28 protein-coding genes (2 of these 28 cut by a window edge) are annotated in these 57,671 nt (G+C 68.7%); 12 read left to right on the top strand and 16 right to left on the bottom strand.

Features of this window, described 5'->3' with window-relative positions:
- The 3 genes in view from ACFVVI_RS14700 to ACFVVI_RS14710 are tightly spaced (each overlapping or abutting the next) and all read left to right on the top strand, a layout consistent with a single transcriptional unit that may run on beyond the window.
- Positions 1–8,104: the end of a non-ribosomal peptide synthase/polyketide synthase gene (locus ACFVVI_RS14700; protein WP_387445750.1), read on the top strand. 9,878 nt of this gene lie to the left of the window's left edge; 8,104 of the gene's 17,982 nt are visible here — the last part of the coding sequence; its start codon lies off the left edge, out of view; its stop codon occupies positions 8,102–8,104.
- Positions 8,104–10,230, top strand: coding sequence for an AMP-binding protein (locus tag ACFVVI_RS14705; protein WP_387445751.1), 2,127 nt, complete (start codon positions 8,104–8,106; stop codon positions 10,228–10,230). The genes ACFVVI_RS14700 and ACFVVI_RS14705 overlap by 1 nt, the downstream gene beginning before the upstream one ends.
- Positions 10,227–10,442, top strand: a complete 216-nt coding sequence (locus ACFVVI_RS14710) for an MbtH family protein (protein WP_056814159.1) — start codon at positions 10,227–10,229, stop codon at positions 10,440–10,442. The genes ACFVVI_RS14705 and ACFVVI_RS14710 overlap by 4 nt, the downstream gene beginning before the upstream one ends.
- A gap of 188 nt (positions 10,443–10,630) precedes the next feature.
- On the opposite strand, the gene ACFVVI_RS14715 is transcribed toward ACFVVI_RS14710, so the two are convergent.
- From ACFVVI_RS14715 to ACFVVI_RS14730, 4 genes are read right to left on the bottom strand one after another with little or no spacing between them, the layout of a single operon-like run.
- Positions 10,631–11,443, bottom strand: a complete 813-nt coding sequence (locus tag ACFVVI_RS14715) for a HEAT repeat domain-containing protein (RefSeq protein ID WP_387445752.1) — start codon at positions 11,441–11,443, stop codon at positions 10,631–10,633.
- A gap of 55 nt (positions 11,444–11,498) precedes the next feature.
- Positions 11,499–12,755, bottom strand: coding sequence for a polymorphic toxin type 34 domain-containing protein (locus ACFVVI_RS14720; protein WP_387445753.1), 1,257 nt, complete (start codon positions 12,753–12,755; stop codon positions 11,499–11,501).
- A 3-nt stretch (positions 12,756–12,758) separates the two neighbouring features.
- On the bottom strand, positions 12,759–13,058 hold the full coding sequence (locus ACFVVI_RS14725) for a WXG100 family type VII secretion target (RefSeq protein ID WP_387445754.1): 300 nt from the start codon (positions 13,056–13,058) through the stop codon (positions 12,759–12,761).
- A complete protein-coding gene (locus ACFVVI_RS14730) occupies positions 13,055–13,393 on the bottom strand; it encodes a WXG100 family type VII secretion target (RefSeq protein ID WP_387445755.1) in 339 nt (112 codons plus the stop codon). The genes ACFVVI_RS14725 and ACFVVI_RS14730 overlap by 4 nt, the downstream gene beginning before the upstream one ends.
- Before the next feature lie 239 nt (positions 13,394–13,632).
- Here ACFVVI_RS14730 and ACFVVI_RS14735 point away from each other — a divergent pair, with 239 nt between their 5' ends.
- Positions 13,633–14,286, top strand: coding sequence for a hypothetical protein (locus ACFVVI_RS14735; RefSeq protein WP_387445756.1), 654 nt, complete (start codon positions 13,633–13,635; stop codon positions 14,284–14,286).
- Positions 14,287–14,306: 20 nt separating this feature from the next.
- Here ACFVVI_RS14735 and ACFVVI_RS14740 read toward each other — a convergent pair whose 3' ends face one another.
- The 8 genes from ACFVVI_RS14740 to ACFVVI_RS14775 form a co-directional block, all read right to left on the bottom strand.
- The gene (locus ACFVVI_RS14740; RefSeq protein WP_387445757.1) at positions 14,307–15,722 is read right to left on the bottom strand and encodes a DUF1254 domain-containing protein; all 1,416 of its coding nucleotides are present in this window, start codon (positions 15,720–15,722) and stop codon (positions 14,307–14,309) included.
- Between the two features lie 81 nt (positions 15,723–15,803).
- Entirely contained in the window at positions 15,804–17,018 is a 1,215-nt protein-coding gene (locus ACFVVI_RS14745) for a TetR/AcrR family transcriptional regulator (RefSeq protein ID WP_387445758.1), read from the bottom strand.
- A 12-nt stretch (positions 17,019–17,030) separates the two neighbouring features.
- Entirely contained in the window at positions 17,031–18,974 is a 1,944-nt protein-coding gene (locus ACFVVI_RS14750) for an acetoacetate--CoA ligase (RefSeq protein WP_387445759.1), read from the bottom strand.
- Positions 18,975–19,032: 58 nt separating this feature from the next.
- Positions 19,033–19,848 carry an HpcH/HpaI aldolase/citrate lyase family protein gene (locus tag ACFVVI_RS14755; RefSeq protein ID WP_378990862.1) on the bottom strand — a complete coding sequence of 272 codons (816 nt, stop codon included), beginning with the start codon at positions 19,846–19,848 and terminating at the stop codon, positions 19,033–19,035.
- A 26-nt stretch (positions 19,849–19,874) separates the two neighbouring features.
- Positions 19,875–20,357, bottom strand: a complete 483-nt coding sequence (locus ACFVVI_RS14760) for a MaoC family dehydratase (RefSeq protein ID WP_378990861.1) — start codon at positions 20,355–20,357, stop codon at positions 19,875–19,877.
- Entirely contained in the window at positions 20,354–21,514 is a 1,161-nt protein-coding gene (locus tag ACFVVI_RS14765; protein ID WP_266293533.1) for an acyl-CoA dehydrogenase family protein, read from the bottom strand. The genes ACFVVI_RS14760 and ACFVVI_RS14765 overlap by 4 nt, the downstream gene beginning before the upstream one ends.
- Positions 21,511–23,619, bottom strand: a complete 2,109-nt coding sequence (locus ACFVVI_RS14770) for a biotin carboxylase N-terminal domain-containing protein (RefSeq protein WP_387445760.1) — start codon at positions 23,617–23,619, stop codon at positions 21,511–21,513. The genes ACFVVI_RS14765 and ACFVVI_RS14770 overlap by 4 nt, the downstream gene beginning before the upstream one ends.
- A 5-nt stretch (positions 23,620–23,624) precedes the next feature.
- Entirely contained in the window at positions 23,625–25,232 is a 1,608-nt protein-coding gene (locus ACFVVI_RS14775) for a carboxyl transferase domain-containing protein (RefSeq protein ID WP_379312420.1), read from the bottom strand.
- A gap of 88 nt (positions 25,233–25,320) precedes the next feature.
- Here ACFVVI_RS14775 and ACFVVI_RS14780 point away from each other — a divergent pair, with 88 nt between their 5' ends.
- The gene (locus ACFVVI_RS14780; protein ID WP_378990855.1) at positions 25,321–25,920 is read left to right on the top strand and encodes a TetR/AcrR family transcriptional regulator; all 600 of its coding nucleotides are present in this window, start codon (positions 25,321–25,323) and stop codon (positions 25,918–25,920) included.
- Here the strand turns inward: ACFVVI_RS14780 and ACFVVI_RS14785 are convergent.
- Positions 25,917–26,330 carry an NYN domain-containing protein gene (locus ACFVVI_RS14785; protein WP_387445761.1) on the bottom strand — a complete coding sequence of 138 codons (414 nt, stop codon included), beginning with the start codon at positions 26,328–26,330 and terminating at the stop codon, positions 25,917–25,919. The two genes, ACFVVI_RS14780 and ACFVVI_RS14785, sit on opposite strands and share 4 nt — an antisense overlap.
- 109 nt (positions 26,331–26,439) lie before the next feature.
- Here ACFVVI_RS14785 and ACFVVI_RS14790 point away from each other — a divergent pair, with 109 nt between their 5' ends.
- Positions 26,440–26,649, top strand: coding sequence for a type II toxin-antitoxin system VapB family antitoxin (locus tag ACFVVI_RS14790; protein WP_101468427.1), 210 nt, complete (start codon positions 26,440–26,442; stop codon positions 26,647–26,649).
- Complete coding sequence (locus ACFVVI_RS14795; RefSeq protein ID WP_387445762.1) at positions 26,646–27,065, top strand: PIN domain nuclease; 420 nt, start codon at positions 26,646–26,648, stop codon at positions 27,063–27,065. Before ACFVVI_RS14790 ends, ACFVVI_RS14795 begins: the two co-directional genes overlap by 4 nt.
- Here ACFVVI_RS14795 and ACFVVI_RS14800 read toward each other — a convergent pair.
- Both ACFVVI_RS14800 and ACFVVI_RS14805 read right to left on the bottom strand, forming a co-directional pair.
- Positions 27,058–27,771 (bottom strand): ABC transporter ATP-binding protein, encoded by a 714-nt coding sequence (locus tag ACFVVI_RS14800; RefSeq protein WP_387445763.1) that lies wholly within the window; start codon positions 27,769–27,771, stop codon positions 27,058–27,060. The two genes, ACFVVI_RS14795 and ACFVVI_RS14800, sit on opposite strands and share 8 nt — an antisense overlap.
- 85 nt (positions 27,772–27,856) lie before the next feature.
- A complete protein-coding gene (locus ACFVVI_RS14805) occupies positions 27,857–28,897 on the bottom strand; it encodes an ABC transporter permease (RefSeq protein ID WP_387445764.1) in 1,041 nt (346 codons plus the stop codon).
- A gap of 130 nt (positions 28,898–29,027) precedes the next feature.
- Here ACFVVI_RS14805 and ACFVVI_RS14810 point away from each other — a divergent pair, with 130 nt between their 5' ends.
- From ACFVVI_RS14810 to ACFVVI_RS14820, 3 genes are read left to right on the top strand one after another with little or no spacing between them, the layout of a single operon-like run.
- A complete protein-coding gene (locus ACFVVI_RS14810) occupies positions 29,028–30,209 on the top strand; it encodes a sensor histidine kinase (RefSeq protein WP_387445891.1) in 1,182 nt (393 codons plus the stop codon).
- Entirely contained in the window at positions 30,206–30,823 is a 618-nt protein-coding gene (locus ACFVVI_RS14815) for a LuxR C-terminal-related transcriptional regulator (RefSeq protein ID WP_387445765.1), read from the top strand. The genes ACFVVI_RS14810 and ACFVVI_RS14815 overlap by 4 nt, the downstream gene beginning before the upstream one ends.
- A gap of 59 nt (positions 30,824–30,882) precedes the next feature.
- Entirely contained in the window at positions 30,883–31,308 is a 426-nt protein-coding gene (locus ACFVVI_RS14820; protein WP_378634433.1) for a PPOX class F420-dependent oxidoreductase, read from the top strand.
- Here the strand turns inward: ACFVVI_RS14820 and ACFVVI_RS14825 are convergent.
- On the bottom strand, positions 31,305–31,994 hold the full coding sequence (locus ACFVVI_RS14825; protein WP_387445766.1) for a DUF3105 domain-containing protein: 690 nt from the start codon (positions 31,992–31,994) through the stop codon (positions 31,305–31,307). The genes ACFVVI_RS14820 and ACFVVI_RS14825 overlap by 4 nt on opposite strands.
- A gap of 92 nt (positions 31,995–32,086) precedes the next feature.
- Between ACFVVI_RS14825 and cobM the strand changes: the two genes are divergently transcribed.
- Positions 32,087–32,830, top strand: a complete 744-nt coding sequence (cobM, locus tag ACFVVI_RS14830) for a precorrin-4 C(11)-methyltransferase (protein WP_387445767.1) — start codon at positions 32,087–32,089, stop codon at positions 32,828–32,830.
- Between the two features lie 417 nt (positions 32,831–33,247).
- Positions 33,248–57,671 carry the 5' portion of a non-ribosomal peptide synthase/polyketide synthase gene (locus ACFVVI_RS14835; RefSeq protein WP_387445768.1) on the top strand. Its footprint extends 19,586 nt past the window's final position, so only the first 24,424 of its 44,010 coding nucleotides appear in the window; its start codon is at positions 33,248–33,250; its stop codon lies off the right edge, out of view.

Consider the following 57,671-nt stretch of genomic DNA (forward strand, 5'->3'; position numbering starts at 1 on the left):
CGACGCTGTCGACAACATCCCCGTCGCGCTGCGGCTCACCGGCGACCTCGACCTCGCTGCCCTCGAAGCGGCTCTCGCCGATGTGGTCGCCCGGCACGAAACCTTGCGAACCAGCTACCCGGAGGGGCCGGAGGGCGCCGAACAGGTGATCTCGGACGCCACCGCAATCACTCTGCGGCCCGAGGCGATCACCGAGACGGAGCTGCCCGAACGCCTGCTGTCGTGCGCCGCGGTCCGATTCGACCTCACCGCCGAGATCCCGCTGCGCGCGGCCTTGTTCGCGCTGAACACCGACCACGTGCTGGTCCTGGTGGTCCACCACATCGCCGCCGACGGTTTCTCGCTCGGCCCGCTGGCCGCGGATCTGATGGCCGCCTACGCCGCGCGCCGCGCGGGCGCCACCCCCACCTGGACGCCGCTGCCCGTCCAGTACGCCGACTACGCCCTCTGGCAGCACGAAAACCTGGGCGAGACAGCCGATCCCGCGTCGCTCGCGCACACCCAACTGGCGTTCTGGCGCCATGGTCTCGCCGGTCTCCCCGAGCAGCTCGACCTGCCCACCGACCGCCCCCGCCCGGCCGAGTCCACCTTCCGTGGCGCCGTCCACCGCTTCCAGATCGACTCCGATCTGCACAGTGAACTGCGCGAACTCGCGCGCAAGCACGAGGCCACCCTGTTCAGCACGGTGCACGCCGCGCTCGCGGTCCTGCTGGCCCGCCTGTCCGGGGGCAGCGACATCGCCATCGGCACACCGGTCGCGGGCCGCGGCGAGGCCGCCCTCGACGGGCTGATCGGCATGTTCGTCAACACCCTGGTACTGCGCACCCAGATCGACCCGCGCGCCGAATTCGAAACGACCCTCGACGCCGTCCGGGCCGGCGACCTCGACGCCCTCTCGCACGCCGACGTCCCGTTCGAGCAGGTCGTCGATGCCATCGACCCGGCGCGAGCCCGCAACCGGCACCCGCTGTTCCAGGTGGCGCTGGCGCTACAGAACTTCACCGTCCCCGCGCTGGAAGCCGCGGACCTGCGCGTGGAACCCCTCGATTTCGACGCCGCCGTGGCGAAGTTCGACCTGCAGTTCACCCTCGGCGAATCCGACGACATCGACGGCCGCGCGAACGGCATGTCCATCGAGATCGCCTACGCCACCGATCTGTTCGACAAGGGCAGCGTCGCCGTGCTGGCCCGGCGCTTCACTCAGGTGCTGGCCGCCGTCGTCGCCGACCCGACTGTCGTGGTGGGCGACATCCAGTTGCTCAGCGCCGAAGAACAGCAGCGCACCCTGCACGATTGGTCGTCCACCGGCGAATCGGTGGCCGCCGCCGACACCATGGTGGGCCGGTTCGCCCGCGTCGCCGCCCTCGACCCCACCGCCATCGCCGTGAAAGCGGGCGAGCGCGCGCTGACCTACGGCGAGCTCGACGCCTGGTCCAACCGTCTCGCCCGCCGACTCGTCGCCGCGGGCGTCGGCCCGGAATCGCTGGTAGCGGTGACCCTGCCGCGGTCGGTGGAGCTGCCGGTCGCTCTGCTCGCCGTGCTGAAGGCAGGCGGGGGCTACCTGCCGATCGACCCCAACTACCCCGCCGATCGCATCGAATACGTCCTCGACGATGCCCGCCCGCAGTGTGCGATCACCAACGACGACACCGGCCTGGCGCACGACTGGTTCGGTGGTCCGGTCATCGATCCCGGCGCGGACAACCTGTCCGACTTCGGCACCGACGCCCTGACCGACGCGGACCGGCGTAGCCCGCTGGCTCCCGCCAACGCCGCCTACGTCATCTACACCTCCGGCTCGACCGGCCGCCCCAAGGGCGTCGTCGTCCCGCACACGAATGTCATCGCGCTGCTGGACAACACCGCGCAGCGCTTCGGCTTCGGACCGTCCGACGTGTGGACGATGTTCCACTCCTACGCCTTCGACTTCTCGGTGTGGGAACTGTGGGGCGCGCTGCTCCACGGTGGCTCGATCGTTCTCGTCGACTACTTCACCTCCCGTTCGCCCGAACAGTTCCGCGAACTGCTCCGTACCGAACGCGTCACCGTTCTCAACCAGACGCCGTCCGCGTTCTACCAGCTCATCGCCGCCGACCTGGCCGCGCCCGCACCCACCGAATACGCCCTGCGCACAGTGATCTTCGGTGGCGAGGCGCTCGAACCGCAACGCCTCGCCGGCTGGTTCGCCCGCTACCCGGACTCGCCCCGCATGGTGAACATGTACGGCATCACCGAGACCACCGTCCACGCCTCCTACCGGGAGATCACCCCGCACACCGGCTCGGCCAGTGTGATCGGCGGTGCGCTCGCGGGACTCACAGTGCGCGTGCTGGATTCGCGCCTGCGTCCCGTCCCGCTCGGCGTTCCCGGCGAAATCTACGTCTCCGGACCGCAATTGGCGCGCGGCTACCTGGGTCGACCCGACCTGACCGCGAGCCGCTTCGTCGCCGACCCCTACGGTCCTGCCGGATCCGTCGCCTACCGGTCCGGTGACCTCGCCCGCTGGACGGTCGTGGCCGACGACGCCACGGGGGCGCTCGCGTCGTCGCGCGCCACGCACGTCGACCTCGAATACCTCGGCCGCGCCGACCAGCAGGTCAACCTCCGTGGCTTCCGCGTCGAGCTCGGCGAGATCGAAGCGGCGCTGCTGCACAGCTCGATCGCGCCTCGCGAAGTCGCCGTGCTGGTGCGGACCGACCTCGTCGACGAGCCGCGCATCGTGGCCTACGTGGTCGGGGAGTCCGACCACCTCGACACCGCCGCCCTGCGCAAGGAGCTGGCGCGCACCCTGCCCGAGCACATGCTCCCGGCAGCCGTCGTGCCGGTCGCGCGCATTCCGCTCACGGTCAACGGCAAGCTCGATCGCGCGGCCCTGCCCGCCCCCGTCTTCGAGACCACCACCTACCGCAGGCCGACCACTGTCACCGAGCAGATCATCGCCGCCGTGTACACCGAGGTGCTCGGCCGTGCCGACGATCAGCCGATCGGCGCCGACGACGACTTCTTCGCCCTCGGCGGCAGCTCGCTGCTGGCAGCAAAGGCCGTGGCCCGTATCGGCGCCGCGCTCGACCGGCGCGTGGGTGTCCGGCTGCTGTTCGAGGCGCCGAGCGTCGCCGAACTGGCCGCCGCGATCGACGCCCAGTCGAAGGTCGATCGCCCCGCGCTGGTCGGCCGGGCTCGCCCCGAGTTGCTCCCGCTGTCCCCGGCCCAGCAGCGGATGTGGTTCCTCAACCGCTTCGACCGCGCCTCGGTGGCCTACAACATCCCGTTCGCGCTGCGCCTGAGTGGGGCGCTCGACGTCACCGCGCTGCGCGCCGCGATGGCCGACGTGGTCGCCCGCCACGAATCGCTGCGCACCGTGTACCCGGAGGTCGACGGCACACCCGCGCAGTCGATCGTCGCTGCCGCCGAAGCGATGCCGACGCTGGCTCCACCGGTGAACACCGAAGCGGCCGTGGGCGACACGCTCACGCCGGTGGCGACCAGCGAGGCAGCGCTTCCCGCCGCGATTCGCGAACTGGCCGAGACCACCTTCGACGTCACCACCGAGATCCCGGTGCGCATGCGGCTGTTCCGGGTGGACGACACCGAATTCGTGCTGGCCGGCGTCCTGCACCACATCGCCGCCGACGGCTCCTCCATCGCCCCGTTCGTCGCCGACCTCATGCGGGCCTATACCGCCCGGCTCGCCGACACCGCCCCCGGCTGGGCGCCGCCCGCCGTGCAATTCGCCGATTACGCGCTGTGGCAGCGTGACCTGCTCGGCGACGAAGCCGACCCGGAATCCCTCGCCGCCCAGCAGGTCGGCTACTGGCAGACCCAGCTGGCCGGACTTCCCGACCAGCTGGCCCTGCCGACCGACCGTCCCCGCCCCGCCCGCCAGACCCTGCGCGGCGACAAGGTGAGTTTCACCGTCGACGCCGACCTGCACGCCGCGCTGTCCGCGCTCGGGCGCGACAACGGCGCCACCCTGTTCATGGTGGTGCACGCGGCGTTCGCGGCCCTGTTGGCCCGCATCTCCGGTACCGCCGACATCGCCGTCGGCACCCCGAACGCGGGCCGTGGCGAAGCCGAGCTCGACGAGGTCATCGGCATGTTCGTCAACACCCTGGTCTTGCGGACCCAGGTCGTGAGCGACGCCCCGTTCACCGAACTGCTCGCCACCGCGCGGGCCGCCGACATCGCCGCGTTCTCGCACGCCGATGTGCCGTTCGAGCGGTTGGTCGAGGTGCTCAACCCCGCCCGCTCCACCGCGCGACACCCGCTGTTCCAGGTCGGCTACTCGTTCCAGAACCACGACCGCGCTCAGCTCGAACTTCCCGGCCTGTCCGTCTCCGCTGTCGAATTCGATGCCGGTGTCGCGCAGTTCGACCTGCATCTGTTCGCCCTGGACAACTACACCGCGGACGGCACCCCGGCGGGAATCGAGATGGCCCTCGGCTACGCCACCGAGCTGTTCGACGCCGCAACAGCCGAACGCTTCGCCGGTCAGCTGTGCCGGATCCTCGCATCCGTCAGCGGCGCGGCGGAGACCGCCATCGGTGACCTCGACATGCTCGGTGCCGACCGCGAGCTGCTGCTCGAAACATGGAACGACACCGCCCGTCCCGTCGAGTCCACCACCCTCGCCGAACTGGTTGCGCGCCAGAGCGACCTGACCCCCGGCGCGCTCGCGCTGGTAGACGATGAAACCGGCGAGTCCCTGGATTACGCCACCTTCGACGCACAGGTCAACCAGGTCGCCAGGCTCCTGATCGCCGAGGGAGTCGGCCCGGAGCGCACCGTCGTACTGGCCATGCGCCGCGGCATCGACCTCGTCATCGCCATGCACGCCGTCGTCCGGGCGGGCGGCGCGTACGTGCCGATCGACCCCGACCACCCGGCCGACCGTATCGCCTACATCGTCACCACCGCGGCGCCCCTGTGCGTGCTCACCACAGCCGCCGACGGACTGCCGATCGCCGTGGACGTTCCGGTCTTCGAGCTGGACCACCGCGCGCTGCGCGAACTCTCGACGGAGCCGGTGACCGATGCCGAGCGCATCGCCCCGCTGCGCCCCGAGCATCCCGCGTACATCATCTTCACCTCCGGCTCCACCGGCGTGCCCAAGGGCGTCACCGTTCCGCACGCCGCGATCGTCAACCAGCTCGGCTGGCTGCGCGAGCGCTTCACCATGACCACCGCCGACCGGGTGCTGCTGAAGACCCCCGCCACCTTCGACCTCTCGGTCTGGGAGTTCTGGTCACCCCTCACCTCCGGCGGTGCCCTGATCGTCACCCGCCCCGGTGACGAACGCGACCCGGATCGCCTGCGCGCCACCATGACCCGGCACGGCGTCACGGTCTTGCATGCCGTTCCCTCGCTCGTCGGCATGCTCCTGGCCACCGAAGCGACACCCGCCCTGCCTGTTTCGTTGCGCGCCGTCCTCGCGATCGGTGAAGCCCTGCCCGCGGCGACGGCCACCGAGTTCCGTGCCGTCGGCGCCACCGCGGTCCTGCACAACCTGTACGGCCCGACCGAGGCGGCCGTCTCGATCACCGAATACGAAGTGGCGCAGGATCTGTCGCACGTCGTGCCGATCGGTACTCCCGTCTGGAACAGCGCGCTCTACGTTCTCGACGCCCGGTTGCATCCCGTCCCGATCGGCGTCGCGGGCGAGCTCTATCTGTCCGGTGATCAGCTCGCCCGCGGCTACCACGGGCGCCACGCCCTCACTGCCGACCGGTTCGTCGCGAATCCCTTCGCCGACACCGGCTCGCGGATGTATCGCACCGGCGACATCGTCCGTCGGCGCGCCGACGGCACGGTCGAATACCTCGAACGCGCCGACTTCCAGGTCAAGATCGGTGGCTTCCGCATCGAACTCGGCGAGGTCGAAACAGCCCTGCTGCGCTGCGCCGAAGTCCGGGCGGCAGTCGCGATCGCCACGACCGACGAGCGGGCGGGCGCCCGCCTGATCGCCTACGCGGCGGTCGCGGACCTGGCCCCGGGCGACGAGCCCGCCATCGCTGCCCGCCTGCGCGGAGAGCTCGCCGCCGACCTGCCCGCCTACATGGTTCCGGCGGCGCTGGTGGTACTCGACGCGCTGCCCCTCAACGCCAACGGCAAAGTCGACCGGAAGGCGCTGCCCGAACCGCAGTTCGCCGAAGCGGCCTTCCGCGCTCCGGTCACCGCGGTCGAACAGCTTGTCGCCCAGACGTTCACCGAGGTGATCGGCTGCGCCGCCGCCGGACTCGACGACGACTTCTTCGCCCTCGGCGGCAACTCGCTGATGGCGACCCGCCTGGCGGCCCGCCTCGGCGCCGCGCTCGGCGTCCACGTCGCCGTGGCCGCGGTCTTCGACGCACCGACAGTCGGCGCGCTGGCCGCGCACCTCGCCACCGCCGATCGCGCCATCGCCCGCCCCCCGCTGACCAAGCGCACCGGCGAAGGGCCCGCGGTCCTCTCGCCCGCGCAGCAGCGCATGTGGGTGCTGCACCAGCTCTCGCCACAGTCCTCGGCCTACCACATCCCGGCCGCCATCCGACTGACCGGCGAGCTCGACCTACCCGCCCTGCAGGCGGCCGTCGCCGACCTGCTGGCCCGCCACGACACCCTGCGCACCCGCTACCCGGACACCACCGACGGCCCGATCCAGCAGGTGATGCCCGCCTGGTCCGCCGCCGTCGACCTCACCCCTCTCCCGGTGGCGCCCGCCGATGTCGAAACCCGGATCGCGGCGCTCGTCGCGCAGCCCTTCGACATCACCGCCGCGCCCCCGATCCGGGTCGCCCTCTACCGCCTCGGCGACAACGATCACGTCCTCGTCGTCGTGGTGCACCACATCAGCGCGGACGGATACTCGATCGACCCGCTCACCCGGGACCTGGTGCGCGCCTACGTGGATCGCGGCCAGGGGCGCGAACCGGGCTGGGGCCCACTGACGATCCAGTACGGCGATTTCAGTGCCTGGCAGCGCGACCTGCTCGGCTCCGAGTCCGACCCCGGCAGTGTGCTCACCCAGCAGCTCGCCTACTGGACCCGCGAGCTCGCCGGCGCACCCGAACTACTGGCGTTGCCGACAGACCGCCCGCGCGCGGCCCGTCGTGAAATGCGCGGCGCGACGGTCGAATTCGACATCGATTCCGCACTCACCACCCGCCTCGACGACGTGGCCCGCGCCAACGGAACCACCCTGTTCACACTGATCCACAGCGCGCTGGCAGTGCTGCTGGCCAAGCAATCCGGCAGCGCGGACATCACCATCGGCGCACCGGTCTCCGGTCGTGGCGCCCGCGAACTCGACGACCTCGTCGGCATGTTCGTCAACACCGTCGCCCTGCGCACCGAAGTCGACGCCCGCGCACCGTTCACCGACCTGCTCACCCAGGCGAAGCGCCGCGATCTGGCCGCGCTGTCCCATGCCGATGTTCCGTTCGAGCAGGTGGTCGACGCCGTGGGTCGCACCCGTACCGGCGCCTACACCCCGCTGTTCCAGGTGATGCTGACCTTCCAGAACATGCCGCCCGGCGGTATCGAGCTCCCCGGCCTCCACGTCCAAACCTTGGACCCCGGGCTCACCGAGGCCAAATTCGACCTGCATCTCACCGCCCTGCAGCGCTATCGCGACGACGGCGCGCTGGACGGCCTCGACATCCACTTCGGCTACGCCACAGACCTGTTCGACGCGTCGACGGTCCAGACCATGGCCGAGCGATTCCGCAAGGTACTCACCACCGTCGCCGCCGACCCCACCGTGGCGGTGCGCGCGATCGACCTGCGCACCGATGCCGAAAAGACCCCGACCACCTACACCATCGCCGATCTTCCGGGCCTCGTCGGCTCGGCAGCTCGGCTCGCGCCGGCGACCGTGGCATTCACCCACGGCGAGCACGCCATCTCTTACGGAGCACTCGACGCCAAGCTCGCCGCGGTGAGCAGGGCGATGGGCGCGAAGATGAAACCTGAAGCGTTGGTGAACGTCGCGCTGGCCGGCCTCGTGCCCGGCGTGCTCGCCGCACTCGGCGCGGCCGGTCTCACTTCGACTCTGCAAACACTGGTGACCGATGCTGCCGCGGTAATCGCCGGGACAGCGTCGGTTGACGACTCGGAAGGACAACTCTGATGTCGCACACGGATTCGGTCACGACCGCTGCCACCCTCGCCGCGCTCCTGCGTGACCTGGACGGCGATCGACCACGTGACCCGGCGACCCTGCTCGCCGCCTTCTCCACCTACGCCGACCGCGAACCCGACATCCTCGCGGTCCGCGACGGCGAAATCGGCCTCACCTACGGCGAACTGGCCGAGCGAGTCGATGCGTTGGCCGCCGCGCTCCTCGAGCACGGTGTCGGCCCCGAAACCACTGTCGCGGTGTCGCTTCCGCGTTCGGTGGAATTGGTGGTCGCTGTGCACGCGGTGCTCGCCGCCGGCGGTGCGTTCGTGCTGCTCGACCCCACCGGCCCCGGTGACGTGCAACGTCGCACTGCCGCGCTGGCCGCGCCCGCCCTGATCCTCACCAGCGACGGAACACCGCACCCCGCCGGGTTCCCGGTCGTGCACACCGACGCCACGGTCGACGTCACCCCCGATGAGCTACCGGGGCCGGGCGCGGACAACCCCGCCTACCTGGTCGTCGATGTCGTTGCCGCGACCGCCGTCGTCGTCGGGCATCGCGCGGCGCAGGCCAATTCGAGCTGGCGCCAGCGACTCTGCGGTATCGGTATCGGCGATTCGGTGCTCTGGCACGCACCGCTGGCCGGCCAGGCCGCGGTGGGGGAGATGCTGCTCGCGCTGCAAACCGGTGCCACGCTGGTGGTCTCGCCGTCGGCGGTGCTCGCCGACGCGATTACCGAAACACAGGTGACCGCAGCATGTTTCGATCATGCCGAGCTCGCCGAGCTGGCAGCACTGCCCGATGCCGAGCAGCGTCTGGACTCGCTGCGCGTGGTGCTCGGCTCGGGTGGGCCACTGCTCGCGGAAACCGCCGCCGCCCTGCGCGCGGTGAGCGGTGCGACGCTGTGGCACGTCTACGGCAGGCCCGAGACGGCGGGCGAGTTCGTCGCGCACGAGGTGACCGGCGCCGACCTGGAGGTGGTCCCGTTCGGATCGGCCGCTGACGATGTCGAACTGCTGATCCTCGACGAGCACCTGTGCCCGGTAGCTGACGGCGAAATCGGTGAACTCTATGTCTCCGGTGTGCAATTGGCGCGCGGATACGTCGGCAGACAGGCCACCGCGGCGACCTTCCTCGCGAACCCCATCGGTCCGGTGGACGACCGCATGTTCGCCACCGGCGACCTCGTGCGCCGCAGGCCGCCGGGCGACGCCTGGACGGCCGAGATCGAATTCGTCGGCCGCATCGATGACGGGCCCTACGCCCGCGCGACCGGTCTCGCCGACGAACTACTGCTCGACGAGTTCGAAGCCCAAGCCGCCGCAACCCCTTTCGACCCGGCCGTCGTCCATGCGCCGACCGACGGCCCGACCTCGATCATCACCTACGGTGACCTCGACCGGCGCACCAATCAGCTGGCCCGGCATCTGACCGCGCTCGGCATCGGACCGGAATCGGCTGTGCTCGTGGATGTCCCAGGTTCCATCGAGTTCGTAGTCGCGGCATACGCGGTCCTCAAAGCCGGTGGGACCGTGGTGCCGATCGACACCGCGAACCCCCGGCTCCCACCGATCGTCAACCCGGCACTGGCCCTGACCATCGCCGCCCGCGAGCACCTCGGCACCTACGACATCCCGACGGTGACGGTCGATCGGGCATCTCTGTCCACCTATTCGAGCGAACCCATCGCCCGCGGCGAACATCGCGCCCCGATCCTGCCGCAGCACCCCGCCTTCGTGCTGTTCCCCCCTGGCGCAACGCACAGCGTCACCATCAGCCATGCAGCCGCCGTGCACCGGGTCACCGCCATGCAGGCCCGCCACCACCTCACCACTCGCGATGTCTATCTGCACCAATCCCATACCGGCGACGCCACCGCTTGGCACGGCTACCTGCTTCCCCTGCGAGTCGGCGCGACCGTCGTCCTCACCGAACCGCCCGACCCCACCCGGTTAGCCGCCCTCATCGCCGCCTACGGCGTCACCGTCACCGATTTCACCCCCCACTTCCCGCCCGCCCGCACCAGCCACAGCGACCGCCTGTTCCGCACGAGCGAGCTCGCCCACCACGAAATCGAAGGCACCCCGGCAGCATTAGCCCACCTCGGCACCCTCCTCGGAAAGGCCACCCCATGACCAACCCGTTCGACGACGACAACGCCCAGTTCTACGTCCTGGTCAACACCGAAGGCGAACACTCCCTCTGGCCCACCTTCGCCGCCGTCCCCGGCGGCTGGTCGGTAGCCTTCGGCGCCGCCCCCCGAACCTCCTGTCTCCACTACGTGGAATCCCACTGGCTCGACATGCGCCCCAACTCCCTCATCGCCGCCATGTCCAACAAACCCTGAGGGATCAGCCCGCCGCAGATTTCTCGGGTTGGCTGGGAACGGGTGTCGTCCGGATGTTGCGGACGCCAGCAACGATCTGGTCCACGTCTTCCTCGGCGAAGAGATGGTCCGGACAGATCGGCGCATGCGATTTGAACGGTGTCTCGTAGCATTCTCATGCTTGAAGGCGGAGCGATGAACTGAATGAGCTACTGTCCCTCCACGTCGGGCAATCTGTTCCGGACTTTCGCGGCGTGCGGTCGTTCGAACGGCCAACGGAGAGCGATGATGTCGACAATGTTGCCAATGGTCGGAATATCGGCCTCCAGTGTCGGTGGGCGTGGATGGTCCAGGAAAGCATCGATATCATTGAGGACCAAACTTGCATCGAACTCACTCATCGTTGCAGCGGCATTCTTCACCGCCTCTATCTGTGACCTATCTCCGGTTCGGTAGGCGGCGAGACGAACCTGCAGTCCGAGATCGGGGTCGTTCTCGAGCTTATTGACAAGGGCTTCCATATTATTGTCGGGGTCATTGATCGGGGTCTGACCCAAAGAGTGAATCGCGTACCTGCGAACCTCGTCCAGCTCGTCATCATCGTCCGCACACGTGAACAACGCCGCTGTCGAACTTCCCGGATAGCGTCCCAATGCTTCCGCCGCCGACGCCCGGACTATCCATGAATCGTCGGATCGAAGATGCGATGTCAGCGGTCCGACGGCAGGCGCGAACTGGATCATAGTGAGCGCTTCGGCCGCTTCGGTGCGAACGAGCTCGTCTGGATCTTCGAGCATCCCGACAAGTAATGGTCCAACGTCGTCGACGGAGGCTCCGCCAAGGAACCCTGCCGCGCGGACCGCCTCGCTTCGAACTGCAATATCCGAACTTCCGAACAGAGGGAGCACCAGATCAATCTTTGATTGATCATCTTCCTTGATCAGTTCGATCAGCGCGGCTACCTGCCTGTCTGGATTGCCGGAGCTGAGAGATTCGACAGGGTCACCCGGGTTGTCCTGCATGTTTCCTCGCCTTCGAGAGTTCAGAGTCAATGACAGCTACTTCGCATACTCGCGGCTATCGACCACCGCCACCGCTTGATTGCCGGCAGTCGTGAGCCTTCTGAGTCTTCTTGATTCTCTGTCGCTTCGCGGCATCTGCCAGGTCCCACAGCTTGGCGAGGGCACCGCATTTGTCCAGGCTTTCTCTGGACATGAGATCGCGCATCTCCTGCTCGATACCGCTATCGGCGACGCGCTGCTTCCCACCCTTGGCCATCTCGGCGACGAAGGCGCCGGCCACAGCAACTGCTGTGAGCGATGCAATGTCGTCCAATGCTGACTGGACCCCCAACGGATGAGCTGCGTCCGCTGCCAAGGCGATTCCGACGCCGAGCTGTAGGGTCTGGAAGAGTCTGCAGATATCCCATAGCTTCCGAATCCTGGCAGCGCCTGCGGTGATTGCGGCCGCGCCTGCGGCGGCGCCGGCAGCCGCCTCTGCCTCGACAGGTCCCAGGGTTGCAATACCGATCGTCAATATCTCCGTCAGTACCATCACCCCGACAGTGACCGCTGCGATGGTCAACAGTTCGCGCATCAGGTCGTTGACGTGGGTGTCCAGATCGGAACGAAACGCGACGAGACTGGTCTGATGCTCCCCGACGGAACTGGTCAATGTCGCAGAGACAGCTGTGATCGCGGCGGCCCCACCGGCGAGGGTTGTGAGATGTGATTTCACGTCGTTCAGGTCGGGTGCGTTGGTTCCAGCTGAATCGAACGCTGAAGAAATCTTCTTGATCTCCGCTTCGGCATTTTTCACGGCTGCAGATTCCGTGAATTTCTTCCATGCTTCTGCCGCTGACAGCAGCTTATCGCGGTCTCCATTGGGGACGGTGTAGCCAATTTGAGAAAGTAGCCCAGGGATGCTCGTATCAAGTCCCTTGGCATCTCCACCGCATGATGAAGGTGGTGCCTGAATATCGTTTTGGAACACCAACCCCTGAGGGACATGCATGGGCAAGGTAGGAGCGGCCCCCTTTGTCGGGTCGGGATTGGCATTCCAGTTCGAGTGCGCCCAATTGTTTCCGGCCGTGTTCAAGATGTTGGAAAAATTTGCGAGCGCATTCGACAGTGATGCGGATGTGCTCAGTAGGTCAAGTGAATGTTCATCATAGTCGGAACCCCATTTGGTGACTCTGTCGTAACTCCCCGCCATTTCGCCGCTGTTTTGTAGCGATTTCCATAGGGCGGACAGGGCGGAAAGGAATTCTGAGTTCACCTTCGCGCAGCTCGTGGCAGCATCATAATATGTTTGAGGATTGACTTGGATTGCCACCGTTCACGCGCCCCGCATCATCTTCGTGTTGGCATCTGTCGCATCCGAGTAGGCGGTATGCGCAGTTTTGGCTGCATCGCTCATGTCCTGCACGCCTTCGGTGAACTCTCGAGCACTGACCGCCCATTGCCGGTGGGCGACTTCGTAAGCCGTCGCGGCGACGCTCTCCCAACCGGTCCCGGCGAGCATGGCCACCTTGTCGTCGATCTCATCTAGATGTTCGTTGATGAAGCCAGCCAGTCCGGTCAGCCGGGCGACTACTTGATCGAGGTGGTCAAGGTCTACTGCGAACTCGTCACTCATGACTGCCCCGGAAGGTCGAGGCTGAATGTCCCCATCGCCGAGGCCTGTGCTTGGTCTTGTCGCTGGTATGTGGCAGCAGTCACTCCCAGCTTTTCGGCCATCTGAGTCAGCGCTGAGATGATCTGTTGCCCACTGCTGTTCGTCTCACACCAGCCGGTGCTGAACCCCGATGCTGCGGAACCGAACCATGTTCGATCAAGGGCGTCGACCTCGCGCCCGGCCGAATCCAGCGCTGACCTCAGCGTTTCGGCCAATCCGTATACGTAGTTGCCGACATTTCGAACATCATCTGGGACTACTGTCAGCGACTGACCGGTCCCCCCTGGAACACTCACCCGGCCAACCGTAGCGGGGCGCCGAGGTGACCGCTATTGGTCGTCGCCACAATCGGATTGGCGGCCGCGGGTGGTTCCCGATGTAGGGCTAGCGCGCTTCTAAGACCTCGAGGGGGCGTTCTACGGAGAGGAGCGCCGATCTCGACATGCGCCCCTCCTCCCTCATCGCTGCCATGTCCAACAAACCCTGACCAGCGACGCCCGGATAGCTGTCAGACGGTCAGGCTAGCTTTGCGCCCATGGGACTTTCAGTGGGAACCGGGGGGCTGGCCTTTGCCGTGGCAGACGGCGGCGACCCGGAGTATCTCGATGCGTTGACCGAGCAACTGCGTGCGCTCAGCGAGCTACTGGTGCGGGAGGGGCTTGCTCCGCACGACGAGCCGAGGGTTGCGGGACCGGCGGTGGACCGCGCTCGGATAGGGAGCGTGCCCTACTCTTTCGTGCATTATCTGCGACGCGCGTATGCCTTAGCGCGTGAGTATCCCGAGCAGCCGCCGACACCCGTCGCCGACGGAGACAGCGCATCGGATGATCCAGCCATCAACCTGGTCGGATCCACCTTCGACTCCCACCTGATCTGCCATTCGGATTGCGAAGGGTTCTACGTTCCGGTCGATTTCGACGACGTGCTTTTCGTCGGCGAGGATGTCGACATCGCCGGTGGCATGGTCGGGTCGAGCACTGCGCTGATGCGCGAACTCGTCTATGTCGCACCGTATTTGGGTGTCGAGCTGGTCGATGGTGTGCTCTCCGACGCCGAGATCGGCAGGATCCGGACGATGCTGGACAGCGATTCGTCGCACCCGTTCGACCGGGAGTTGATCACCTGGCTGCTGCTGTTCGAGGCCGCGAGGGTGTCGATCGAGAACGGCACCGTTGTCGAGTTCGGGTGATCGGACAATCCGTGCCCGGCTCAGTCGACCAGGGTCATCGGCGGCGGCTCCCACTTTCCGTCGAGGGCGTTCTCGCGCGGTGCGTAGAGGCGGAGGGTGAGGGAGAAGTCGCCGGTGGCGGGGATGGGGAGCCAGTTGCCGGTGGGGACGGCGGGACGTGGGTCCTGGTGCTGGACGGCTAGTTCCACAGATCCGTCGGGGGCGGGGACAACGGCGGGGAAGTGACCTACCGAGTAGATCGTGTCGGGGTTGGGGACCAGGAAACCTTGTGTGTCGTAGGCGGTGATCGAGGTGAAGGCGTGGACAGGCGGCCATCGGCCCGGTTCGAAGCGGATGCGGTAGCGCAGTGGGTTGCCCCGGTCGTCGGTGGTGGGGGCGTCGCGGTTCGCGTAGAGCACGTCACGAATGGGGGCAAGGGCGGGGGAGCGCTTGGTGGTGGCCGCGCGGCGGAGGTAGTCGGTACCGAAGGTGCCGAGGTCGACGGGGATCTCCCAGCCGTTGACGGAGCGGGCGGTGGGGTCTGTCCAGTCGGCGATGCGGCGGTGAGCCTGGCGCACCGCCTCGTCGAGGATCTCGGCGGGCTGGTCGTCGAGGACCCCGCCGGGCTGGACACCGATCGTGGCCAGTTGCGTCATCAGTGGCGCGTCGGCGGCAGCGGGGGGATCGGTGAGCATCAGCCGGCACAGGCGGTTGAGATAGGTGCGGCCGTCCAACGCGGCGATCCGCTTCGTCGGTGGCTCCGGTCCACGGTCTATCGCGTGGACGCGGCTGACCGTCCCGGCGAGCTCACCGCGATCCCACGCGCTGAGCGGGATCAGCTTCATCTTCTCCTGCCACTGGTTGACCGTCGGCGCGTCCCCGGTGCCGTTGATCTGGACCCGCGCGACGATCGTGCACATCGACGACGGCATGTGCAGCCGGGTCATGTTCGCGGGCAGTACACCGGACCACTGCGGCCCGGTGAGGACGTAGGTGAAGGGTGGGCCGTCGGCGTCCACGGTGGTTCGCGGGGTCTTGCTGGTCAGGTCGTGCACGGTGTTCGCCCACCCGTCGACCAGCTGGAACAGCCAGAACCGGTCGGGTTCCATCCCCGGGATCTGGAGCACGATCGGCTCTTCGGTGATGTCGAGCCACGCCTGCGAATACACCATGTCGTGGCTGAGCCTGGCCACCCCGCGATCGTCGGGATCGGGCAGCACGCTGTGATCGAAGCCGTTGATCGGCCCGCTCGCCGCGCGCATCATGTCCAGCAGGATCATCGGATAGCCGTAGATGTAGGCGTCGATCGCCCGGGCGAGCAGATCCGGGCGACCGGTGGTGCGGATCGGCTCGGGAACCGATGCGTCACCGCATCCGGGCAACGCCGCCGCGGCGGTGGCCGCGGCGGCGAGCCCGAGCAACGATCGCCTGGTCAGCGCGCTCGCGCGAGAATCCATGCACGCTCCGTTCGAAGGCTTGATCGCCGAGCCTATGACGAGTCAGCAACGCACCGCCTCATACACAACGGGTGAATTGCCTCAACCGAGCAGCACCCGCCGCATCAGGAATCCGACCCTGGCCCGGCCGGCGATCGGGTCGTCGCCGAAGCGCTGACCGAGGTCGATGACCATCGCGAACGCCGCGTGCACCAGGAAACGCGCCTCGGCCGCGGAGAGCTCCGGCCGCATATCGCGCACCAGCCGCGCCCACTCCTGCACGCTCAACCGCTGGATATTGCGCAGGACGGCACGTTCCTCGGCGGGCACGTGCCCGAATTCGGCGTAGTAGACGACGGCCAGCGCGCGCTCGTCGAAGGTGTCGGCGACGAACTGCTCGACCAGCACGTCCAGCGCGGCCCCGCTGTCGGGCGTGCTCGCCACCGCGGGGCCGATCGCCCCCGACACCCGGTCGGCCGCGCGCCGAAACGCCGCGGCGAGGATGTCGCTCTTGCCGCGATAGAACCGGTACACCGCCGACGCTGCCGACAATCCCGCCGCCGAGGCGATGTCCTCCACGCTCACATTCGGATAGCCGCGTTTGTGGAACAGCTCTACCGCTTTGCGCAGCAGCAGTTCATGTTTGAACGAGTCGGGAATCTGGGCGCGGGCACCCTGCTCCGAAACGATTGCGGCAGGCGGCAACGCGGTGTCGGTGAGCGCCATACACGCCGAGCCGAGCAACTTGTTCAGCGTGCGAAGGGGCAGCGCGGCGTGATGATCGGCGATGCTGGTGACCACGCCGAGAATCGCCGTGGAGACCATACGCCGCTCGGCCGTGGTCAATTCGGGACGCAGGATCGCCAGCTGTTCGTCGAGCGCGACCAGCACCGAACCCTGCTGCTCGTCGAGCACCACCCGATCCGCCGGCTCGAGGTAGCGGCCCTCCCATCGCACCAGCCGCACCGTCGCCCGATTCTCGACGGTCGCGCCGATCAGCCCGGTCAGCATGTGCCGCAACCGTTGCGCCGCGGGCAGGGTGTCTTCGGCCGACACCACGATCGATGCCGTGAACGCCTGCCCGACCCGAAGTAACTCCTCCCGGAACAACGCGTACTTACTGGGGTAGTGCCGATACAGCGCGGCCGAACTGATTCCCAGCCCGGACGCGATGTCCTCCATACTCACCCCGTGATATCCGGCTGCGCCGAACGCCACCGCCGACGACGCCGCGATCTGCGCCCGGCGATTCTTCGGCCGCCGCCGAACTTCAGTCCCAGCTACCCCACGCGCCCCACGAGACTCGCTGACATTCATAGTTCAAGTGTATTAGCCCTTGTCGGGTGGGCTTATCCGGGCATACCAGTCGAGGAGTGCGGGGTCGTCGACGGCGCTGCGTTCGACGACGCGAGCGGGATCAGCGCCCTGGAAGAGCTTTTTGATGGGGACTTCCAGCTTCTTGCCGGTTCGGGTGTGGGGGATGCCGGGGGCTTCGCGGATCTCGTCGGGAACGTGGCGCGGGGAGACCTCGGTGCGGATCGCGGTGGCGAGACGGGTTTTCAGGTCTTCGGTGAGTGCCGCGCCGGGGGCGAGCACGACGAACAGGGGCATCCAGTAGCCGCCGTCGGGTTGTTCGGCGCCGATCACCAGGGCCTCGGCGATCTCCGGAAACTGTTCGACGACCTGGTAGATGTCGGCGCTGCCCATGCGGATGCCGTGGCGGTTGAGCGTCGAATCGGAGCGACCGTGCACGACGATGCTGCCGTGTTCGGTGAGGGTGATCCAGTCGCCGTGGCGCCATACGCCGGGGTAGGTGTCGAAATAGGCTGCGTGGTAGCGCTTTCCGTCGTCGTCGCGCCAGAAGCTCACCGGCATCGACGGCATCGGCGCGGTGACCACCAGCTCGCCGACCTCGCCGCGCACGGGGTTGCCCTGCTCGTCGAAGGCATCGAGGGCGACGCCGAGATACGGCGCCGACAGCTCACCCGGCCATACCGGCACGGTCGGGGCGCCACCGACGAACGCCGACACCACATCGGTGCCGCCGCTGATCGAGTTCACCTGAACATGCTCTCCGGTATTCTCGTTCAGCCACAGCGCGCTCGACACCGGTAGCGACGAACCGGTGATACCCACGGAGCGCAGGGCCGAGAGGTCGTGCTCGGTGCGTGGCACCGATCCCGCCTTGACACAGCCGAGAACATAGCCGGGGCTGGTCCCGAAAACGGTGGCGCCCACCTGGGCGGCGATGCGCCACAGCGCATCCGGCCCGCCCGCGGTCGGGCTGCCGTCGTAGGTGACGACGGTGGTGCCGGTGAGCAGACCCGCTACCTGGAAGTTCCACATCATCCAGCTCGGGCTGGTGTACCAGAAGAACGTGTCCTCGGGGCCCATGTTCGATTGCAGCGCTACGGCTTTCAGATGCTCGAGCAGCACACCGCCGTGGCCGTGGACGATGCCCTTGGGCAGCCCGGTGGTGCCGGAGGAGAACACGATCCACAGCGGATGATCGAAATCGACGGGGACGGTTTCGATGACACCGAGTCCGGCATCGGCGACCGAGTCCGTCCAGGACAGCGTGTCGGGTACCTCGCGTCCGAGTTGCGAGACGACGACGGTGGCGCGCAGGCCGGGCAGCCCGTCGCGCAGCGCCGCGATGTCGGCCCGTTTGTCGTGTTCCTTGCCGCCGAACCGGTAGCCGTCGGCGGTGACCAGCACCGTCGGGTCGAGCTGGCCGAGCCGGTCCAGCGCGGCCTTGGCCGAGTAGTCCTGACCGCAGGCGCTCCACACCGCGCCGATACTGGCGGTGGCGAGGAAGGCGACGATCGCTTCCGGAATATTGGGCAGGTAGCCCACCACCCGGTCGCCCGCCTCGACGCCCTGCTCACGCAAGGTGCGCGCGAAAACCGTGACCTGTTCGATCAATTCGGCCCAGGACACCTCCCGCGGCTCGGCCTCTTCGTGCAGGGCGATCACCGCGGGGCGGCCGAACTGGGCCATCCGGATGATCTGGTCGACATAGTTCAGCCGGGTGCCGGGAAACCATTGCGCGCCCGGCATCTCCCGCGAGCCGAGCACCTCGCCGGCCGTCTCGCCGAGCTCGAAGTAGTCCCACACGGCCTGCCAGAAGCCGGCGACGTCGTCCACCGACCACTGCCACAGGGCCTGGTAGTCGGGGTACGGGTCGCCGGTTCGCGTGGTAACGAAGGCGGCGAAGTCGGTGATTCGGGCCGACGCGATGTCCTGCGCGCTCGGTACCCATTGCGGTTGCACTCCGATGTCCTCCTCGAACTGGACTACTTCGTGTATCGGGGGGTGGATTACCCGATGATCAGCTGGGCACGCCTGCGCGCCGGACGATCTGTTCGGCATGCCGGAGCACCGGTGCGTCGACCATACGGCCCTCGAACGCGAAGACGCCGCGATGGTTGGGCACCTCCGCCAGCACTCGATGCGCCCAGTCGAGCTCGGCGGGGTCGGGTGCGTAGCCATCGCGGATCACGGCGACCTGACTCGGGTGGATGGCGACCTTGGCGTCGAATCCGACGGCGACCGCATCGCTCGTCTCCGCGGCGAGGCCGTCGAGATCCTTGATGTCGAGGTACACCGAGTCCAGCGCGAAGCGCCCGAAGGCCTTGGCCGCCAGCAGCGTCGATGAACGCACCTGACGGGCGACATCGCGGTAGCTGCCGTCGGCGTGCCTGCTCGAGTTGCCACCGAGTCCGGCGACCAGATCCTCGGCACCCCACATCACGCCGATGGCATTGTCTGCCTGCACCGACTCGGTGATCCGCACCGCGCCGAGCGGCGATTCGACCAGCACGATCACTTCGTAGCCGTCGAGGCTGCGAACCTGGTCGGCCGACTCGCATTTGGGCAGCATGACCCGGCGGTAGGCGGTCTGCGCGAGCGCGGCCAGATCGGCCGCGTAGTCGTCGGTGCCGGCCGCGTTGACCCGAATCACGGTGTGCTGCGGGTCGAGCGGGGTGTCGATGAGCGCCTGCCTGGCCGCTGTCTTGTCACCCGCCGCGACACCGTCCTCGAGATCGAGGATCACCACATCGGCCACCGCGGCGGCCTTGGCGAAGCGTTCGGGGCGATCGGCCGGGCAGAACAGCCACGCGGGACCACTCGGCTGCCAGCTCATACTGCGTCCTTTCGGCGGGTGGCCGCTCATGCCTGCGGCGCCTTGCGGACCAGTGTCTTGCGTATCGCGGTCGCCACGATCACGCCGTGCTGGTTGCGTGCGGTGTGGGCCAGGCTGACGATGCCCTCGCCGGGACGGCTCTTGGATTCGCGCTTGTCGGTGACCAGCGTTTCCGCGTACATGGTGTCGCCGTGGAACAGCGGTGCGGGCGTGGTCATCTCGGAGAAACCGAGATTGCCGACCAGCGTGCCCTGGGTGAGCTGGGCGACGGAGAGCCCGACCAGGGTCGACAGCGTGAACATCGAATTCACCAGGCGCTGGTTGAACGGCGGCTGCGCGTCGGCGAAGGCCGCGTCCAGGTGCAGGGCCTGCGTGTTCATGGTCAGCGTGGTGAACAGGACATTGTCGGCCTCGGTGATGGTGCGGCCGGGCCGGTGCTCGTAGATCGTGCCGATCTCGAACTCCTCGAACCACAGCCCGCGCTGGACCACCCGCCTACCTTCGCTCACAGACCCAGCTCCCTTGCGATCAGCATCAGCTGTACCTCCGTGGTGCCCTCGCCGATTTCCAGGATCTTGCTGTCACGGTAGTGCCTCGACACCGGGTATTCGTTCATGAAGCCGTTGCCGCCGAAGATCTGGGTGGCGTCGCGGGCGTTGTCCATCGCGGCCTCGCTTGCGACCATCTTCGCGATCGAAGCGGCCTTCTTGAACGGCTTGCCCGCCAGCATCAGCGCGGCGGCGTCGTAGTAGGCGGTGCGCGCGACATGGGCCCGCGCCTCCATCCGGGCGATCTTGAACGCGATGGCCTGATTGCGGCCGATCGCCTGTCCGAAGGCCTGGCGTTCACCCGCGTAGCGCACGCTCTCGTCCACACAGCCCTGCGCGGCGCCGACGGCCAGCGCGGCGATGGCGATGCGGCCCTCGTCGAGGATGCGCAGGAAGTTGGCGTAGCCGCGACCGCGCTCGCCGAGCAGGTTCTCCTGCGGCACCCGCACGTCGGTGAAGCTCAGCGGGTGGGTGTCGGAGGCGTTCCAGCCGACCTTGTTGTAGGCGGGCTCGGCCACGAAACCCGGGGTGGAGGTCGGCACCAGGATGGTGGAGATCTCCTTCTTGCCGCCTGCCTGTCCGGTGACCGCGGTGACGGTCACCAGGCGGGTGATGTCGGTGCCGGAGTTGGTGATGAACTGCTTGCTGCCGTTGATCACCCAGCTCTCGCCGTCCTGCACGGCGGTGGTCCTGGTGCCGCCCGCGTCGCTGCCCGCGTCGGGTTCGGTGAGTCCGAAGCCCGCCAGCGCCTGCCCGCTGGTGAGCTGGGGCAGCCATTCGGTGCGCTGCTTGTCGTTGCCGAAGCGGTAGATCGGCATGGCGCCCAGCGACACCCCCGCCTCGAGGGTGATGGCCACGCTCTGGTCGATCTTGCCGAGTTCCTCGAGCGCCAGGCACAGGGCGAAGTAGTCGCCGCCCATGCCGCCGAACTCCTCGGGGAACGGCAGGCCGAACAGGCCCATCTCGGCCATGCCCGCCACGACCTCGTACGGAAAGCTGTGTTCGGCATCGTGTTTCGCCGACACCGGCGCGACGACCTGGTTGGCGAAATCGCGCACGGTGAGGGCGAGCTGGCGGTATTCCTCCGGCAGCGAACCGGTGGACAGGTAGTCGGTCATGCGGGGGTTCCTTCGGGCTCGGTCGGTGCCGCGGCGGTCTCGGCGACGGCGGGTTCGGTCGCGACTGCCGCGACGACGGTTTCTGCGGGGTGGGCGATGACGCGCACCAGCACCTGGTCCAGTTTCACCTGGGCGCCGGGGAGGGCGAGCACCTCCACCGTGCCTGCCACCGGCGCGGTGAGCGCGTGCTCCATCTTCATGGCCTCGATCACGATCACCGGATCGCCGACGGCGACGGTCGCGCCGTTCTCGACCGGCGTGGCGATCACCGAACCCGGCATGGGACTGCGGATTTCGGCGTCACCGATGTGGGCGGCGTCGCCACGCACGCTCGCCTCGGCGACCTCGCGGAGCACGGCGAGCCCGCCGTCGTGGCTCACCCACAGCTGGCCGTCGGCCTCGGCGATGCGGTAGGTGCGTCGCAGCCCGTCGAGCGTCGACGCGAGACCGTCGGCCGAGACGGTGGCGGTGAGCGTGCGCGGTTCGGGGTGACTCGCCGGTTCGCCGGACTCCGGCTCGTCGAGCCACACGGTCGCCGAAGCCGGTGTGCCGGTGATGAACACGTGGCGCGCCTGGTCGCCCGCGGACAGTCTGATCGATGTCGGGGCGGGTTCGCCGAGGCGCCATCCCGACGGGGTCGACCAGGGGTCGCCGCCGGTGGCGGGCCAGCGTCGCAACCAGTGATGTGTCGCGGCGGCGATGAATTCGTCGTCGGTCACCTCGGCGGGTACGAAGTCGGCGACGCGGCGATCCAGCAGCGCGGTGTCGAGACGGCCGGCCTGTACATCGTCGTCGGCGAGCAGGAAACGCAAGAATTCGATATTGCTCGTCACGCCAAGCAGCACGGTCTGTTCCAACGCGCGGTCCAGCGCGGCGAGCGCGTCGGCGCGAGTATTGCCGCGCGCGATCACCTTCGACAGCATCGGGTCGTAGTCGCTACCGACCACGGTGCCCACCGAGAGCCCCGAATCCACCCGCACGCCGGCGCCTTCCGGCTCCGACAGCGCCAGCACGGCACCGCCGGTCGGCAGGAACCCGCGACCCGGGTCCTCCGCGTAGACCCGTGCTTCGATCGCGTGCCCGACGAGGTGGATCTCGTCCTGGGTGCGCGCCAGCTTCTGGCCCGCGGCGACCCGCACCTGGCATTCCACCAGATCGACACCGGTGACCATCTCGGTCACCGGATGCTCCACCTGCAGACGGGTGTTCATCTCCATGAAGAAGAACTCGTCGGGCTGGTCGGCCGAGACGATGAACTCCACGGTGCCCGCGCCCACGTAGTCCACGCTGCGGGCGGTATTGCAGGCGGCGGTGCCGATCCGGGCCCTGGTCTGCGCGTCCAGCAGCGGTGAGGGAGCCTCCTCGATCACCTTCTGATGCCTGCGCTGCAAGCTGCATTCGCGCTCACCCAGGTGCACCACATTGCCGAACTTGTCGGCCAGGATCTGCACCTCGATATGGCGGGGCCGGTTGACGAACCGCTCCAGGAACAGGGTGTCGTCGCCGAACGCGGCAGCGGCTTCGCGCCGGGCACTCACCAGCGCGGCGGGCAGATCGGCGGGGTCGGTGACCCGGCGCATGCCCTTGCCGCCACCGCCTGCCGACGGCTTCACCAGCACCGGGTAACCGATGTCCGTTGCGGCGGCGATCAATTGGTCATCGGTCAGGCCGGGTTCGGCGATGCCGGGCACCACCGGAACCCCGAACGCCGTCACCGTCTTCTTCGCGGTGATCTTGTCGCCCATCACCTCGATGGCCTTGGCCGGCGGGCCGAGGAACACGATGCCCGCATCGGCCAGTGCCGCCGCGAAGGCCGAATTCTCCGACAGGAAGCCATAACCCGGGTGTACCGCCTGCGCGCCCGAACGTACGGCGGCATCGACGACCTTCTCGATCGACAGGTAGCTCTCGCGCGCGGGCGCCGGTCCGAGCCGCACCGCGACATCGGCCTCACGCACGTGGCGTGCGTCGGCATCGGCGTCGCTGTACACCGCGACCGAGCGAATGCCCATGTCGCGCAGGGTCTTGATCACACGCACCGCGATCTCGCCGCGGTTGGCGACCAGGACGGTGTCGAATTCGACGAGATGGTTCTTGTTCAGCATGTCGCTCACATCCGGAAGACGCCGTAGGAAACGGGTTCGAGCGGCGCTTGCGCGCACACCGAAAGGGCAAGACCGAGCACGGTTCTGGTATCGGTCGGCGCGATCACGCCGTCGTCCCAGAGGCGCGCGGTCGCGTAGTAGGGGTTGCCCTGGGTCTCGTACTGTTCGCGGATCGGGGCCTTGAACGCCTCCTGATCCGCCTCGGACCACGGCTTGCCCGCGCTGTCGAGCTGATCACCGCGCACCGTCGACAGCACCGACGCGGCCTGTTCGCCACCCATCACCGAGATGCGCGCGTTGGGCCACATCCACAGGAAGCGTGGCGAATACGCGCGCCCGCACATGGAGTAGTTGCCCGCGCCGTAGGACCCGCCGATCACGACCGTGAGCTTCGGCACCCGCGCGCACGCGACCGCGGTGACCATCTTCGCGCCGTGCTTGGCGATGCCGCCGGCCTCGTAGTCACGGCCGACCATGAAGCCCGTGATGTTCTGCAGGAACAGCAGTGGGATCTTGCGCTTGTCGCACAGCTCGATGAAATGCGCGCCCTTCATGGCGGATTCGGCGAACAGCACGCCGTTGTTGGCGACGATGCCCACCGGATGGCCGTGAATGCGGGCGAACCCGGTGATCAGGGTTTTGCCGTATTCGGCCTTGAACTCCTGGAAGCCGCTCTCGCCGTCGATGATCCGGTCGATCACCTCGTGCACGTCGTAGGGCGTGCGTGGGTCGACGGGCACCACGTCGTAGAGCTCGTCCTCGGCTTTGGCGGGCGGGGTACTCGGCAGGACCTCCCACGGTGCTTCGGGGCGCGGGCCCAGCGTGGCGACGATATTGCGGACGATCCGCAGTGCGTCGCGGTCGTCGTCGGCCAGGTGATCGGTGACCCCGGAGGTGCGTGAGTGGAGCAGGCCGCCGCCGAGGTCCTCGGCGGTGACGATCTCGCCGGTCGCCGCCTTCACCAGGGGCGGGCCGCCCAGGAAGATGGTGCCCTGGTCGCGCACGATCACGGCCTCGTCGGCCATCGCGGGCACGTACGCGCCACCGGCGGTGCACGAACCCATCACCGCCGCGATCTGGGCGATGCCCTTGGCGCTCATGTTCGCCTGGTTGAAGAAGATGCGGCCGAAGTGCTCGCGGTCGGGGAACACCTCGTCCTGGTGCGGCAGGAAGGCGCCGCCGGAGTCCACGAGGTACACGCACGGCAGGTTGTTCTGCGCGGCCACCTCCTGCGCGCGCAGGTGCTTCTTCACCGAGATCGGGTAGTAGGTGCCGCCCTTGACCGTCGCGTCGTTGGCCAGGATCAGGCACTCGCGGCCCGCGATGCGGCCGATGCCGGCGATCACGCCGGCGCCGGGGCACTCGTCGCCGTAGATGCCGTTGGCCGCCAGCGGGGACAGTTCGAGGAACGGACTGCCGGGGTCGAGTAATTGGTCGACGCGCTCGCGGGGGAGCAGCTTGCCCCTGGCCACGTGCCGTTCGCGGGACTTCTGCGGACCACCGAGGGCGGCCGTGGCCAGCCGCTGCCGCAGATCCGCGACCAGGGCGCCGTGCGCGTCCCGGTTGCTCGTCGCGGCCACGGTGCCGTCTTCGGTCTCGTGCGTAACCGTCATCACGCCACTCTTCCCATTCGGTTAATCGCTAATAACTGAAATTCAGGTTAATCTTGACTAACCAAGTTGTCCAGAGGGGGCGGCCACGATGTCGACTACCGAGCCTGTCCAGGCGACCCGCCGCGAGCAGCTCAAGGCCCAGCGGCGCGAGCAGTTGCTGGCCGCGGGCGCCCGGCTCATCGCCGACCGCGGCTTCTTCGGCGTGCGGCTCGACGACCTCGGCGCGGCGGTCGGCATCAGCGGCCCCGCCGTCTACCGGCACTTCGCGAACAAAGAGGCGCTGCTGGTCGAACTCCTGGTCGGCATCAGTGAGCGCCTGCTGTCGGGCGGTCGCGCCGTCGTCGACGAATCGCCGTCGGCCGTTGCGGCGCTGACCGCGCTGGTCGACTTCCACCTCGACTTCGCCTTCGGCAACCCCGAGCTCATCCGCATCCAGGACCGCGACCTCGACAATGTCCCCGCCAACGACCGCCGCGTCCTGCGTCGCACCCAGCGCCAGTACGTCGAGATCTGGGTTGGTGTCCTGCGCGAACTGACCCCCGGGCTCCCCGAGGAAACCGCCCGCATCCAAGCCCACGCCGCCTTCGGCCTGATCAACTCGACCCCGCACAGCGCCTCCGCGGCGAGTGCGTCGAGGGCCCGGCCGGTGCTGCGGCAGATGGCCCTGGCGGCGTTGACGGCCGGCTAGTTCGCTTCGGCGCCGGGTCGGTCGAGCTGGTTCCAGAGCCAGCCTGGGCCGACGGATTCGGCGCCGTGGGCTTCGACACGGGTGCGGAGCTCGCGGTCGGCGGTGACGACCGTGATCCGTTCGTAGGAGTCGGCCTCGGCGACCACGTCCACGATCTTGTCGTCGCCCGAGCGCTCGGCGAGGACCACCTCCATCCGCGGCGCGGCGGGCGCGGCACCGTCGGCAGCGGCCTTGGCCGCTCCTTCGAGGACGACCGTGACTTCGGTGTTGTCAGGAAGCCGGGTAGTCAGGTCCGCCACGTCGGCGAGAAATCGCCGAGCAGCACCCGCCCTGTCCTTCCACCATCCGTTGGCGCGCGACCCGATCACATTGGCCGCATCCACCACGACGAGATGCCTCGGATCGCTCATCGACCCAGTCTGCCTCGCGTACTGCCGCAGGCGCGATTGTGCGCCGGGGCAGTTACCTTGATATATGATCTATATAGGTCGTATATAACATCAATGTCAGGTGGGGGCAATGTCCAAGCTACTGATCGACGTGGATGACGAAGCGCTCGCGGAGGCGCAGCAACTTCTCGGAACATCGACGAAGAAGGAAACCGTCAACGCGGCTCTCGCCGAGGTCGCCAAGCGGCTCAAGCGCGTGCGGGCGTTGAACAGCCTTGCCGAGATGGCGGAGCAGGGCGACTTCGACGTGCTGCTCGACAAGTCCAACTACCGAGCGTGATCAGCTATTTGATCGATACCTCCGCCGCCGTCAGATTCATCGCGAATCAGGCTGTCAAACAGGCGTGGCAGGAGACAGTGACGGCGGGTGCGGTCGCGGTGTGCGATGTCGTGGAGCTTGAACTCCTCTACGGCGCAACGTCACTCGCCGATCGATTGCGAAAGAAGAAGCTGCTCGGTGAACTGTTCGGCTGGGCACCCACGCCCGATGGTGTGTGGACGCGGACACACGAGGTTCAGCAGTTGCTCACCGAACAGGGTCAGCATCGCAGTGCCGGTGCCGCGGATCTGGTGATCGCGGCCACCGCGGAGGCGAATCGCATCACGATTCTGCATTACGACCATGATTTCGAGACAGTCGCCAAAGCAACCGGTCAGTCCACCCAGTGGATCGCGCCACCGGGAACCGTCAGCTGACCTCGCTCGGCACCTCCAGCGTCATCAGCGTGCCGTCGGTCATGCGGTAGACGGCGTCCATGCGGTGGAGGTGGGTGGGGTCGTGGGTGACGAGGATGGTGGCCGCGTGGTGGTCGCGGGCGATGGTGGTGATGAGGTCGATGATGGCGGCGCCGCGTTCGGAGTCGAGGGCGCTGGTCGGTTCGTCGACGACGAGCAGGGCCGGGTCGTTCATAAGGGCGCGGGCGATGTTGACGCGCTGGCGCTGGCCGCCGGAGAGCTGGGCGGGGCGTTTGTGGGCGTGGTCGGTCAGGCCGACCGCGTCGAGAAGTTCTCTCGCGCGGGTACTGGTTGCGTGGCGTGATGCCCGTTTCGGGCCGCCGAGGTGGGCGGTGACTTCCAGTTGCTCGATCGCGGTCAGCGAGGGGATGAGGTTCGGCTGCTGGAAGACGATGCCCATCGACTTGCGGCGGGCGGTCGCCGCGGCTCGTCGGCTCAGCGTGGCGAGATCTGTGGTGCCGGACTCGGTGTCGAGCACGACCGTGCCCGAATCGGGGCGGATCAGGGTCGCGGCGACGGCGAGCAGGCTCGACTTTCCTGAACCGGACGCGCCGGTCACCGCGGCGATCGTGCCGCCGGGCACGTGCAGATTCACCCGGTCGAGGGCGGTGAGACGGTCGGTGCCGTCGGGGTAGGTGAGGGTCACGTCGGTGAGAGTGAGTGCCACAGTGGATCCTTCGTTCGGTCGCGCAGTGCGGTGGATCGGCAGCGCGACTGCGGCATCGGTGCGGGCGACGGTCGTCATGGGATCGTCAGCGGGTCGCGCCGAGCGCGGTCAGTGGGTCGGTGGTGAACAGGAAGCGCAGGGCGACAGCGGCGCCGACCAGGCCGAGGACGATCAGGGCCAGTGCGGGGACCAAGGTTGTCGCGGGGCTGAGCACGAAAGGCATCGCCTCGCCCAGGAACAGTGAGGCGAGGGCGGTGATCGCCAGGCCCGCCGTGACACCCGCGGTCAGGACGATCGCGGCCTGGGCGAGGGCATCACGGACCAGGGAGCCGGTGGTCGCGCCGAGCGCCTTCAAGGTGGCGATATCGGGTTGGCGCTGCACGGTCCAGACCGTGAAGAAGGCGCCGATCACCAGGGCCGAGATGGCGAACAGCAGCACGGTCATCAGGGTGAGTGAGCTGTTCTCGGCCTGGTAGGAACCGATCGCCTGGACGGCCTCCTTCGCGGGCAGCGAGTGCGTGCCTGCTTCGGCGTCGAGGCCGCCGGGGGCCTCGCCGGTCACCGCGAGCACGGTCGCGGCACCGGCGCGCGGGCTGGCCGCTTGCCAGTCCTGCAGGCTCGTCCAGATCACGGGGGTGTGGCTGTACCACTCGTCGCCGGCGACGTCGGCGACGGTGAACTCGTGCCCTGCCAGCAGCACGACGTCGCCGGAGCCTGCCGACAGCTCGCGAGCCGCCGCCGAACTCAGCACCACGGCGCCGGGAGCGGTAGCAGGGCGATTGCTGAATGCCGATGGGTCGCCGCCGAACAACGCGACCTGCGTCGGACTCGCACCCGCGTGCTCGGCCCTGGTGCGCGAGATGCCGATCGGGGTCGCGTCCGCCGATTCCCACTGCGCGATCTGCTGCTCGGTGAGCACCGAGGAGTCGAACGACGGGTCGGCCCCGGTTTCGGCGAAAACGACCCGGTCGGCGTCGATGCCCTGGACAGCGGAGATGTTCTGGTGCGCCAGCCCAGCGGTGAGGCCACTGAGGAAGCTCACCAGCACCGCCACCAAGAACACGACGGTGGTGATGAGCAGGAAGCGGCCACGGGCGGCCCGCAGATCTCGGAGTGCGACGAACATGACTCCACTCTGTCGTTCTCGTCCGTCGACGCCATCGCACCGGCGCACGAATCGCCGTCCATCCAAGGTCTGGCGGCGTTTACATCTTTCGATGGATGCCCGCGTGGTTGCCGCACATAAGCTGGTCGACGTGCACTCGTCCCCCCTGACCCCGGTGGTCACCACCCTGCGCTTCGGCCTGCATGTGCTGGTGACGGTGCTGGCGGTGGTGGTCGCGGTGCGCGCGATGCTGCCCGGCGGCGGCGGTCACGGTGTCGCGGTGGTCGCGCTGACGGTGGTGTGGTTGCTGGTGTATTTCGCGGGGACCGAGTTCCCGCGCTCACGTTCGCCTGCGTATCCCGATGCTGCGGTGTGGGTGTGGCTGGCGGCTCTGACCGTGTTGTGGCTGGTCTTGCTCACGCTCACCGCTGATGCGGTCTACCTGGCGTTCGGGCTGTTCTTCGTCTACCTGCACCTGTTGCCACGGCCGTGGAATCTGGTCGCGGTGGTGTCGGCGACGGCGGTCGGTGTGATCGGGTTCGCGGCGCATCGTGGTTGGTCCGCGGGTGCGGTGGTGGGGCCTGTTCTCGGCGCGCTGGTGGCGATCGGGATCGGGCTCGGCTACCAGGCCCTGCGTCGTGAGGCAGTCGAGCGCGAGCGGCTGATCGACGAATTGATCGGCACCAGAGCGATTCTCGCGGAACAGGAGCGCACGGCGGGCAAGCTCGCCGAGCGCGAACGCTTGGCGAAGGAGATCCACGACACCGTCGCCCAGGGCCTGAGCAGCATCCAACTGCTCCTGCACAGCGCTGAGCAGGCCGCACCGGATCATCCTGCGCTGGACCGTATTCGGCTCGCGCGCGAGACCGCCGCCGAAGACCTGGCCGAAACCCGAAGGCTCATCGACGAATTGTCGCCCGCCGCGCTGGACGGCCAATCACTGGCCGAAGCGCTGGAACGCATTTGTCTGCGCGCGCAGTCGCCGACACTGACCACGCAGCTGCTCGTCGAGGGTGAGCCGGAGCGCCTGCCGATGCCGGTCGAGGCGGCGCTGGTGCGGATCGCGCAGAGCGCGGTAGCCAATGTGGTGCAGCACGCGCAGGCTGAGCGCATGCGGGTCACCCTCACCTACGACGACACCGACGCGCACTTGGACATCGTCGACGACGGCATCGGCATCGAGCCGGATATGTTGCGCCACCGCCGATCCGGCGCGTTCGGCCTCGCCGCCATGCGCAGCCGCGTCGAGCAACAAGGCGGTGCGATGACCGTCGAATCCGAACCGGGCCACACCGCAGTGTCGGTGACCTTCCCGCTCGGCGCGGCCTCATGATCCGCCTTCTCCTCGCCGACGATCACGCCATCGTCCGTGCGGGCCTGCGCGCTCTCCTCGACTCCGCCGCCGACATCACCGTTGTCGGTGATGTCGCGAATGCCGATGCGGCAGTGGCCTTTTGCGCCGCCACCCCCGTCGACCTGGTCTTGATGGACCTGCGTTTCGGCGACGGTCGCTCCGGCGCCTCCGCCACCGCCGACCTGCGCGCCCTGCCCACCCCGCCGAACGTCCTCGTCGTCACCAACTACGACACCGACGCCGACATCCTCGGCGCCATCGAAGCAGGAGCCGTCGGCTACCTCCTCAAAGACACCCCACCCACCGAACTCCTCGCCGCCGTCCGCGCCGCCGCAGCGGGCGAGAGCGTGCTCTCCCCAACCGTCGCCTCCCGCCTGATGACCCGAGTCCGCCGAGCCGACACCACCCTGAGCCCCCGCGAAGTAGAAGTCCTGCGCCTGGTAGCCGCCGGCCTTTCCAACCGCGACATAGCCAAACAACTCTTCCTCAGCGAAACCACCGTGAAGTCCCACCTCGTCCACATCTACGCCAAACTCGGCGTGAAGTCCCGCACCTCCGCCGTCGCCACAGCCCGCGAAAGCGGCGCGATCTAACTGTCGACATGCTGATTCACCTTCGGCGCCCCCGCCGCCGCTGCGCTTACCCTGGGCGTATGGCCTCTCTGTCTGATCCCAAGGTGCGCGAATTTCTTTCCCATGGAACGCGAACGGGCAAGGTGGCGTTCGCCGCGGCGGACGGGCGTCCGCTGGTGACGCCGGTGTGGTTTGTCGTCGAAGGTGACGAGCTGGTTTTCAATACGGGTAAGAACACGGCCAAGGGGCGGGCTTTCGCGCGTGATCCGCGGGTCGCGGTGTGCGTCGACCTCGAGGAGCCGCCGTACGCGCTGGTCGAGGTGCAGGGGACGGTCACCCTGTCCGAAGATCTCGATGAGCTCGTGCGGACCGCGACCGCCATCGCGGCCCGGTACATGGGTCCGGACAAGGCGGACGAATTCGGTCAGCGCAACGGGGTCGCGGGCGAGCTCGTGGTGCGGGTGCGGCCGACGAAGATCATCGCGCAGTTCGATATGACGGGCTAGCGGGCGCCGGTCATCGGGACCGCGTCGGGGCCGGGCGGGGTGGGGTCGTACGGCGGGGGATCGGTGCGGTCGAACAGGGGAGACGAGCAGGTCGCGCCGACTTCCGGTGTGGTGTACGGGTTTTCGCGGAGGGCGACGATGAACTGGTCGATGCGTTCGTCGGTGGCCGAGTCGACGGTGAGCTGGTGGCCCCACGACTGCAGTGAGATCGGGTGGCTCATGTCGGGGATGGGGGACATCAGGGTGTACTGGCGGTCGGTGACTCGGGCGCTCAGCGCCGCCTGATCCTGCGCGCTCACCTTCGCGGGGTCGTAGGCGATCCATACCGCCCCGTGTTCGAGCGAGTGGACCGCGTTCTCGGTGCGCAGGGCCTTCGAATAGACGACGCCGGTGCAGGCCGCCCACTGGGCGTCGTGCGGTCCGCCCACCGGGGGGATCGACGGGTAGGCGACTCGCTGGTTCGGCCGCACGTGCTGCTGCCCGGGCGCGATCTCGGTGACGACGACGCCGCGAATCTGTAGCGAGGGGTCACGGTTGTCCGAGGACGGGGCGAAGCTGTCCGCGGTGGCGGTCGCCTGACCGGCGACCTTCTCACCCGAGCACCCGGTCGCCAGCGTGGCGGCCACGACCACGACCGCGCAAGCGCCTGCGCCGCGCACCCCACCGGACCTACTCGAAACCCGCATCGCGGACCCCCGTCTCCTCGTCGCCGACACCTGCCGTCCGACACAGAACCTACTTGTCTCCCCGCGCCGGGGGCACTCCTAGACTCCCGACTATGACTGTGCATTTCATCGGGGCAGGCCCCGGCGCCGCCGACCTGCTCACGGTGCGAGCGGTCAACCTGCTGCGCGACAGCCCCGTCTGCCTCTACGCGGGCACCTACCTCGACCCCGAGGTCCTCGCCCACTGCGCGCCCGGCGCCGAACTGATCGACACCCAGCACCTGAACCTGGACCAGATCATCGACCACCTCGTGCGCGCCACCGAGGCGGGCAAGGACGTGGCCCGGCTGTGTTCGGGTGATCCCTCGCTCTATTCGGCCCTCACCGAGCAGACCCGCAGGCTCGACGCCCGCAACGTGGCGTGGGACATCACCCCCGGCGTTCCCGCCTACGCGGCCGCGGCGGCGGCCCTCGGCACCGAACTGACCGTCCCCGAGGTCGTCCAGTCGGTAGTCCTCACCCGGACCCAGGCGCGCTCCACCGCGATGCCGCACGGCGAGGCGCTGGCGAACTTCGCCGCCACCGGTGCCACGCTCGTCCTGCATCTCGCGATCACCCGGATCAGCGTGCTCGCGCAGGAGCTGGTCGCCGAGTACGGCACTGACTGCCCCGTCGCCGTCGTCTATCGCGCCAGCCAACCCGAACAGCTCGTCCTGCGCGGCACCCTGTCCGACATCGCCGATCAGGTGGAGGCGGCCGGGCTGCGTCAAGCCGCGGTGATCCTGGTCGGGCGCGCGCTGGCCACGTCTATCGACTGCGCCCAGTCGCACCTCTACGACCCGGCCAGGGCCCGGTAACACCCACTCCAGCACAGCAGACCAATCGGTGTGATCCATCACTCAGTTGCCGCGGTGCACAGGTCATCCAGCGGGGATGTGAGAACGCAGACAAGCGTCAGCAAACGTGGGTCGCAGGCTTTACCTGGGCCGATGCTCGGCGGCTATGGAGGTGGTTGGTTGCGGGGCGAGCGCACCGGTAGATTGGTGCGATGGTTTGCGACGAGTAGACCGGCGCTGGCGGCCGGACGGTCAGGTGCATGGTCTCGGCCGTGTAACGAGACCAGCCTGGGTGACAGATAGTGCCAATGGACATTTTTGCCTGATTGATTCGAGAACTGAACCCGAGACGCGGGCGCCACGCTTATTCAGGTGGGCGCTCGCGTTCCGGTGTCGTCGGGGAGCGCCTGACCGGGTGTTCCGGAAGCGAGGTTTGGGTTGGACCGGCTGGATTTCGGCGGAAACGGCGAAACTGGTGACGGACGTGGAGGCTCCTCGGAGTACTTCCCGCTTTCGCCCGCACAGCTGGGTATCTGGTACGCGCAGCACGTCGACCCACAGGTGCCGATCAACATCGCCCAGTACGTCGACCTGCGTGGACGCCTCGATGTCGCCGTGCTCGAGCGCGCGAGCGCCGACGCGGCCACCGACCTCGAATCGGGCTGGCTGCGCATCGTCGAGATCGACGGTGAGCCGATGCAGACCATCGACCCCACTCAGGACGCGACGCTGATCTATGTCGATCTGCGTGGCGAGGCCGACCCCGAAGCGGCCGCCGCCGCGTGGATGCGGGCCGAGTACAGCCGCCCGCTCGACATCGTCAACGACCGTCTCGTCCAGGCCGCCGCGCTGCAGCTCAGCGATGACCGCTGGTACTGGTATGCCCGTGTCCACCACATCGTGCTCGACGGTTTCGGCGCCAACAACTTCGTCAACCGCACGGCACAGCTCTATACCGCCGAGGTCACCGGTACCCCGGCCCCGCCGAACAAAGCCACCGATCTGCGTGCGCTCTACGAGTCCGAGCTCGTCTACCGCGACAGCACCCGCTTCCAGTCCGACAAAGAGCATTGGGCCCAGCGGGTAGCGGGCCTGGAAGAAGGCAGCAGCCTCACCGGCCGCTCGGCCCCGCCCTCGCCGGTCAACGACGTCACCAGCGCGGCGCTGAGCACCGCCCAGGACGAGCTGCTCACCGCGGCGATCGCCCGGCACGACAGCACCGCCGCACCGCTGCTGATCGCCGGTTTCGCGGCGTACCTGGCCCAGATCACCGGCACCTCCGACGTCATCCTCAGCCTCCCGGTCACCGCCCGGACCACTGCGGTGATGCGCCGCTCGGGCGGTGTGACCTCGAACATCGTCCCGCTGCGCCTGCGCGTGGGCCACGACACCACGGTCGCGCAGCTGCTGCGTTCGGTGACCACCGAGGTTTCCGGCGCCCTGCGCCACCAGCGCTACCGCCACGAGGACATCCGCCGTGATTCGGCGGGCGAGGGCATGGTCTCCACGGAGTTCTTCGGCCCGTGGGTCAACATCATGCTGTTCGACAACCATCTGAGCTTCGGTGACATGGAGGGCACGCTCAACGTGCTGTCCACGGGCAGCATCGAAGACCTGGGCGTCAACTTCTATCAGTCGCACGGTGGCACTCGCTCCCACATCGACTTCGAGACCAACCCGAACCTGTACTCGGCCGCCGACGCGCAGACCCATCACGGCCGGTTCCTGGAGTTCTTCGACCGCTTCCTGGCCGCCGACGCCGAACTGCCGGTGTGGAACCTGCCGGTCACCGGCACGGCCGAGCTGGAACGCTCGCTCACCGAGTGGAACGACGCGGCACACGAGGTCCCCGCGACCACCCTGCCCGCGCTGCTCGACGCGCAGATCCCGCTGACCCCGGACAACATCGCCCTGGACTTCGAGGGCGAAACCCTCACCTACGCCGAATTCGGCGCGAAGGTGAACCGGCTGGCCCGCTTCCTGATCGCCGACGGCGTCGGCCCGGAATCGCTCGTGGCGCTCGGCATGCGCCGCTCGCTCGACCTCGTCATCGGCATGCACGCCGTGCTGCGGGCCGGTGGCGCGTACGTGCCGATCGACCCGGATCATCCGGCCGACCGCACCGCCTACATCCTCGATTCCGCGGCACCGGTCTGCGTCCTGACCACCACCGGCGACGACCTCGACCTGCCCGGCACCGTCGCCCGCGTCGAGATCGATCGACTCGACACGACCGGTTTCGACGCCACAGCTCTCACCGACGCCGACCGCCTGTCCCCGCTGCGCCCGGACAACACCGCCTACGTCATCTACACCTCGGGTTCGACCGGTCGCCCCAAGGGCGTCGCGGTCACCCACCACGCGATCGTCAACCAAGAGCTGTGGATGCTCGACGAATACCGGTTGACCGCCGACGACGTCTACTTACAGAAGACCGCCACCACCTTCGACGTGTCGCTGTGGGGTTACTTCCTGCCGCTGATGGTCGGCGCGAAACTGGTCATCGCCAGCCCCGACGGCCACCGCGACCCGCTGTACGTCGCGGACATGATCGAACGCCACGGCGTGACCGTGACCGACTTCGTCCCGTCGATGCTCACCGTCTTCGTCTCGCATGCCACGCAGGTTCAATGCGCCTCGCTGCGTGCGGTTTTCGTCATCGGTGAGGCGCTGCCCCCGGAGACCGCCGCGGGTCTGCGCGCGATCTCCGACGCCGGCCTGCACAACCTGTACGGACCCACGGAGGCCGCGGTCTCGGTCACCTACTGGGAGGCCACCGAAGCCGACACCACGCAGGTGCCGATCGGTATCCCCGAGTGGAATGTCGAAGTCTACGTACTGGATTCACGGCTGCGCCCGGCCGCGATCGGCGCCCCGGGTGAGCTGTATCTGGCCGGTCGACAGCTGGCCCGCTGCTACCGCGGCCGCCCCGACCTGACCTCGGACCGCTTCGTCGCCAACCCCGTCGGCGCCCCCGGCGAGCGCATGTACCGCACCGGCGACCTCGTGCGCTGGAACGCCGAGGGCGTGCTGGAGTACATCGGCCGCACCGACTTCCAGGTGAAGTTCCGCGGTCAGCGCATCGAGCTCGGCGAGATCGAGACCGACCTGCTCGCGCACCCGACCGTGAGCCAGGCCGCGGTGCTCGTGGTCGACACCGCGACCGGCCAGCAGCTCGTGGCCTACGTCGTGCCCGCGCCGGGCCAGTCCGCCGACCCGGCGACGCTGACTCGTTTCGTGTCCGAGAAGCTGCCCGCCTACATGGTGCCCGCGTCGATCATGGTGCTCGACGCGTTCCCGCTCAACACCTCGGGCAAGCTGGATCGCAAGGCGCTGCCCGAACCCGTCTTCACCGCTGCCGCAGGCGATTTCCGCGCACCGCGCACCCCGGCCGAGCAGATCGTGGCCGGCATCTTCGGCGATGTGCTGAGCCAGGAACGCGTCGGCGCCGACGACAACTTCTTCGAACTGGGCGGCAACTCCCTGGTCGCCACGCAAGTCGTCGCCCGCATCGGCGCCGCCTTCGGTATCCAGCTGGGTGTGCGCGCGCTGTTCGAGACCCCGACCGTGGCCGGACTCGCCGCGCGGGCCGAATCCGTCACCCCCGCCGATGTTTCCGCCGCGCGTCCGCCGCTGGTCGCGCAGCCGCGTCCCGAGCAGGTGCCGCTGTCGCTGGCCCAGCAGCGGATGTGGTTCATCAACCAGTTCGACCCCACCGCACCCACCTACAACCTGCCGTTCGTGGTGCAGATGAAGGGCAGCGTCGACGTCGACGCCCTGATCGCCGCGCTCAATGATGTTGTGGTGCGCCAGGAATCGCTGCGCACGATCTTCCCCGACGCCGACGGCGGTTTCCAGCACGTACTCGGCGCCGACGAGTTCGACCTCGGCATCGCGGTGACCCCGATCGACCAGTCGCGGCTGCGCGACGAGCTGATCGACTTCGCCTCCACCGGCTTCGATGTCACCCTGGAACTGCCGATCCGCGTGCAGATCTTCAAGGTGGCCGGTGGAACCGCCGAGTCCAACGGTCACGGTGCGGGCACCCCGGAATACGCGGTCGCCTTCGTTGTGCACCACATCGCGGCCGACGGTTTCTCTTTCGGCCCGCTGGCCCGCGATGTCGCCACCGCCTACCTGGCTCGCGCCGCGGGCCAGGCTCCGGCCTGGCTGCCGCTGCCGGTCCAATACCGCGACTACACCCTGTGGCAGCACGAACTGCTCGGCGCCGAATCCGACCCGGCTTCGATGGCCGCGCGTCAGCTCGACTACTGGAAGAGCGCCCTCGAGGGCCTGCCCGACCAGCTCGACCTGCCCAGCGACCGCCCGCGCCCGCAGCAGCAGAGCTTCCGTGGCGCGCGCGTCGGTTTCGAGATCGACGCCGAGACCCACGAACAGCTCGCCGCCGTGGCCCGTGCCAACGGCGTCACCCTGTTCATGGTGGTGCACGCCTCCCTCGCGGTGCTGCTCGCGCGCCTGTCGGGCACCACCGACATCGCAGTCGGTACCCCCATCGCCGGTCGCGGTGAGCAGGCCCTCGATGACCTGATAGGCATGTTCGTCAACACCCTGGTGTTGCGTTCCGACGTCGATCCCACCCAGCCGTTCACCGAATTCCTCACCCGCACCCGCGAAACCGACCTGAGCGCGTTCGCCAACGCGGATGTGCCGTTCGAGCGGCTCGTCGACGTGCTCAACCCGTCGCGCTCGCAGGCCCGCCATCCGCTGTTCCAGGTGGTGCTGTCGTTCCAGGAGATGTCGCACGGCACCCTGGAGCTGCCCGGTCTCACGGTCACGGCCGACGAGGTCGAGGTCGACATGGCCAAGTTCGACCTGCAGTGGACTCTCACCGAGGAACACACCGGCACCGGCTCGCTGTCGGGCATGACCGGCGTGCTCACCTACGCCATCGACCTGTTCGATCAGTCGACCGTCGAAGAACTGCTGCTGCGCTGGCGTCGCGTGCTCGACGCGATCCTGGCCGACCCGGCCGTCACCGTCGGCGCGATCGACGTGCTCGACGACGCCGAACGCGCCGACCTGGTCACCCGCTTCGGCGCCCCCGCCGCGGTGGCGCGCACGCTGCCGCAGCTGATCGCCCAGGCCGCCCGCGACACCGAGGCGACCGCTGTGGTGTTCGAGGGGACCGCTGTCTCCTACGGCGAACTCGATCGTCGCTCGAACCAGTTGGCGCGCTTGCTGATCCAGCAGGGTCTCGGCGCCGAGGACTTCGTCGCCGTCGCCGTGCCGCGTTCGCTGGAATCGGTGCTCGCCGTGTGGGCGGTCACCAAGACCGGTGCCGCGTTCGTGCCCGTCGACCCGAACTACCCGGCCGACCGCATCGCCCACATGATCACCGATGCCGGTGTGTCCGTCGGTATCACGGTCACCGGTGAAGCCGATGAACTCCCTGATTCGGTGGGCTGGGTGGTGGTCGACGACATCGACCTCACCGGTATTTCCGATGCCCCCCTCGCGCCGCGGGAACTGGTGCGCCAGACCGATCCCGCGCAGCCCGCGTACCTGATCTACACCTCCGGTTCCACCGGTGTGCCCAAGGGCGTCGTGGTCACCCACGCCTCCGTCGCCAACTTCTGCGCCGAGCAGATCGACCTCTACTCGCTCGACTCCACCACGCGCGCACTGCATTTCGCCTCGCCGTCGTTCGACGCCTCGGTGCTGGAAATGCTGCTCGCCATCGGTCGCGGCGGCACGCTCGTCGTCGTCCCGCCGGGTGTGTACGGCGGTGAGGAACTGCGCGACATCCTCATCACCGAACAGGTCACCCACGCGTTCGTGACCCCGGCCGCGCTGGCCACCTTCGACGCCCGCGGCCTCGATCACCTGCGGGTGCTCGCCGCGGGTGGTGAAGCGGTCCCGCCGGAACTGGTCGCCAAGTGGGCCGTGCGCCTGCCCGACGGTTCGCGCCGCATGCTGGGCAATGTCTACGGACCCACCGAGACCACCATCGCGTCCAACCTCAGCGAAGGGCTGATCCCGGGGGAGCGGGTCGTCATCGGCGGCCCCATCCGCGGCGTCCACACCCTGATCCTCGACGACCGCCTCCGCCCCGTGCCGGTCGGTGTCGCGGGTGAGCTCTACATCGGCGGCGTCGGCATGGCGCGTGGGTACCACGCGCGCGCCTCGCTCACCGCCGACCGTTTCGTCGCCAACCCCTACGCCCCCGGTGCGCGGATGTACCGCACCGGTGACGTGGTGCGCTGGACCGCCGACCGCAACGTGGAGTACGTCGGCCGCTCCGACTTCCAGGTGAAGGTCCGCGGTTTCCGTATCGAACTGGGCGAGATCGACTCCGCGCTCGCCTCGCACGAGACAGTCGACTTCGCGGTCAGCATCGGTCACAAGAACAAGGGCGGCAGCACCTCGCTGGTGTCCTATGTCGTGGCGGTGCCGGGCAGTTCGATCGATATCGCCGAACTGACCGACCATGTCGCACAGCGTCTGCCCGCGTACATGGTGCCCTCGTCGATCATGGTGCTCGCCGCGGTCCCGCTGACCGTCAACGGCAAGCTCGATCGTCGCGCGTTGCCCGCGCCGGTGTTCGAGGTACGCGAGTTCCGCGCGCCCACCACCCCGATCGAGCAGATCGTCGCGCAGATCTTCGCCGACGTGCTCGAACTGGGCCGGGTCGGTGTCGAGGACGACTTCTTCGAACTGGGCGGCAACTCGCTGATCGCCACCCAGGTCGCGTCCCGCATCGGCATCGCCCTGGACACCCGTGTCCCGGTCCGCATGCTGTTCGAGGCCCCCACGGTGGCGGCGCTGGCCGCCCGGGTGGAGTCGCAGGCCGGTGACGGCGCGCGCAAGGCGCTGGTCGCCCGCGAACGCCCCGACCGGGTGCCGCTGTCGCTGGCCCAGCAGCGCATGTGGTTCCTCAACCGCTTCGACACCGCGTCGGCGGTCAACAACATCCCGGTCGCGATCCGGCTGTCCGGTGACCTGGACGTGGCCGCCCTACAGGTCGCGGTCATCGACGTGATCGACCGCCACGAGTCGCTGCGCACCGTGTTCCCCGACTCCGGCACCGGCCCCGTGCAGGTGATCCTGGACGCCGCGCAGATCGTTCCCGACCTCACCCCGTACCGGGTGACCGAGGACAACCTCATCGATCACCTGATCGATCTGGCGTCGATGGCGTTCGACGTGACCAGCGAAGTGCCGCTGCACGCACGGCTTTTCGAGGTGTCGGAGTCCGAGTACGTGCTCGGCATGGTGGTGCACCACATCTCCGCCGACGGCTGGTCGATGGCGCCGCTCTCGCGCGATGTGATCATGGCGTACGCGGCCCGCACCTCGTGGGAGGCGCCGACCTGGGCCGAACTGCCGGTCCAGTACGCCGACTACTCGCTCTGGCAGCGTGAGGTCCTCGGCTCCGAGGACGATCCGCAGTCGTTGATCTCCTCCGAGATCGCTTACTGGGCAAAGGAACTCGCGGACCTACCCGACGAGCTGGTCCTCCCGGCCGATCACCCGCGCCCGCCTGCCGCGTCCTACCGTGGCGGCACGTACAGCTTCGTCATCGCGAGCGAAACCCAGCGTGCCCTGGTCGAATTGGGTCGCCGCTACAACGCCTCGCTGTTCATGGTCATGCACAGCGCCCTCGCGGTGCTGCTGGCCCGTGCCAGCGGCTCCAGCGATATCGCGATCGGTACCCCGGTGGCGGGCCGTGGCGATCAGGCGCTCGACGACCTGGTCGGCATGTTCGTCAACACCCTGGTGCTGCGCTCGCAGGTCGACGGCGCCACCCCGTTCGCCACGTTGCTCGCCCAGGCCCGCGAGACCGATCTGCAGGCCTTCGCCCACGCCGACGTGCCGTTCGAGCGCCTGGTCGAGGTGCTCAACCCGGCCCGTTCGCAGTCGCGCCACCCGCTGTTCCAGGTGATGCTGTCGTTCCAGAACAACAAGCAGGCATCGCTGCAGCTGCCCGGCCTCGCGGTGAGCGGAATCGATTACGACCCGCAGCTGGCCAAGTTCGACCTGCAGCTCACGCTCACCGAGGTCCAGGACACCGACGGTGGCGTCGGCGGTATGGCGGCCGAATTCTCGTACGCGCTCGATCTTTTCGACGAATCGACGGTCGCCGCGTTCGCCCGCAGGCTCGACAACATCTTCGCCGCGGTGGTCGCCGATCCCGAGGTGTTCGTCGGCGACATCGATCTGCTCGCGCCCGAGGAGCACGCACAGGTCCTCGTCGACTGGAACGACACCGCGCACGCCGTCCCGCACGCGACGTTGATGTCGCTGTTCGACGCACAGGTGGAGCGGACCCCGGACGCCGTCGCCCTGGTCTTCGAGCAGCAAGTGCTGTCCTACCGCGAGCTGCAGGAGCGGGCCAACCGCATCGCGCGCCGCTTGATCGCCGACGGCGTGGGCCCCGGTGACAATGTGGCACTGGCGATCCGGCGTTCCACGGAGTTGGTCGTCGCCATGTACGCGGTGCTGCAGACCGGCGCCGCCTACGTGCCGCTCGACCCGGATCAGCCCGCCGACCGCATCGGCCACATCATCGAGACCGCGCAGCCGCGACTGGTGCTCACCAGCCGCCGCGACGCGTTCGAGTCCGACGGCGTCACCGTGCACGCGGTCGAGAACATCTTCTCGCCCGCCGACTTCAGCGGTGCGCCGATCACCGATGCCGAACGCGTGCAACCGATTCGGGCCACCAATACCGCCTACGTGATCTTCACGTCCGGCTCGACCGGCCGCCCCAAGGGCGTCGCGGTGGATCACGCGGCGATCGTCAACCGCCTGCTGTGGATGCAGCACGAGTACCCGATCGACGCCGCCGACGCCGTCTTGCAGAAGACCCCGGCCACCTTCGACGTGTCGGTGTGGGAGTTCTTCTGGCCCTTGCAGACCGGTGCCCGCCTGGTCGTCGCCAAGCCCGACGGCCACCGCGATCCGGTGTACCTGGCCCAGATCATCGCCGAACGCGGCATCACCACCGCGCACTTCGTGCCCTCGATGCTGTCGGTGTTCGTCTCGACCCTCGGCAGCAACGGCAACGGTGACGCGGTGCGCCTGCGACAGGTGTTCGCCTCCGGCGAGGCGCTGCCCGCGCCCACCGCGCAGCGTCTGCGCGAGCTCACCGGCGCCCGTCTGCACAACCTGTACGGTCCCACCGAGGCCGCGGTCGACGTCACCTATCACGAGGTCGTCGACGCCGATGTGGAGTCGGTGCCGATCGGGCGCCCGGTGTGGAACACCCGGGTGTTCGTGCTGGATTCGCGCCTGCACCCCGTGGCCCCCGGCGTTGCGGGAGAGCTCTATCTGGCGGGCGATCAGCTGGCCGTCGGCTATCTCAACCGGGCGGACCTGACCGCCGACCGCTTCGTCGCCAATCCGTACGGCGCGGCGGGCTCGCGCATGTACCGCACCGGTGACCTCGTCACCTGGACCGCGGTGTCGGGCGAGAACGGTCTCACCTACGGCGAACTGAACTACCTGGGCCGCACCGACTTCCAGGTGAAGCTGCGCGGTCTGCGCATCGAACTCGGTGAGATCGAGGCGACCCTGCTGGCGCAGCCGGGTGTCGCGCAGTCGGTCGTCGTCGTGCGCTCCGACGCGCACGCCGGTGACCAGCTCGTCGGTTACCTGGTGCCAGAGGTGGACTCGGCCCTCGACGTGGCCGCGGTGAAGGCGGGCATCACCACCGAACTGCCCGCCTACATGGTGCCGTCGGCCCTGGTCGTGCTGGATGCCTTCCCGCTCAACGCGTCCGGCAAGCTCGACCGTAAAGCGTTGCCGGCGCCCGTGTTCGAGGCGAAGGTGTTCCGTGCGCCGTCGACCCCGATCGAGGAGATCGTCGCCGAGATCTTCGCCGACCTGCTCGGCGCCGAACGCGTGGGCGTGGACGACGACTTCTTCGGCCTCGGCGGCAACTCGCTCGTGGCCACCCAGGTCGCGGCGCGCCTGAGCACGGCGCTCGACACCGAGGTCGGCGTGCGCACCCTGTTCGAGGCGCCCACCGTCGGCGCGTTGGCCGCCCGCGTGGAATCGCACGCGGGCACCGGTCTGCGCGCCGAGCTCACGGCCCGTCAGCGTCCCGAGCATCCGCCGCTGTCGCTCGCGCAGCAGCGCATGTGGTTCCTGAACCGCTTCGACGTCGCCGACACCGGCACCTACAACATCCCGGTCGCGGTCCGCCTGCAGGGCCTGCTCGACCTGCCCGCGCTGCGCGGCGCGGTCGCCGACGTGGTCGCCCGCCACGAAACCTTGCGCACGGTCTACCCGGTGTACGTCGCCCCCGAGTCGGGGCGCGCCGCCATGGCCGACGGCACGGCCTACCAGAAGGTGCTCGCCGCCGCGGGCTCGATTCCGGACGTCGAGCTGATCGAGGCCGACGAGACCGACATGGCGATCTCGCTCTACGAGTTCGCCCGTCGCGGTTTCGACGTCACCGCGAACGCGCCGGTGCGCCTTCGGGTCTACGAGCTCAGCGAGCGCGAACACGTGCTGGTGATGGTGGTCCACCACATCGCCGCCGACGGTTTCTCGCTGCGTCCGCTGGTGCGCGACCTGATGACCGCCTACGTGGCCCGCACCGCGAACACCGAACCCGGCTGGCCGCCCCTGAACATCCAGTACGTCGACTACGCGCTGTGGCAGCGCGAGATCCTCGGCGACGAAACCGATCCCACCTCGCTGATCTCCGAGCAGCTCGAGCACTGGCGCGGCGCGCTCGCCGATCTGCCCGACGAACTGCGTCTGGGCCACAAGTCGCGGCCCGCGCAGGCCAGCTACCAGGCGGGCACGCACCGCTTCGAAGTGCCGGGCGAGCTCGTCGAGGCATTGAACCGGGTCGCCCACGAGCACAGCACCACCCTGTTCATGGTGGTGCACAGCGCTTTCGCCGTCCTGCTGTCGCGGCTGTCGGGCACCCCCGACATCGCCATCGGTACCCCGGTCGCGGGCCGTGGTCAGCAGGCACTCGACGATCTGGTCGGCATGTTCGTCAACACCCTGGTGTTGCGCGCGCAGGTCGATCCGGGCGCCACCTTCGCCGAGTTGCTCGGTCAGGTCCGCGAGCACGATCTGGCGGCCTTCGCGCACGCCGACGTGCCGTTCGAGCGCCTGGTCGAGGTGCTCAACCCGGCGCGCTCGCAGTCGCGCCACCCGCTGTTCCAGGTGATGCTCTCGTTCCAGAACCTGGGTCGTACCACCCTGGAACTGCCCGGCCTCACGGTCTCCGAGCTGGGCATCGACCAGCACATGGCGAAGTTCGATCTGCAGCTCGCGCTCAGCGAGGTCCCCGCCGACGACGACAGTCACATGGATGCCGAACTCGTCTACGCGACAGACCTTTTCGACGCGGGCTTCGCCGCGACCTTCGGCGCCCGCCTGCTGCGCGTGCTCACCGCCGTCGTGGTCGACCCCTCGGCTCCCGTCGGTGACATCGAACTTCTCGACTCCGCCGAGCGCACCCTGGTGCTCGATCGCTGGAACGACACCGAATTCGCCGTCGACGCCGCGCTGAGCACGCCGAGTGACGACGAACCGGCCACGCTGCACGCGCTGTTCGAGGCGCAGGTCGCCCGGACCCCCGACGCGGTCGCGCTCACGTTCGAGGGGACGAGTCTGTCCTATGCCGAGTTCGCGGGCCGCGTGCGTCAGCTGGCGCGCTGGCTCAAGGACGCCGGCGTCGGCCCGGAATCGTATGTGGCACTCGGTATGCGGCGCTCGATCGATCTGCTGGTCGGCATGTACGCCGTGTCCGCCGCCGGTGGCGCGTACGTACCGCTGGACCCCGATCACCCGGCCGAGCGCATCGAGCACATCCTCGAGACCGCGCAACCGGTCTGCGTGCTCACCTCCGGCGAGAGCCTGCCCGCGGCCGCCGGTCGAGAGGTCCGCATCGACCAGCTCGACCTGTCCGGCCACTCCACCGAGCCGGTCACCGACGCCGACCGGCACCGCCCGCTGCGCTCGGGCAACACCGCCTACGTCATCTTCACCTCAGGCTCGACCGGTCGCCCCAAGGGCGTCGCGGTCAGCCACGCGGCGATCGTCAACCGCCTGGTGTGGATGCACGCCGCCTACGGCCTCGCCGCCGCCGACGTGGTGCTGCAGAAGACCCCCGCCACCTTCGACGTGTCGGTGTGGGAGTTCTTCTGGCCCTTGCAGGTCGGCGCGCGCCTGGTGGTCGCCAAGCCGGACGGGCATCGCGACCCGGCCTACCTGGCCCGGCTGATCGTGGCCGAACAGGTCACCACGGTGCACTTCGTGCCGTCGATGATGGCCGTGTTCGTCACCGAACCGCTTGCCGCCGAGTGTGTTTCGCTGCGCAATGTGTTCGCCTCCGGCGAGGGGCTGCCCGCGCCGACCGCGCAGCGTCTGCGCGAATTGACCGGCGCCGCGCTGCACAACCTCTACGGCCCCACCGAGGCCGCGGTCGACGTGACCTATCACGAGGTCACCGATGCCGACATCGAAACGGTGCCGATCGGCGCCCCGGTGTTCAACACCCGTCTGTACGTGCTGGATTCGCGGCTGCGGCCGGTTCCGGTGGGTGTCGCGGGTGAGCTCTACCTCGCGGGCGTGCAGCTGGCCCACGGGTATGTGGGTCGTGCCGACCTGACGATGGATCGTTTCGTCGCCGACCCGTTCGCGCCCGGCGAGCGCATGTACCGCACCGGTGACCTCGTCACCTGGACGCCGGCCGGCGAGCTGGAGTACCTGGGCCGCACCGACTTCCAGGTGAAGCTGCGTGGTCTGCGCATCGAACTCGGCGAGATCGAGGCGGCGCTCACGGCGCTGCCGGAGATCGCCCAGTCGGTGGTCGTGGTCCGTGCCGACGAGCACACCGGCGATCAGCTGGTCGCCTACGTCGTCCCGCAGACCGGCGCCACCGTGGACACCGACGCGGTGAAGGACGCACTCGGCGCGGAGCTGCCTATCTACATGGTGCCCGCCGCGTACGTGGTGCTGAACGCGTTCCCGCTCAATGCTTCCGGCAAGCTCGATCGCAAGGCGCTGCCGTCGCCGGTGTTCGCCGCGCGCACCTTCCAGGCGCCGGTCACCCCGGTGCAGCAGATCGTCGCCGCCACCTTCGCCGAGGTGCTCGGCGCCGGTCAGGTCGGCCTCGACGACGACTTCTTCGAACTCGGCGGCAACTCGCTGGTCGCCACCAGGGTCGCGGCCCGGCTGTCGGAGGCGCTCGATACCCAGGTGCCGCTGCGCGCGCTGTTCGAGGCGTCGACGGTGGCCGCGCTGGCTGCTCGGGTCGAAACGCACACCGGTCGTGGTGGCCGCATCCCGTTGGCTCCCCGCCCGCGGCCCGAGCTGGTGCCGCTGTCGCAGGCGCAGCAGCGGATGTGGTTCCTCAACCGCTTCGACAACCGCACCGCCGTCAACAACATCCCCGTCGCGATCCGCCTCACCGGTGACCTCGATGTCGCCGCGCTCGAGGCGGCCATCGCCGACGTGGTCGCCCGGCACGAATCCCTGCGCACCTTCTACCCGGCAGCCGATGTGGCCTCGGGTGCGGTCGAGGAAGGCGCGGGCTACCAGCAGATCCGGCCCGCCGACGAGGTCCGTTTCGCGCTGACAGCCCAGCCGGTCGCCGCGAGCGACGTGGTGGCCAGGGTGATCGAACTGGCGAGCGTGCACTTCGACGTGACCCGCGAAGTCCCGTTCCGCGCGAGCCTGCTGCGCGTCGACGACCGGAACCACGTGGCCGTGCTGGTCATGCACCACATCAGCGGTGACGGTTTCTCGCTGCGTCCGCTGCTGCGCGATGTCGTGATCGCCTACACCGAGCGCACCCGCGGTGAGAACCCCGCCTGGACGCCGCTGGAAGTCCAGTACGCCGACTACACCCTGTGGCAGCGTGAGATCCTCGGTGCGGAGTCCGATCCCGAATCGGTCGCCGCGAGCCAGCTCGCCTACTGGACCGAGCAGTTGCGCGATCTGCCCGATCAGCTCGAGCTGCCCGCCGATCGGCCGCGCCCCGAGGTCGCCACCAACGCCGGTGACCTGCACCGCTTCTCGGTCGACGCGCACCTGCACCACGCGCTGACCGAGATCGCCCGCGCCCGCGGCGTCACCCTGTTCATGGTGATGCACGCGGCACTGGCCACCTGGGCCGCGCGCCTGTCCAACAGCACCGACATCGCCATCGGCACCCCCATCGCCGGTCGCGGCGAGCGCACGCTCGACGACCTGGTCGGCATGTTCGTCAACACCCTGGTGCTGCGCAGCGAGGTCGACTCGAGCGCGAGCTTCGGCGACCTCCTGGATCAGATCCGCAAGGTCGACCTGTCCGCCTTCGCCAACGCCGATGTGCCGTTCGAGCGCCTCGTCGACGTGCTCAGCCCCACCCGTTCACAGGCGCATCACCCGCTGTTCCAGGTGGCGCTCACCTTCGAGGCGGCCACCGCCGCCGACGCGGGCACCATCGCACTGCCCGGCCTCGATCTCGAGGTCGTCGACTTCGATCCGGGCACAGCGAAATTCGACGTGCAGCTCACCGTGGGCGAAGCCGCCGACGGCTCGCTCGCGCTGTCGTGGAACTACGCCACCGATCTGTTCGACGCCGAAACCGTCGCCGCCTTCGGCGACCGCCTGGTCCGCATCCTGCGCAGCGTCGCCGAGAACCCCGACGTGATCGTCGGCGACATCGACCTGCTCGGCGAGGCCGAACAGCGTGATGTCGCGCAGCGCTGGGTGTCCTCCGGTCCCGACGCCATCGGTCTGCCGGTCATCCACGACGCCAGCACCCCCGCCGGCTACCGGCGTGGCCTGTTCGGCAACAAGCACACGACCCTGGTCGACCTGTTCGACGCCGCGGCCGCCGCCTACCCCGACCGGATCGCCGCCAAGTTCGGCGTCGAGTCGCTGACCTACGCCGAGCTCGATCGCCGTGCGAATGTGCTGGCGCGCAGGTTGATCGACGACGGCGCAGGCCCGGAATCGCTGGTCGCGGTGATCCTGCCGCGTTCGCTCGACCTCGTGGTCGCGCTGCTCGCCGTCGTGAAGACCGGTGCGGGCTACGTGCCGGTCGATCCGACCTATCCGGCCGAGCGCATCGCCTACGTGCTCGAGGACTCGCGCCCCACCAGCGTCGTCCTCGATTCCACCGTCCAGGTGCGGGTGCCCGAGCACCTGCCCTCGGTGGTGCTCGACGGATTCGCCGTGGAAACCGGCAATATCGAAGACGCCGACGACGCCCCGATCACCGACGCCGACCGGCTCGCCCCGCTCTCGCCGGACAATGTCGCCTACGTCATCTACACCTCCGGCTCGACCGGCCGTCCCAAGGGCGTCGCGGTCGCGCACCGCAATGTGGTGCGCCTGTTCGCCAACACCGATCGCGACTTCGGCTTCGGCCCGCGCGATGTGTGGACGCTGTTCCACTCCTACGCCTTCGACTTCTCGGTGTGGGAGCTGTGGGGCCCGCTGCTGTTCGGCGGCTCGCTGATCGTCGTCGACTACTACACCTCGCGTTCGCCGGAACAGTTCCTGGAACTGCTGCGCGTGGAGCAGGTGACGGTCCTCAACCAGACGCCGTCGGCGTTCTACCAGCTGGCCGAGGCCGACCGCAACGCCGGACCGGGCCTGGAGCCGCTGGCCCTGCGCTATGTGGTGTTCGGTGGCGAGGCCCTCGAGCTGCGCCGCCTGTCGGATTGGGTCGCGCGCCACGGTGACAGCTCGCCGACGCTGGTCAACATGTACGGCATCACCGAGACCACGGTGCACGTGTCGTTCCGGGCGCTGGACGCGAAAACCATTGCCGCCGCCGCCGGTTCGGTGGTCGGCCGGGCGATCGCGGGTCTGGGCGTGTACGTCCTCGACAACCGGTTGCGGCCGGTGCCGGTGGGTGTCGCGGGCGAAATGTATGTCGCCGGACCGCAGTTGGCGCGCGGCTACCTCGGTCGCCCCGACCTGACCGCCACCCGCTTCGTCGCCAATCCCCTCGCGGGCCCGAACCAGGGTGGCTCGCGCCTGTACCGCTCGGGCGACCTCGCGCGCTGGAACCGCTTCGGCGAACTCGAATATCTCGGCCGCGCCGACGACCAGGTGAAGGTTCGCGGCTTCCGCATCGAGCTCGGTGAGATCGAAGCCGCCGTGCTCGCGCAGCCGGGCATCGCCCAGGCCGCGGTCATCGTGCGTGAGGATCAGCCGGGTGACCAGCGGATCGTCGCCTACGTGGTCGCCGAGGGCGACCTCGAACCCGACCTCGAGACCATCCGCAGCGGTGCGGCCGAACAGCTGCCCGCCTACATGGTTCCGGCGGCGCTCGTGCGCCTCGAGTGGATCCCGCTGACGGTCAACGGCAAGCTGGACCGTCGCGCGCTGCCCGCTCCCGCGGTGCAGGCGCGGGCCTTCCGCGCGCCGGTCACACCGGTGCAGGAAGCCGTGGCCGCGGTCTTCGCCGATGTGCTCGGCTTGGATCGCGTCGGTGTCGACGACGACTTCTTCGACCTCGGCGGCAACTCGCTCATCGCCACCCGCGTGGTCGCCCGCATCGGTGCGGCGCTCGGCGCGACGGTCCCGGTGCGCGCGCTGTTCGAAGCGTCCACCGTGGAAGCCCTCGCGGCACGGGTGGAATCGCACACCGGCGGCACCGCCCGCGCGGCGCTGGTCGCCCGTGAGCGGGCCGAAGGGGAACTGGTTCCGCTGTCGTTCGCGCAGCAGCGCATGTGGTTCCTCAACAAGTACGACACCACCTCGGCCGCCTACAACCTGCCCGTCGCGATCCGCCTCACCGGCGAACTCGACACCGAGGCACTGTCTTTGGCGCTGGCCGACCTGGTCCGCAGGCACGAGTCGCTGCGCACCCGCTACCCCGAACACGGCGGCACCCCGGTACAGCAGATCGTCGCCGCGGAGCGCATTTCGCTGGACCTGCGCCCGATCGCGATCGCGCAGGACGAGCTGTTCGAGACCGTCACCGAGTTCGTCTCCACCGGTTTCGATGTGGCCGAACAGGTTCCGATGCGCGCCCGCCTCTTCCGGGTCGCCGCCGCAGGCCACACGGGTCGCACCGCTGACACGGAGCAGGCCGCGGGTGCCGGGGACGTCGATGGTGGCGTCACCGAACACGTCTTGGTCGTGGTCGTGCACCACATCGCCGCCGACGGTTTCTCGATCGCGCCGCTGACCCGCGATGTGATGCGCGCGTACACCGCCCGGGCCCAGGGCGCTGCCCCCGGTTGGGCGCCGCTGCCCGTCCAGTACGCCGATTTCGCGATCTGGCAGCGCGCCGTACTCGGCACCGAGGACGACGCCGACTCGCTCATGTCGCGCCAGGTCGGTTACTGGCAGTCCCAGCTCGCCGGTGTCCCCGACGAACTGACCCTGCCGTTCGACCGCCCGCGTCCGGCCATCGCCTCGCTGCGTGGCGCCACCGTGCACCGCGAGCTCTCGCCCGAACTCGTCGCCGCGCTCGACGAGATCGCCCGCCGCCAGGGCGCGTCGCTGTTCATGGTCATGCACACCGCCCTCGCGGTGTTGCTGGCTCGCCTGTCCGGCTCCGACGACGTCGCCATCGGCACCCCCATCGCGGGTCGCGGTGAGCAGGCCCTCGACGACCTGGTCGGCATGTTCGTCAACACCCTGGTGCTGCGCACCGGCGTGCGCCCGGCCGAGACGTTCACCGACCTGCTCGAGCAGGCCCGCAAGACCGACCTCGACGCCTACGGCAACGCCGACGTGCCCTTCGAGCGCCTGGTCGAACTGCTCGCGCCCGAGCGCTCGCAGTCGCGCAACCCGCTGTTCCAGGTGATGCTGGCCTTCCAGAACCTGGACCGCACCACCCTCGAACTGCCCGGCCTGGCAGTGTCGGCGCTCGACCTCGACGAGAGCGTTGCCCGCTTCGACCTGCAGTTCACCCTCTCCGAGCTGGGCGAACCCGGCCACGGCGGGATGGCACTGGCACTGAACTACGCCACCGAACTGTTCGACGAGGACACCGTCGCCGGCATCGCCGTGCGCTGGCAGCGAGTCCTCGAGGCCGTCGCCGCCGATGCCGACATCACGGTCGGCGCGATCGACGTGCTCGACGCGGCCGAACGGTCCGACCTGGTGTTCCGGGTCGGCGAACCGCCGGTGCCCGCACGTACCCTGCGCAACCTCCTGGCCGACGCCGTCGCACAGAACCCGACCGGCACCGCCGTCGTGTTCCAGGGGACCAGTGTTTCCTACGCCGAGCTCGACGAACGCTCGAACCGTTTGGCGCGCTTGCTGATCGCCGAGGGCATCGGCGCCGAGGATCTCGTCGCGATCGGCGTTCCGCGATCGGCCGACTCGGTGCTGGCAGCGTGGGCCGTCGCCAAGACCGGCGCCGCTTTCGTCCCGGTCGACCCGACCTACCCCGCCGACCGCATCGCCCACATGGTCACCGACTCCGGTTCGCCGCTGGGCATCACTGTCGCCTCTGTGCTGGGCGGACTTCCGGACATCGCGCCGCGCGATGCCGCCGGTATCGAATCCACGCCGCACGCGACGGCGACACTCGACAGCTCGGCCGCGGATGCTGCCGCTGGCTGGCTGGTACTAGACGAGCTGGACCTCGCTCGTTTCGACGGCGGGCCGATCGCCGACGACGAGCTCGTGCGGGTGACCACCCCCGAGCAGCCCGCCTACGTCATCTACACCTCCGGCTCGACCGGCGTGCCCAAGGGCGTCGTCGTCACCCACGCCGGTCTCGCGAACTTCGGTGAGGAGCAGGCCGAGCGCTACGCCCTCGATACCGGCACGCGCGCACTGCATTTCGCCTCGCCCTCGTTCGACGCCTCGATCCTCGAGCTGCTGCTGGCCCTGGCCCGCGGTGGCGCGCTGGTCGTCGTCCCGCCGGGCGTCTACGGCGGCGACGAGCTGTCCGAGCTGATCCGCACCGAGCGGGTCACCCACGCCTTCATCACCCCCGCCGCCCTGGCGACCTTCGACCCCAGCGGCCTCGACTCGCTGCGCGTCCTGGTCGCCGGTGGCGAAGCGGTCCCCGCCGATCTGGTGTCGAAGTGGGCAGTTCCCTTGGCGGATGGCACAACTCGCGCCTTCCACAACGGTTACGGCCCCACCGAGACCACGATCATGACCAACATCAGCGCCGCGCTGACGCCGGGCGAGCTGGTCACCATCGGTGGGCCGACTCGCGGCATGCGGTCGCTGATCCTGGACGCCCAGCTCCAGCCCGTTCCGGTGGGTGTCGCGGGTGAGCTCTACCTGTCGGGCATCCAGCTGGCCCGTGGGTATCACGCCCGCGCCGGACTCACCGCCGACCGGTTCGTCGCCGACCCGTTCATCCCGGGCGAGCGGATGTACCGCACCGGCGACGTGGTCCGCTGGACCGCCGAGCGCACCGTCGAGTACGTCGGCCGGTCCGACTTCCAGGTCAAGATCCGCGGCTTCCGGATCGAACTGGGCGAGATCGACTCCGCCCTCGCCTCGCACGAGACCGTCGACTTCGCCACCACCGTCGGCCACAAGAGCACCGCGGGCGCTGTCTCGCTGGTCGCGTATGTGGTTGCCGTGCCGGGTCATTCGATCGATGTGGCCGCGCTGACCGCGCACGTCGAGGATCGTCTGCCCGCGTACATGGTGCCGTCGTCGATCATGGTGATCGACCACGTGCCGCTCACCCCGGTCGGCAAGCTCGACCGAAAGGCCTTGCCGGAGCCGGTGTTCGCCACCGAGGTCACCTTCCGGGCCGCGCGCAACCCGATCGAGCAGACCATCGCCGAGGTCTTCGCCGAGGTGCTCGGGGTGGAACGCGTGGGCGTGGACGATTCGTTCTTCGCGCTCGGCGGCGACTCGATCGTCTCCATCCAGCTTGTCTCCCGGGCCAAGGCTCGCGGCGTGCTGTTCTCCCCGCGCAACGTCTTCGAGCAGCGCACCGTCGCCGGCCTGGCCTCGGTCGCCGAAACCGCCGATGTCGCGGCGGCTTCCGCGATCACGCTGGCAGAGCTGCCGGGCGGTGGCGTCGGCGAGATGCCGCTGACCCCGGTCGTGCGGTTCATGGCCGAGCGTCCCGGTTCGTTCGACCGGTTCAACCAGACCATGGCGCTGGAACTGCCGGTCGGCATCGACCGCGCGGGCATCGCCGCCACCGTCGGCGCGGTCATCGACCGCCACGACATGCTGCGCTCGCGCCTGCACCAGGTCGACGGCCGCTGGGTCGTCGACACCGCCCCCACCGGCACTGTCGACGCCACCGCGCTCATCGACCACACCTCGTTCGACCCCGCCGTCTCCGATGCCGAACTGGTCGAAATCGCCGCCACCGCGCTGGATGCCGGCCTCGACCGCCTCGACCCGGCCAACGGCGTCGTCGTGCGCTTCGTCTGGCTGGAACCGGAGCTGAACGCAGGATCAGTCACCGCGGATGGGCTCACCGCCGCGGGCACCGACGCCACCGCGGACGGGTTCGCGGTCACGCAGACCAGCGATGCCGCCGCGACCGGAGATGCCGACGGTTCCGCCAACGCCCGTCGGGCAGGTCGCCTGATCGTCGTCGCCCACCACCTCGTGGTCGACGGTGTCTCGTGGCGCATCCTCGTGCCCGACTTCGTGTCCGCGTGGGGTCAGCTCTCCGCCGGACAGCAGCCGGAACTCGTCGCACCCGCCACCTCCATGCGGGCATGGGCGCACGCCCTCGCGGACGAGGCGCGCACCACCGACCGTGCCGCAGAACTCGACTTCTGGCGTGAGGTCGTCGCGACCCCCGACCCGCTGCTCACCGAGCGGCCGATGGACCCGGCGGTCGACGTCTCCGGTGTCGTGGAGAAGCTGCCGGTCGAGGTGTCCGCCGAGGTCACCAAGGCCCTGCTCACCACCGTCCCCGCGCTGTTCCACGGTGGCGTCAACGACGGTCTGCTCACCGCGCTGGCGCTGGCCGCCGCCAAGTGGCGCTCCACCCGGACCGGTCCCGGCGCGCTCGGCAACGGCCACCGCGCCGACCCGAGCGGCGACGCGCTGCTGGTTCGTCTCGAAGGCCACGGTCGCGAGGAAGAGGTCGCGCCCGGCGCCGACCTGTCGCGCACCGTCGGCTGGTTCACCGCCATCTTCCCGGTCCGCCTCGACCTGGCCGGCATCGACATCGATGCCGCGCTCGCCGGTGGTCCGGCGCTGGGACAGGCCGTCAAGGCGGTCAAGGAACAGCTGCTCGCGGTGCCCGACAAGGGCATCGGTTACGGCCTGCTGCGGTACATGAACGCCGAGACCGCCGTCGAACTGCCCACGCAGCTCCCCGGCCAGATCAGCTTCAACTACCTCGGCCGCGTCGCCGACAGCGACGTCCCCGACGCGCTGCGCGGCTTCGGCTGGATCCCCGCGCCCGAGCTGGCCGCCCTCGGCGGCGCCTACGACGCCGACATGCCCGCGATGGCGCCCCTTGACGTCAACGCGATCGTCGTCGGCGACAAGCTCAGCGCCAATATCGGCTACCCGAGCACCCTGCTCGCCGAGGCCGAGGTCCGCGAATTCGCCGACCTGTGGATCACGGCGCTGGAAGCCGTTGCCCGGCACGCCAATTCGGCCGACGCGGGCGGCCACACGCCGTCCGACTTCGCCCTCGTGCGCTCCACCCAGCGCGATATCGACACCTGGGAGAAGCGCTACCCCGAGCTGACCCAGGTGTGGCCGCTGGCCGCACTGCAGGCAGGTCTGTTCTTCCACGCCCGGCTGGCCGCCACCTCGGTCGACGTCTACACCGCCCAGGCCGTCCTCACACTCACCGGTCGCGTCGACGCCACCCGTCTGCGTGCCGCCGCCCAGGCGCTGCTCGACCGCCACGAAACCCTGCGCACCGCGTTCGTCACCGACCACGACGGCAACGCCGTGCAGGTCGTCCTCGACACCACCCGCGTGGCCTGGACCGAACACGACCGCATCGAGACCGGCGAATTCGCCGACCTCGTCGAGGCCGACCGCACCGCCCGCTTCGACCTGGCCAACCCGCCGCTGATCCGCTTCACCCTGATCCAGATCGCCGAGCACGAATGGCGCTTCGTGGTGTCCAACCACCACATCCTGCTGGACGGCTGGTCGACGCCGCTGGTCATGCGCGACCTGCTCGCCCTCTACGCCCTGCACGGCGACGCGAGCGCGCTGCCCGCCGTCCGCTCGTACCGCCACTTCCTGGAATGGGTCGGCCGTCAGGATCATTCGGTCTCGGTCGAAGCCTGGTCGCACGCGCTGCGCGGCGTCACCGAGCCGACCATGCTGGCCCGTCCCGACGCGAGCCGCGAGATCGCCGCCCTGTCCGACGAGTACCTGTTCGACCTCGACGAGCCCACCACGGCGCGGCTCGTGGCGCTGGCCGCCGACCTCGGCGTCACCCCGAACACCGTCCTGCAGGTGGCCTGGTCGATCGTGCTCGGCCGGATGACCGGCCGCGACGACGTGCTCTTCGGCACCACCGTCTCGGGTCGTCCCGCGCAGCTGTCCGGCGTGGAATCCATGGTCGGCCTGTTCATCAACACCGTCCCGGTGCGCGTGCGTTTCGACGCCGCCGAATCGGTGCGCGACGTGCTCACCCGCACCCAGGGCGAGCAGGCCGACCTGCTCGACCACCACTACATCGGCCTCGCCGAGATCCAGTCGGCGGCCGGCGTCGGTGGCCTGTTCGACTCGCTCGTCGTCTTCGAGTCCTACCCGGTCGACGCCGAGGGCATCAAAGCCCAGGCCGCCGATATCGACGGCATGGCCGTCACCGGTCTCGACGCCGCCGACGCCACCCACTACCCGCTGTCGCTGATCGCGCAGCTCGACACCCAGCTGCGCATCCGCGCCGGCTACCTCAGCGATCTGTTCGACACGGCCACCGTGCACCGCATCGCCGAGCGCCTGATCCGGGTGCTCACCGCGATCACCACGGAACCGGCTGTCGCCGTGGGCGATATCGAACTGCTCGATGCCGCTGAACGCGAACTCGTCGTGCGCGAGTGGAACGCCACCGCGCACGAGGTCGACCAGCGGGCCACCCTCGTCTCGATGTTCGAGGCCCAGGTTGCCCGCACGCCGCAGGCCACCGCCCTGTCCTTCGAGGGCACGAGTCTGTCCTACGCCGAGTTCGCGCAACGGGTCTACCGTCTGTCGCGCTGGCTGATCGACCGCGGCGTCGGCCCGGAAACCTATGTGGCACTGGGTATGCGCCGCTCGCTCGACCTGGTGATCGGCATGTACGCGGTGAGCGTGGCCGGTGGCGCCTACGTGCCGCTGGACCCCGATCACCCGGCCGAACGCACGGAATACATTCTGGCGACGGCGGATCCGGTGTGTGTGCTCACCTCGGGCACCGATCTGGAGATCGACACCGCACAGGTCCGCATCGATCTGCTCGACCTGGACGGCTACACCGATACCCGCGTCACCGATGCCCAGCGGATCGCGCCGCTGCGTCCGGCGAACACGGCGTACGTGATCTTCACGTCGGGTTCGACGGGTCGCCCCAAGGGTGTGGCGGTCAGCCACGGTGCGATCGTCAACCGTTTGGTGTGGATGCAGGAGGCCTACGGTCTGACCGAGGCCGATGTGGTCTTGCAGAAGACTCCGGCGACGTTCGACGTGTCGGTGTGGGAGTTCTTCTGGCCCTTGCAGATCGGCGCGAAGCTGGTCGTCGCGAAGCCGGACGGCCATCGTGATCCGGCGTACCTCGCCGAGATCATTCACACCGAGGGTGTCACCGTCACCCACTTCGTGCCGTCGATGCTCGCCGTGTTCGTCGCCGATGCAGCGGCCGCGCGCTGCGCGTCGCTGCGGATGGTGTTCGCCTCCGGTGAAGCGTTGCCGCCCAAGCCCGCTCACCGTTTGCGCGAGCTGACCGGCGCCGCCCTGCACAACCTGTACGGCCCCACCGAGGCCGCGGTCGACGTCACCTTCCACGAGGTCGTCGACACCGACGTGGACACGGTGCCGATCGGTGCCCCGGTCTTCAACACCCAGGTCTACGTCCTCGACGCGCGTCTGCGCCCCGTCCCGGTCGGCGTCGCGGGTGAGCTCTACCTCGCCGGTGTCCAGCTGGCGCGCGGCTACGTCGCCCGCCCGGACCTGACCGCCGATCGCTTCGTCGCCGACCCGTTCGGCGACGACGGCGAGCGCATGTACCGCACCGGCGACCTCGTCGCCTGGACCGAACAGGGCGAGCTGGAGTACCTGGGCCGCACCGACTTCCAGGTGAAGCTGCGTGGCCTGCGCATCGAGCTCGGCGAGATCGAGTCCGCGCTGACCGGCCTCGACGAGGTCGCTCAGTCGGTGGTCGTCGTCCGCGGCGATCAGCACACCGGCGACCAGTTGGTCGCCTATGTCATCCCCGCGACCGGCCGCACCGTCGACATCGAGGACGCACGCGAGGAACTGGGCGGCAACCTGCCCGCCTACATGGTGCCCTCGGTCATCGTCGTGCTCGACGAGTTCCCGCTCAACGCCTCCGGCAAGCTCGACCGCAAGGCGCTGCCCGCGCCGGTGTTCGAGGCCGCGGTGTTCCGCGCCCCGACCACCCCGGTCGAGGAAATCGTCGCCGCCACCTTCGCCGGTGTGCTCGGCGTGGATCGGGTCGGCCTGGACGACGACTTCTTCGCGCTCGGCGGTAACTCGCTGACCGCCACCCAGGTCGCCGCCCGCCTGTCGGCCGCGCTGGACACCGATATCGGCGTGCGCGAACTGTTCGAGTCCTCCACCGTCGCCGGGCTGGCCGCGCGGGCCGAGACGCACTCCGGTGCCGAACGCCGCGCGCCGCTGGTGCCGCAGCAGCGCCCCGAGCGGGTGCCGCTGTCGCTGGCCCAGCAGCGCATGTGGTTCCTCAACCGCTTCGACCCCGAGTCCGCGGTGGACAACATCCCCGCCGCCGTCCGGCTGTCGGGCCTGCTCGACCGCCAGGCGCTGCAGGTGGCCGTGGCCGACG

Source organism: Nocardia sp. NPDC058114 (genome assembly GCF_042884695.1).
Taxonomy (GTDB): domain Bacteria; phylum Actinomycetota; class Actinomycetes; order Mycobacteriales; family Mycobacteriaceae; genus Nocardia.

What these genes read in the sequence shown, in the direction of transcription:
- ACFVVI_RS14805 (WP_387445764.1), bottom strand. Translation starts at nt 28,897, where the DNA reads ATGTTCGTCGCACTCCGAGATCTGCGGGCCGCCCGTGGCCGCTTCCTG.
- ACFVVI_RS14785 (WP_387445761.1), bottom strand. Translation starts at nt 26,330, where the DNA reads ATGAGCGATCCGAGGCATCTCGTCGTGGTGGATGCGGCCAATGTGATC.
- ACFVVI_RS14780 (WP_378990855.1), top strand. Translation starts at nt 25,321, where the DNA reads ATGTCGACTACCGAGCCTGTCCAGGCGACCCGCCGCGAGCAGCTCAAG.
- ACFVVI_RS14815 (WP_387445765.1), top strand. Translation starts at nt 30,206, where the DNA reads ATGATCCGCCTTCTCCTCGCCGACGATCACGCCATCGTCCGTGCGGGC.
- ACFVVI_RS14705 (WP_387445751.1), top strand. Translation starts at nt 8,104, where the DNA reads ATGTCGCACACGGATTCGGTCACGACCGCTGCCACCCTCGCCGCGCTC.
- ACFVVI_RS14790 (WP_101468427.1), top strand. Translation starts at nt 26,440, where the DNA reads ATGTCCAAGCTACTGATCGACGTGGATGACGAAGCGCTCGCGGAGGCG.
- ACFVVI_RS14715 (WP_387445752.1), bottom strand. Translation starts at nt 11,443, where the DNA reads ATGCAGGACAACCCGGGTGACCCTGTCGAATCTCTCAGCTCCGGCAAT.
- ACFVVI_RS14825 (WP_387445766.1), bottom strand. Translation starts at nt 31,994, where the DNA reads ATGCGGGTTTCGAGTAGGTCCGGTGGGGTGCGCGGCGCAGGCGCTTGC.
- ACFVVI_RS14755 (WP_378990862.1), bottom strand. Translation starts at nt 19,848, where the DNA reads ATGAGCTGGCAGCCGAGTGGTCCCGCGTGGCTGTTCTGCCCGGCCGAT.
- ACFVVI_RS14820 (WP_378634433.1), top strand. Translation starts at nt 30,883, where the DNA reads ATGGCCTCTCTGTCTGATCCCAAGGTGCGCGAATTTCTTTCCCATGGA.
- ACFVVI_RS14710 (WP_056814159.1), top strand. Translation starts at nt 10,227, where the DNA reads ATGACCAACCCGTTCGACGACGACAACGCCCAGTTCTACGTCCTGGTC.
- ACFVVI_RS14735 (WP_387445756.1), top strand. Translation starts at nt 13,633, where the DNA reads ATGGGACTTTCAGTGGGAACCGGGGGGCTGGCCTTTGCCGTGGCAGAC.
- ACFVVI_RS14775 (WP_379312420.1), bottom strand. Translation starts at nt 25,232, where the DNA reads ATGACGGTTACGCACGAGACCGAAGACGGCACCGTGGCCGCGACGAGC.
- ACFVVI_RS14770 (WP_387445760.1), bottom strand. Translation starts at nt 23,619, where the DNA reads ATGCTGAACAAGAACCATCTCGTCGAATTCGACACCGTCCTGGTCGCC.
- ACFVVI_RS14740 (WP_387445757.1), bottom strand. Translation starts at nt 15,722, where the DNA reads ATGGATTCTCGCGCGAGCGCGCTGACCAGGCGATCGTTGCTCGGGCTC.
- ACFVVI_RS14725 (WP_387445754.1), bottom strand. Translation starts at nt 13,058, where the DNA reads ATGAGTGACGAGTTCGCAGTAGACCTTGACCACCTCGATCAAGTAGTC.
- ACFVVI_RS14745 (WP_387445758.1), bottom strand. Translation starts at nt 17,018, where the DNA reads ATGAATGTCAGCGAGTCTCGTGGGGCGCGTGGGGTAGCTGGGACTGAA.
- cobM (WP_387445767.1), top strand. Translation starts at nt 32,087, where the DNA reads ATGACTGTGCATTTCATCGGGGCAGGCCCCGGCGCCGCCGACCTGCTC.
- ACFVVI_RS14765 (WP_266293533.1), bottom strand. Translation starts at nt 21,514, where the DNA reads ATGACCGACTACCTGTCCACCGGTTCGCTGCCGGAGGAATACCGCCAG.